The sequence below is a fragment of the Paenibacillus sp. VT-400 genome (assembly GCF_001029205.1).
Lineage (GTDB): Bacteria > Bacillota > Bacilli > Paenibacillales > Paenibacillaceae > Paenibacillus > Paenibacillus amylolyticus.
Window position 1 is genome coordinate 57,672 of sequence record NZ_LELF01000062.1, and the last position, 57,671, is coordinate 115,342.

Genomic DNA, 57,671 nt, shown 5'->3' on the forward strand with positions numbered 1-57,671 from the left:
ACTAAATATTGGCCGTCTTTCACAGATATCTATACTATAGTTTACTTCATTTTACTCCAAATTCGAAACAGAATACCTGCAATGACAAACAGTATGCCGTCCGCTAATTTAAGACTTCCACCGTAGATAAACGCAGAACAGGCCAAGCCTATAATAAACAAAATTAGAATGTATAAGTAACGCACTAGCATTCACTCCTCTACAATAAATGGAACTGTGCTTAACATATCTTAAGAGTGTGAACAATTAATTCAAATTTATCTAATAAGATATAATGTTCTTAATACTCAGAGTAAATTAATAGTAGAAATCTTTTAGTGTTCCTCTCGAATCATTATTGGCTGAGCCCGAAAAACTAACGCTCAAAGCTCCAAAAGATAATCCAACACTACCCGAACCTTTAATGTGATAATAATTGGATTGTATCTGGGAGAGACCACTTTGATTTCCTTGCTTTTTATGTTCTATTGTAAAGACAGCAGCGGCAACCTGTTCTGTTATAATAATGCCCCCTTTGAGATCAGCATTGAATCCAACACCACTCTCACCAGTATATGAAAAATTACGTCCACTTCCTAAAGTTGTAAAAGTAGAGTTCCCACTGTACTTTACTTTATCTTCATAATATGCAGAACCTGGGACGGCTCTCCAAATATTTTTATCGAAAGAAGCGCCATAGGCATCGGATAAACGCCATACAGGCATTGATTTCCATTTGCCCGTTAATGCAACCATAAATCTTTCACGATTATCAACGTTATCAGTTCGAACTACGGTTATATAATAGTCAAATTGATCATCCTTGATATTTCCGAGTGGTCCAACCTCTCCGTTGAATTCAGGTGCTGAGGCTTTTTCATGAGCCACTACTTCAATTGATCCATCTTCTTTCGAAAGACTTTTCTTAAACTCAGGGCTCCAGGATTCTATTACTTCATAAGGAATACCCTGCTTTAATAAAGTTATATCCAATTTCACAGTTTTATTCTCTGCAGAAGCGAAAGCACTGGTAGGAATAAGTAATAGGCATAGACAGCAAACCAACAGTAACTTCGATAAACGCAATAATTTCAATGTAAAACCTCACCCTCTGAGTAATTTGTTAAATTATAACAATCTAAATTTATCATATAACCCTAGGTTTGTACACCTAAATTATGTATATTTAATTATTATTTTAAAAAATTAGGATTAATATGTATTTATGTAAATAATAAATTAAACATAATTATATTTACGCTACTAACTCTTAACAAGATCACAGGAGCACATCCAATTTGTATCAATTAATTGTTTGATACATCTACTCTCGAGCCAGTCCCAAATTCTTCTCCAAATACGTTGCAAGCAATGCCAGAGGGCTATGGATTGGAATACCGCGATCTATTGTAACCTGTGCAGCAGCGGGAGCCATAGATAGTTGGGCTGCCACTACCGTTTTACCCGGATACTGCTCAGCAATCTGCTGTAAGCCTTCTCGTACCGCTTCGAGATACCCTTGCTGATCTCCACGCATAATCAACTCAAATGTCCCAGGGATGCACAACGCTTCCGTCTGATATGTCTTGGCAACGTGTAGTTGCCCATTCTCATCCTCTTGCTGTAATGCCTGATTCACCCGTGCCATCGTTCCTTCAATAGTTGCCGGGTTGGTGAATGCTATTATGTAATCTCCTGGTACTCGCCGCATCTCCTGCAATAACGGATCATCTATGCCGATCACAGGCACAGGGACCTGTGTGGCTTCCTGCTCCAGTACTGTCGCAAACAGGGTACACGTAACCAGAATAGCATCGGCATGACACTCAGCGATCCATTGGAGCGTCTGGGCTACTTTCTCGTGAATGATGACCTCGGAAAAGTCAGCGTCATGTTTAAGACGATCCAGACCTGGATCGACGTAATGGACCAATTCAACTTCATAAGGAGCAAGCGTCTCTTCAATTAAGGCGATGTTAGAATAATGAGCGTGAAAACAACCAATGGTGATCATGTGCTAAGTCCCCTTTTACAGTTCGTATATGTCATGGATCTTTTAGATATTTAAACCATTATAGAAACATGCCTGAGAACTGTACAGTCGTTTATTGCTCAACGCCAATAACCGCCCTGCCGCCAAGCAGCGGAAAGACGGTTGATAACCTGACTCGACTAGGGTCGGTCCGGTGTCCATTTTTATCTAAGGGAAGGAGAAGCATTTTTCTTCGCCATTTTTTGTTGCAGAATTTCATGAAAGGATAGACCTTGAGTGTTCTCATTCTCCTTTTTAGGAGCAGTGGTCGCCGTGTTGCGCGGATATTGGTGATGGTACGGGATCATTTGCTGAATAGGCATGCGGATCATCTTGGTTCCTCCTTTGATGCGTTTTTTATGAATTATGTATTTCGACTGGTTACCATGCCAGGTGCGCATATAGGTACATGTGACTTGTTAGACGAAATAAAAGAGTTTAAAGCGTAATTCCAATTGGATTGTAGTGATTTTACCCGGTTTTAAGGAGATGTAAACGTTTTTAGGGAAATTCAGGAGTAAAGGACCTAATATGAAAGGTTTGATATGGGAGGATCGAATCGGTTGTTATGTGAATAGTCCCAATTTTAAGGAAGTCAATGGTACCCGTATATGAGGCATATTATCTGGTTAAATGATGCAAAGCATGCTAACTAACTTGGTACCATGGTCGGGTTGTTTAGGGGGTAATGTAGTTCCGGATATAAAAAAACTGCCGAGCGAACCCGGCAGCTTACGTGATATGAAGAAGGATGCGATGAAACTTTGATTCTGTCTGAGGTGGTATCGTGTTGGCTTTATCTACTTTGGCGAACAGCGATGTATATATCCACTTGTACACTTTCGGGATTCAGGCTGCGTTCATCATACAATTCAAAATCCCCAGTGAACGTACGATCGCTTTGTTTATCCCATGCCCACACGGCTCCCCAAGCTTCGCCAACAACCTCTGCCATCGGTCCTTTTCTGGAAGTGAATATGGCGTAAGTTGCAGGAGGGAGTAAAATGTCGTCCAATCCCTCAGGCAACGATTCGTTCGGACTGACCTCATGCCCTACCAGTATGGTGTATTCTCCGGTTATGCCATCGGTGTAATCCGTGTAACAGCCATAGCGAACAACTTCAGGTGCAGGTAGGTGCTCTGAGGCAAAATAATTGTTCCAGAGTCCCTGAATACAACCTTTGCCACTGATTTCAATGGCGTTGGTTGTGCGGGCGGATACGCCGGCAAGACGTTTGCCGGGGAGCGTGACATAACGAACGGGCTGGGCAGAGAACGAATGATCCGTTGTTACCTGACCAGGATTAGCAGAAGCAGTAGAGGTTTCAGTGAGAGATTCTGCATGCTGATCCGTTGTATTCGTGCGCCAACGTTTCAAAAAAGGAAGCTGGTTACGTAGCATCGAACGAGCGGATTCCTCATCCATGCCTTCGTCCTTCAGAATGGCAGTGCACATCTCCGTCATGCCTTCAAGTGACATACCGGGCTGCTCAAACTTGCCCTCTTTGTAACAATAGATACAGTACTCACGGGTTGTGCTTCCATCTGCTTCCGTTCCGAATTGGGCAGGGGTTGTGAGCGGCATGCCGCAGCTTTGACATACAGTGACGTTCATGATTAGTTCCTCCTCATATATGTACAGATTGAATATATCTGAAGTATACGGGGAGGAACTGGACAGCTGTCTGTCAGGTTTGAGTCGGAGGTATATAATTTTGTACAATTTGCTCCGCGATACGGCAGATTTCATCCCGAATATGCTGAGGTTCCAATACTTCAACGTCCGCGCCGAAGCCCAGGATGAATCCATATAACCAGCCATCCTCTGGAAAAGCAACCTGGCTGATGTAATACCCAGTCCCATCAGGCATGACGTTCTCGATCCCAAACCATTCTTCCGCAATATGACGGACGCGAGCATGGAATTTCAAGGTTATCCTAGCTTGATTGTCCGGGCGGCTCCATTCCTGTTGCCAGGGTCTGTTCTGTGGGTTGATGACTTTACGCTCGAAGTGCTCATTAGCAAGTGTGACATCTTGCATGCGCACAAGCTTGAACATGCGAAATTGATTCCGCTCGTGACAAAAAGCATACAGATACCAGGAATGCTTCTTGAGTACGATGGTATGAGGGTCGGCAGTTCGGTGAGTATGGATACCTTCCGCACTGCAGTAGGTAAAGGTTACGGAGCGTAATTGATCCATACCCTGTTCGATAAGTTCAAGCTTGATTTTCAGCGCTTCGGGATGCGTCCAGGTTGAGTAATCCACGATGAATCGATTGGTATTGGCCTGAAAATCGTCATTTTTGGATTCAGGTACGATACTGCTGAGTTTTTCGACCAGAAGCTCTCGCGCCGCATTAGCATGGGAAGTGGATACACTGCGCAGTGCAGTGACGATGGAGGCGAGGTCCTTGTCTGTTAATACGTTTCGATCCAGACGGTAACCCTCTGCCAGACCAATCCCACCGCTTGCCCCCTGATATGTCACCACGGGGATGCCTGCTTGACCCAATGTATCGATGTCCCGATAGATGGTCCGGATCGATACTTCGAACATATCTGCCAAGTCTTTGGCTTGCACCCGTCCACGATTGATTAGCAACACCACGATGGCTAATAAACGCTCCAGTTTCATATGTATGGATTCCTTTCATTGGTTTATCTGTTGGATTCAAATATGTTATATTGTTGAGCATCACACATAGGAGTGGAATAAGCAATGAAGCGAATTACGATTCTGATCGCAGACGATGAAGTTGAGATCGCTGATCTGGTTGCTTTACATTTACAAAAAGAAGGATATCACACCATCAAGGCCTTTGACGGGAAGGCTGCGGTTCAAGCTGTTCAGACCCAAGCGATAGATTTGGCGATTCTGGACATTATGATGCCTGGCATGGACGGGTATGAGGTGACCCGTAAAATTCGGGAACAGCATCATTTACCGATCATTTTCCTAAGTGCCAAAACGTCTGATATGGACAAAATTACGGGACTCGTGATGGGCGCGGACGATTATATGACCAAACCGTTCAATCCGATGGAGCTTGTTGCCCGGGTTAACTCCCAGTTGCGTCGTTCTCTGCAATTCAGCCAGTCTGCACCTGTTCAGAGGTCCATTCTGGAGAAGGGTGGGCTCATTATCACGCCAGATCAACATCGCGTTACACTCTACGGCAAACCAGTGGAACTAACACCGAAGGAGTTTGACATTCTGTATCTGCTCGCGAGCCACCCCAAGCAGGTGTTCAGTGCAGAAAATATTTTTGAACAGGTGTGGGGAGAAGCCTATTACGAGAGTGGGAATACCGTGATGGTCCACATTCGGACCCTGCGCAAAAAGCTGGGGGAAGATGTGAACAAGAACAAGTTTATCAAAACCATCTGGGGTGTGGGGTACACGTTTAATGACTAAACGAAGAAGTTTTCGTACAACCATGATTATGTTGTTAGGGTTAAGCATGCTTGCCTCTGGTGCAATTACCTATGGGATTTACAAGCTTATGCAAGCCTATTATTCGGGTGTCCGTGCAGAAGATCAGCTCGCTGAATATCGTCATTTTATGAGAAGTATCGGGGATATCTATTTCTTCCTGATCTTATTTATCCCACTTGCCATTCTATTTTTCTTCTGGTTTACCAAGCCCTACGCGACGTATTTCAAGGACATTTCTACAGGGATCAGGCATTTGGCCAACGGTGACTTTCAGCATCGTGTGCAGATCTCCTCGAAGGACGAGTTAGGTACGATTGCGGAGGATGTGAATTTGGCAAGTGAGAAGCTAAGGGAAGCGGTAGAACGAGGGGATTTTGCTGAAAATAGTAAGGACCAGCTTGTTGTCAATCTGGCGCATGACCTGCGAACACCGCTGACGTCTGTGCTTGGATATTTGGATCTGCTCATGAAGGATGATCAGCTAACGGAGGAGCAGGTACGGCACTTTACGTCGATTGCATTCACCAAATCACAGCGTCTGGAGAAGCTGATTGATGATTTGTTCGAAATTACCCGTATGAATTATGGCATGCTGCCTATAAACAAGACACAGCTGGATCTTAGCGAACTGCTGAAGCAGATGAACGAAGAGCTCTATCCTGTATTTGAAAAGAACCAACTAGTCGCCCGACTAAAAATAGACACTGACCTTACGGTCTCCGGTGATGGCGAGCTACTGGCTCGTGTGTTCGAGAATCTGCTAATTAACGCTGCACGGCATGGCAAGGATGGCATGTACGTAGATATTAATGGATATCGGGATGCAGAACAGGTCATCATTCAGGTAATTAACTATGGTGGACATATTCGTCCAGAGGAATTGCCACATATCTTTGATATGTATTACACCGGAGATCGTGCCAGGACCCCTCAGGAGGGTGGGACAGGCCTTGGACTGTTTATCGCTCGTAATATTGTGGAGCAGCATGACGGTATGATCTCGGCTCAGAGCGACGTGGTACGGACGTTATTCGAGGTTCGTTTGCCCGTCTTCCAATAAGGTTGACGTCAAAATTTAAGAAAAACTTTAAAATTGCCCTGCTTTTTCTTTAACTTGTGTTGTCTATCCTTGATGTATGAGGTAAAAGGAGGAACAAGCATGAAGAAGTGGGGCTTTTTGATATGTATTATTTTGATCGGATATATAGTTACGCAATCACCGGGATGGATTCAGCAGAAGGATGAGTTGCCCATCGAGATTCAGAATACGCGTGAAAATCCCGCAGGTTATACCGTATCCGTCACCGGAAACATTCAGGATCAGGTACATAAGGGCAATTTGTTACTGGTTGATAAGCAATACCCCGTTCACCCGGAAGGAGTTAAATCCGATATTGTATATGTGGCACATGAGGATGATCTGCTTCGTGGATATGGGATACTGGATCAGAAAATCATGTTATCACGACAGGTGGCGCAGGAGTTTCAGAAGATGGTTGAAGCAGCAGGCGAAGAGGGAGTCAGATATTTTCTCGTCAGCAGTGGGTACAGGGACTTTGAAAAGCAGGACGAGTTATATCGGGAAAAGGGTTCAGATTATGCGCTTCCTGCGGGACACAGTGAGCACAATCTTGGGTTATCCCTGGATATCGGCTCGAGCTTGGCTGCCATGAATGAAGCACCAGAGGGTGCTTGGCTGGAGAAGAATGCATGGAAATACGGATTTATTTTACGTTACCCAAAGGATAAAGTGCGCATCACCGGTATTCAGTATGAACCATGGCACTTTCGATATGTAGGGCTACCGCACAGTGCTGTCATGTATAAGAATAATCTGGTGCTTGAAGAGTATCTCGATATGCTTAAAGAGAAAGAGAACATTACTGTGGAAGTAGAGGGTGAGCAGTATCATATCCGCTATTATCGGGCCACCCGAGACACAACCGTTTACATACCTGAGCAAGGACAAACTGAAATATCGGGTGATAACATGGATGGTGTCATTGTCACCGTAAAGAAATAACAGGGCAACACAAAGGAGGCGAAACAACATGAAGCACAACAACCAGAAGAAAAGCAAACATTACATCCTTTGGATTGCCGTTTTCATTATCTATTTATATCTGCTGACTAAGCTGATCCTGTTCAAAGGAAGCCCGGTCGATTTTGGCATCGTGAAGGATCGACTGATGGCGTTCTTGCAACAACCGGATCTGATCCATACGCGAACCGTGAACCTGACACCATTCCAGGAAATCTCACGAGACTGGAACAGCCTGTCATTGCATCGTCCGGGTACAGCAATCCATCTGGTAGGTAATATATTGGCCTTTATCCCACTGGGCATCTTCATTCCTGTGTTGACGGGCAACAAGTTATTCTCTGGAGTAAAGGTACTTCTGCTGTCTCTGCTGCTCAGTCTGGGCTATGAAGTGACACAGTTAGTGACTGGTATGGGCATATTTGATGTGGATGATTTGATGCTTAATACACTCGGCGGCTTCATTGGATATATTGTTTTCACTATGGCTATGGGTCTGAAAAAGGTGTTGGTGGGAGGAGAATCCCGCGTGACGACGAAAAAGTTAAATTCTAAGGAAAGTCACGTGTAAGGAGGGGAAGAACTTGATTATAATGGCTGTACTGTTCATTAGCGTAGGGCTAATATTTCTCGTGTATCCACACAAGGTAACGGATGCTTCGGAAAAACAGATTACGGAGCGAGTAATCATGTCTAGATGGGTTGGAGGCTCGTTAATTGCTCTGTCGTGTCTGTTTCTGATCATGGGCACGATTCAACTGTTAGATCAAGCCTCACATCACATTGGACATTAGAAGGTAGTTGGCCTTGAAGCAACGGAGGACACACACATACTGAAACCACAGCTCCCCGTAACGTGCAGAGTGCACTTTACGAGGAGTTTTTTAGTGTTTCATAAGGTCCCAAATTCAGGAGAGGATCAGTGAACTTTGCGAGTAACATCGTAAATGAGGTAGAGTAGAGATGATGCGTTAGTACCTATTTCTTACAAAAAAAGGAGGACATACATTGTATTCATTAGCTAAAGAACTAGCAGGAACCATGAAAGCCATTATGCAAATTGAAAGCGCAATTGCTGAAGCTAAGATTCATCACTACGATGAAGAAGTAGTGCGTGATTTAGAACAGAAAAGAACTGATCTGATAAGAGTTTGTACACGTGATGAGTTGCTGGTGATAAAAACAGTCATGAAAGTGGGACAATCGGAGAGAGGATATCGTCATTATTTCAATTCGAATGATGTTGAGATTATTTATCTCCCTGTTGAGTTAAACGAGCATGAGTTGATGAAGAAATATTCCTATTATCTTATACATAAGACTGAACGCGAACTTGCGGATAGCATTGAGTACTATACCGCTGTGTCGGAACAACTGAGAGAAGGTATGGAGATCTTAAAACTCTAAACTGTGATCTGTAAGTTCTAGGAGGCTTGTAAATGTTAATGAAAATTGTTGTATATCACTTTGATGTGTTCTACTATTACGTTCCCAATCAATATGCAGGAAAAATTGGCGAGTGGAGAGGAGAATTTATCGATTTTTTGCAGAGCCTAGAGTATAAGCACCCATTCACCCTGTATATCGAGTCTATTGATCATGAGGGAAATACGGAATATGCTCACTTTATCCGTAGTTACGGGGCGGATGATTTTGTGGACTGGATCAACGTGGAGAAATTAAACTGCAGAGGTGTATATCGTATTCCTGAACCACCTGATGATTCAGAAGTTGGATTAAATTTTGAATTTTAAGTGATAAGAACCTACTTATCATTAAATTGATGATGCATATCGACAGTTAAATAAAAAGCTCCCTGCTACGTGCTGATTGCACGTGGCAGGGAGCTTTTGTATAACTTCATCACATTAATGATTTATATCATTAAGCTTTTTTCATCATTTGACGCAATACAGTTTGCAGGATACCGCCGTTATGGTAGTAATCCACGTCAACCATGCTGTCCAGACGAGCGATGACAGGGAATTCGAACTGTGTACCGTCTTCACGAGTTACGGTAACTTTCAACTCTTGTCCTGGCTTCACATCATTGCTGAGGCCAGTAATGTCATACGTTTCACGTCCGTTCAGACCAAGGCTGGACCAGCCGTGACCTTCCTGGAATTGCAATGGCATTACGCCCATGCCGACCAAGTTACTACGGTGAATCCGCTCGAAGCTTTCTGCGATAACGGCTTTGACGCCGAGCAAGAATGTTCCTTTTGCCGCCCAGTCACGGGAGCTTCCTGTACCATACTCTTTACCAGCAATAACGATCAGGTTCTGTCCTTCATCCTGATACTTCATGGAAGCATCGTAGATGGACATTTCTTCGTCCGTTGGCAGGTACTTCGTGATACCGCCCTCGGTACCCGGAGCCACCTGGTTACGAATACGAATGTTGGCAAACGTACCACGCATCATGACTTCATGGTTACCACGGCGTGAACCGTAGGAGTTGAAGTCTTTGCGCTCTACGCCATGTTCTTTCAGGTACAGTCCAGCCGGGCTGGATGGTGCAATATTACCTGCTGGCGAGATGTGATCCGTTGTTACGGAATCCGCAAGCAATGCCATAACGCGTGCAGAACGGATATCTGCGATATCGTTCAACTTGTCGCCAAGCTCCTGGAAGAACGGAGGATTCTGAATGTACGTGGAGTTCGGATCCCACTCGTACAGTTCACCTTCCGGTACAGAAATTGAATTCCAACGCTCATTGGCTGTAAATACATTCTCGTACTTGTTGCGGAACATCTGAGCGTTCAGGGAACTAGCGATGGTATCCTTGATTTCCTCGGAGGTAGGCCAGAGGTCTTTCAGGAATACAGGCTCATTGTTCGTATCATAACCGATTGGATCGGTTTCAAAGTCAATATTTACGGTACCCGCAAGTGCATATGCCACAACGAGTGGTGGTGATGCCAGGTAGTTGGCTTTAACCTGTGCGTGTACACGGCCTTCGAAGTTACGGTTACCGGACAATACAGCCGCTACGGTCATATCGTTCTCAGCAATAGCTTCGCTCACTTCGTCCGGCAGTGGGCCGGAGTTACCGATACATGTTGCACAACCGTAGCCCGCAACGTTGAATCCGAGTTTGTCGAGATACGTGATCAGACCTGCTTTTTCCAGGTACTCGGTAACCACAAGGGAACCTGGTGTCAGACTGCTTTTCACATATCCTGGTTTGGTCAGGCCGCGTTCAACTGCTTTTTTCGCCAGTAGTCCCGCTCCAACCATAACACTTGGATTCGAAGTGTTCGTACAACTTGTGATCGCCGCGATCACAACAGCGCCTGCCTTCAGTTCACTGTTGGAACCGTCCGGATGCTTCACAGGTACGGATTGTTCGATTTTCTCATCGCTCAAACCGTAGCCGCCTTTATCTACAGGTGTGCGAATGATGCTGTTGAAGCTTTCTTTCATTTGTGTCAGCTCGATGCGATCCTGTGGACGTTTTGGTCCTGCAAGACTTGGTACAACAGAGCCGAGATCCAGTTCAATCACATCTGTGAATTCAGGATCAACGGTGCTTGAAGTACGGAACATGCCTTGAGCTTTGTAATAAGCTTCAACCAATTCTACCTGCTCGTCAGGACGGCCAGTGTTACGCAGATAGTTCAACGTTTCACTATCAACAGGGAAGAAACCGATCGTTGCGCCATATTCTGGTGCCATGTTGGCTACTGTTGCACGGTCAGCCAGACCGATGTTGGCAAGACCTGGTCCGTAGAATTCTACGAATTTACCAACAACGCCTTTTTTACGAAGCAATTGGGTAACGGTCAGTGCCAGATCCGTTGCTGTTGCGCCTTCACTCAGGCTGCCTGTCAGTTTGAAACCGATAACGTCCGGTGTTACAAAATAAAGCGGTTGGCCCAGCATACCTGCTTCAGCCTCAATACCACCAACACCCCAACCAACAACACCAAGTCCGTTGATCATGGTGGTGTGGGAGTCTGTACCTACGAGGGAATCCGGGAATACAACGGTTTCGCCGTCCACGGTTTTTGTTGCTGCCACGGAAGCCAGATACTCCAGGTTAACCTGGTGAACGATCCCTGTGGATGGTGGAACTGCACGGAAGTTGTTGAATGCCGTTTGCGCCCAACGCAAGAAGCGGTAACGCTCTTCATTACGCTCAAACTCAACTTTGATATTGTAATCAAGTGCATCGTTGGTACCAAAAGCATCAACCATAACGGAGTGGTCGATAACGAGATCGACGGGTACGAGCGGGTTGATCTGTTTTGGATCGCCACCTGCTTTTTTCACAGTATCACGCATTGCAGCGAGGTCAACGACAACCGGTACACCGGTGAAATCCTGCAGAACGATACGTGCAGGGATGAATGGAATTTCCTTGTTATTGTCACGGCCATCTGCCCAGCCGGTCAGTTGTTTTACGTGTTCTTCGGTGATAGCACGTCCGTCGAATTGACGAATTGCTGCTTCAAGCAACACTTTAATGGAGAAAGGAAGCCTGGAAAGATCGCCGTGGCCGTTTTCCTGAAGAGCATCGAGACTGTAGTAGCGGTAAGACTTGCCTCCAACCTCAAGACTGCGAGCGGCGGAGAAATGATTCTTTGCTGACATACATGTACCTCCTTGGGATGTGTCGGTGAGATGAAGAAAACGTTCATTTAGGTGAAGAACAGGCCTTCATCGTTCCGTGTTCTTGTTCGTTAGTTTCATCAGATGAAACGTAATTTCATAATCATAACTTTAGTTTTAAGTATACCGTTTTCACCTCCGTACGTAAAGGTCTTTTTGCCTGATCAAGCAAGCTTTTGGACCGATGAAGGCGTTTTCGTGAAGCGAGCAGGAATAAGATATCTTGTGTACCTGTATTTGCCGAATTTCGGATCTCCCTCCTGAGCCGTGTACATACAACCGAAGACCCTTTCATATGAATAGTAGGAGTTTATATATGCAATGAAATATTCCAGACAGAACTCATGCCAAAGGGGGACACAGGCTTGGAACGGGAATGGAAGAGTGCCTTATATACTTACGTGAACCAGTACAATCGCTGTGAGATCGACTACCGTCCACAGACCAGCGAACGGATCGTTACCGATCCTGACTTCGTGGTGGAACGGGGAGAGCGTATGGCAAGACTGGACGAATGGTATCGTAAGCGGCGCGCCGTGCCTCTTCGCAGCGAGACCAGCGCCAAGCTTGTGCGCACGCTTATGGATGGCCAGGAAGAAGCGGTGGTGGATGTACAATTGTACAGCAGACTGTTCTACGAGAAGAGCGGGATCACCCACCGGGAGGACCGGATTGAGCGGGAGCGGTTAACCTTTCTGCGGCAGAGTGGTGGATGGATCATTGGGCGGGTCGAGCGAGAAGTGCCGGAGCGTCGCCCTGCTGGGGAAGGGCGTCCGTTTCAACAAGCTGATTTTGTACAGGCGATGAATCGGCCGCTGCTGAATCGGGAAGTGTTGGGTCAAGGAAGAAGCTCACGGCAACAGTCATATCGCAGAGATCTGGCGGTTGCCTATGCAGATCGGTGGTGGAATGCGGGGAATCCGGCATTTGAGGAATTTGATGTGGATTGTACCAATTACGTGTCCCAATGTCTCTTTGCAGGGGGCGCACCCATCCACTATACTGGTAGAAGAGAAGCTGGCTGGTGGTATAAAGGGTATGTGAATGGCTCCGAAATGTGGAGTTACAGTTGGGCAGTTTCCAACAGTCTGGAGCGTTATTTGTCAGGCAGCAGCTGGGGGCTGACCGCGACAGAAGTGGAGCGTCCTGAGCAGCTGATGCTCGGCGATGTTATTCTCTACGATTGGGATGGAGATGGACGATTTCAACACAGCACCGTTGTGACCGCGTTTGATGCGGGCGGTATGCCGCTTGTTAACGCACATACGGTTAGCAGCCGTCACCGCTTTTGGGATTACCGGGATTCTTACGCTTGGACAGAGCGGACGGTATACCGGCTTTTCCATATTGCAGATGAGTTTTGATGACGAAAGATTTTCGGGATGCGGTGACGCAGACATCCAGTTCCGTGTAAAATAAGACCAGATAATGCAAGCAGAATAACAAGGGTGCTGAGCATGCAAGCATGACAGCATCAGGCACAGATAATCGGAGGGTACACATGAGTATGGATAAATTAAAAGTAGGCGTCGTGTACGGCGGAAAATCGGGCGAGCATGAGGTGTCGCTGCAAACGGCGTTTGCTGTAACAAACGCATTTGATTATGAAAAGTATGAACTGGTTCCTTTTTATATCTCCAAGCAGGGTACGTGGAAAAAAGGACCTGTCATGCATGCGCCGTTCGCGCAGATTGAAGACTTGAAGCTGGAGCAATCGGCGGGTGGAACGCAGGATGCGCTGAACGCCCTGTTTGGCCGTTTGTATGGCGGAGCAGAAGCGCTGGACGTGATGTTCCCTCTGCTGCATGGTACGTTTGGAGAGGATGGTACCATTCAGGGCATGTTTGAGATGGCGGATATGCCATATGTAGGTGCAGGTGTACTGGCTTCTGCTGGCGGCATGGACAAAGTGGTCATGAAAAAGCTGTTTGCACAGGCTGGCATTGACCAATGTGCCTTTACGTATTTTAACGCGACACAATGGAAGCAGACAGAGCACGAAATGATCGTACAGGTCGAAGATCAGCTGGGGTATCCTTGTTTTATCAAACCGGCAAATCTGGGCTCCAGTGTAGGCATCTCCAAAGCACGTAACCGCGATGAGTTGAAGACAGCTGTCGAGTTTGCACTTCGGTATGACACGAAGGTTGTCATTGAGGAGTTCGTTGAAGCACGCGAGGTTGAAGTCAGCGTCCTCGGCAATGACGAGCCCATGGCTTCCGTTCCAGGTGAGATCGTATCCTCCGGTGAGTATTATGACTATGCAGCCAAGTATATTGATGGTCAATCACAGATGCTGATTCCAGCTCCACTGGATCCAGAGGCCGCAGATCGCATTCGCGAGGCAGCTTTGCAGGCGTTCCGTGCGATTGAAGGTAACGGTATTTCACGTGCCGACTTCTTCATTCGGAAAAATGACGGCGCTTTGCTTATCAATGAAGTCAACACCATGCCTGGTTTCACACCATACAGCATGTATCCACTTCTTTGGCGTGAGACAGGTGTATCGTATGCCGAACTGCTGGATCGCATGATTGAACTGGCACTGGAGCGTTACAACCGCAAGCAGGCACTGAATTACGAGAACGGCGTACAGGCGTAGCCTGCGACCACAAGATCAGGAGGGATATGCATGGGATTTCAGACTGAATTCAATTCCGTATGCAAGTTCAAGAATGAGCAGGAGCTGTTCGAACTGCTTGAATACGGACGCGGCAAAATGGTCAAACAGGGCTTCCGGGTATTTCCTACCGGCCAGAAAGTGATTGCATACACACCGGATAACGTGGCTGTAGCCATCGTCAAGATCGTGGTTTCCATTGCGGAGATCAACTTCCAGGGGCAAGAGGTAACTGAGGTGGAGATGCAACTCATCCGCAAATTGACTGAGGAAGAATCACGCATTCAGACTGCCCTTGCAGATGAGATGTTCTTTGGGGAGCAAGCACAGGAGTAGTTGTTGACTGTAAGTGCGGGTCGGAAGGACGGATTTGCCAGAATACGATTATGGTCACTCTTTTAGGGTAAAACTTGGTTATATACAGTGACGGTACATCCTGACGGTTGAATATGCCGTGCGGGTTCTCCGCCCTAATAGAGAGGAAGAGATTCATGCTCGTACGCTTTGGTTACGTGGCAATGTCCGTGCTTATAGAGAACGCCTCGCCTTCCCGGACCATGACCATGTCGAGTTTTAACAAAATCGATGACAGGGAAGCGGCGATCCGCAAGCTCGAACGGATTGCAGCCGAGAACCTGCACAATACATTACGTTTGCTCAGGCACAACAAGGGTAGCCATATTCATGTATATCGCTTCTCTTCCAAATTGATTCCACTGGCAACACACGAAGACCTGAATGACTGGGACCCGTTCCCGGCACTGAAGCAGGACTTTGCGGCCATTGGTGATTTTGTGAAGGAAAATCATATGCGTGTGTCCTTTCATCCGGATCATTTTACCGTACTTAGTACCCCCCGCGAGCAAGTTCTGCGCAACTCGATTCGCGACCTTCGTCATCATGTTCGGATGCTGGATGCCATGGGTCTGAATGCCACTGCCAAGAACAATATACATATTGGTGGTGCATACGGGGACAAGCCTTCGGCGGCGCTTCGTTTTGAAGAAAACTTTTTGAAGCTGGATCGGGACATTCAGGAGCGGCTCACACTCGAAAATGATGACAAAACGTTCAATGCGCCTGAGACACTTGCCGTGTGCCAGCGCTTGGGATTGCCCATGGTACTGGATATCCATCACCATTGGGTGAACAACGAAGGAGAACAGGCATGGGATCTGTGGCCTGATATTCTAAAGACCTGGCAGTCACCGCTTGCCCAGGCAGATTCACCGGCTGATCAGCCATTGCCACCCAAAATCCATGTCTCCAGTCCAAAGAGTGAGAAGGATCTGCGAGGTCATGCCGATGGTGTGGAGGTAGAGCCTGTGCTCGATTTCTTGCGTCATATCGCAGCAGACACCCCAAGACTTGACGTGATGATTGAGGCCAAACGCAAGGATGAGGCTCTTGTGCAACTGATGCAGAAGCTGGCATTCTATCACGAAGAGGGTGTGGAGTGGGTGGACGAGTCTACCGTCATCATTCATCCGTAGTGCCAAAAGGGGCCTGGGCAACGAGAAACTTTACGACCTGTGGGGCGTATACTTTTAACAAGTATTTCAACTTTTCGTAGATTGATATAGAAAGTAGAGTGAACGCTTTGAATGAGAAGGAAAAGACACCTTATGTCGTGACAAGCAAAAGCTATACTGCCGTTGCCATTAATGCAGCTTCCAAAGCTGGCGAATGGATCAAAAGCCGTCTTGGGACGGTAGCTGAACTTGGCACCAAATATTCACCCCAAGACCTGGTGACCGAAGTGGATAAAGGAGCGGAGCAGATGATCCGCCGCCTGATTCTTACGCATTTTCCCCACCATGCCATTCTGGGTGAAGAAGGCGTCGAACCGGGACCGGAGGCTTCGGCAAAAGCACTGAAAGAGGCCGAGGAAGAAGAGTTCCTGTGGATTGTTGATCCTGTGGATGGAACGACGAACTTTGTACACGGATTTCCGTTTTATTCGGTGTCCATCGCATTGGCTCACAATGGTGAAGTCATTGTCGGCGTGATCTACGACCCTTCCCGTGATGAGATGTTTGTTGCGGAAAAAGGGAAAGGAGCATATGTTCACGGAAACCGGATGCTTGTATCTGGTGAACAGGAACTGGCTCAGAGCCTGATTGCGGTTGGATTCCCGGCAGACACAACCTTTGCGTTGCCACTGAATATGGCCGCTGTGCAGGCGCTTGCTCCGCAAGTTCGTAACTTGCGTGCAGGCGGATCTGCCGCCCTTCATCTGGCGTATGTTGCCGCAGGACGTCTCAGCGCCTACACCGAAGTTGGATTGAAACCGTGGGATATTGCCGCAGGTGCGCTGCTGGTTGAAGAATCAGGTGGCAAGGTGACCGATACCATCGGAACGCCTTACCAACTGTCTGTAAACCATGTTGTTGCCAGCAATGGCAAAATCCATGATGCACTGACGGATGTGTTGAAGGAAGCGAAGGCTACCGGCTTGGAATGAAATTCATTATAAGGAGCGAAAACAATGGATGAATCCAAAGAACTGGAACGACGGCTCAGTGATATGCTGACGGAAGGGGACATGGAAGAGTCCGGCGACACCAATCAGCGTGAACGCCAGCTGATTCCTCCCAAGTATGAAGTGCGAATCCAGACGGAACGTGATCCAATTGTCGAGGAAACGTTAAAGTACCGGAAGATGGCACGCGAAGTGGATGATCGTTATGATCGGTATCTGGAGCGAGCTACCGGGAACAAACCGGAGAGTGACAAGGGTCATTCGATTGCTGAAGACTCGAATAAGCCGCAATCTTAACTAATCACTGAACGTCATAGCTGAGCTTAACCAGTAACAGACTCCCCTTCAGGGAGTCTGTTATTTCATGTGTGCTCTCAGCAGAGAGGACAATGCCTACTTTAAAATGATAGAATAGAGTAACACCAACCTATGTCATTGGAATGACCAATGTACTATATATTAGTGAGGTTGTTCAAAAAGTCCGCTTTTGATTACGAAGGATGCCTAACGGCATCATCAGCATCGAATATGGAATTCAGCCGAAATGTCCGTTGCTCACGTAGTTTTCCTACGCTCCGCTACTCCATTTCTAGCTTCATCCCATCTTCTCGGTACTGAAAACCGACCTTTTTGAACACGTACATTTAGTGTAATTATAGATTTGCGAGAAGGAGTGCTACCTGAATGAAGCGTAAACGTATATGGGAAAATACAGCTGCCGGTTTAACGGTAAGCATGTTGGCAGGAATGCTGCTCTTCACATCTTCTGCACTGCCTGCACACGCGGCTGACACCAAAACCGGTGTATTGCCAGCGGGTACAAACGAGACTTCGCTGACTGCGAAGAAAGATGCAGTAGCCGTAACTAAGGAGTTCCGCATCGTCACATTGGGAGATTCCATAACGGTAGGTTATGAGCCCAACACAAAAGAATTGCCTTATGGTTATGTAGAACGTCTCCAGGAGCAAGGTTTGCTGCATGGACGTACACAGGTGGACAACTACGGGATTGCCGGATTGAAAACCAGTGGCCTGAAAAACTTCACTAATGCAATTAAGGATGGCAAAACGCTGACTTCTGAAGCCATTCAACCAAGTCTTCCTGATCCAAGAGCGGGACAGATCGGAGCCAATACTGCTGCAATCCGTGAGAGTGTAGCACAGGCCAATCTGGTTGCAATTACCATTGGGGGAAATGATGTATCTGAGCTTCTCGGTACAGCAGACAAACTGAGTGATCAGGATCTGCAAGCCAAGGTAAAAGAATTACTCGCAACATATACAGCCAATGTTAGTGCAACGATTAATGATATCCATGAAATTAATCCGACAGCTACAATTGTCATCGCTGACCAGTATCAACCGATGCCAGAAGTAGCAGGCAAGGCACTCTACGCCAAACTGATGGAGGCATCCCAAGGTTTCACACAGACCATTGATGGCATTGCAGCACAATTCACTGCTCAAGGTACCGATGTCAAAGTCGCACACGTGGCCAAGGAGTTTGTTGGTGGTGAAGGCACGATGACACATATGATCAAAGATCGTGATTTCCACCCGAACCAATTTGGATATGCGGCCATTGCCGAAGTATTTGCCAAAACGATCTGGGGAGATTACACCAAACTGACTGCACCTGCCACAGGTGAACCAATGAATATTATCGTGAGTGGCAAAACACTAAATACACCGTACAAACCGATTATCCGTAACGGCAAAAACTTTGTGGCGATTCAAGACATCGTAAACGCTGTCGGGGCTACTACGGTGTGGGATAACAAAACTTCAACCGCAACCATTACATATGGAGACCGGAAAGTTGCTGTGAAGATTGGTGCCAATGCTGTGAAGGTAAATGGAGCATCGGTTACTGTGGATACACCTGCATTCCTGAATAAGGTAGGCAAAGAGTCCAAAACATATGTACCACTTGCCATGGTGGCTGAGGGTCTTGGCTTTGATGTGCAGTATGTAGCGAAGCTGAAAACTGTTTTTGTGAATCCGTAAATTGTATTTCATGCTTTAACATGATGTTATTCAACGGCCAGAATACCTTGATCTGTTCAAGGTATTCTGGCTGTTTTGTGTTCTTTTTGAGTTGCTGACACAGATGTATACCTTCTCTAATGACCTAAAATGTTGCATAAATATATCTTGTCAGATGACCAATGGATGTGTAAATATGAAAATAACTTACAATAAAACCACTAATGCATAGTATGACAGGCACCCCTCGCAAGCCAAAGGAGCGCTTAGGATGAACAAAATTAAGAACGCTTTCACAACACTGCCGATTCATCACAAAACGATCCTTCTCATCGGACTTTTGATGTTGATCAGCTTTACGTTTTATGCGTCCGTACTCCGATATGTGTTCAGTATCTATGACCGCCAGATCTATGAGAAATCCTCGCAGGTCCTCAATATGTCTTCGGTAGGTATTGAGAATCAACTTCGTGAAATTTCCAATCTCTCCTTCAAGGTGATGTCGGACGAGCCGCTTCAGCAATATCTGCTCCAACTGAAAAAGGCCGAAACGGGTTACGAGAAAAATGGATTACGTAAAAAAATTACCAACAGGTTAGTCGCTTATGCCGGTTCCGAAAAATACGTCTATTCCATGTTATTTATCGATAATGATAATAACGTTATGGCCGCAGGCAATCGGGAGGGAATTTCGGAGTCGAAGCAAAAGGAACTGGTTGCACTGGGACAGCAATACTCGGGCTCCAATGCATGGCATACCAGTGGGGATAAACAGTCCCGACTCTTGTCGGTCCGACAGGTGAAATCCTTTATTGGCGGAGCATTTACATTGGAGGACCTCGGCACACTGATCATCCGCGTCCGGCTGGACCGAATTGTACAGGACCAGATGCAAGAACCGGCTGAGGACTCCCAATTACTCATTACGGATGGAAAAGAAGTGATCTATCCAACAGAATCAGCCGTCAGTGAAGCCGAGATTGAGTCTGAACTGAAGCGCACCCAGCCCTATGGGATTGCCATGTTGGAGCAGGGGAGACACTTTGTAGCTCGTGCTCATTCTTCCTATACGGATTGGACCTATTTGTACACAACCCCGTTTGACCAGATGTTTAAAAAGATCCAGTTTGTCAAACAGTTGGTCACGGTGATCTTCATCATGATCTTTCTGGCGGCGCTTATCATTGGAGCGAGATTCTCTCGCAGTATTACCCATCCGATTGCACAGTTGATCAAAAAGATGCGTAATATCGAAAAAGGTGATTTGGATAAGCTGGAGGAGGCTGCTCTCGGCAATGTTCCGATATCTCCACAGAATGAGGTTGGGCTGCTGCATCGGACATTCAAGATGATGCTTCAACGGATACGTGAATTGATTGATGAGAATTATGCGAAGCAACTGGTGATTCGTGAGACGGAGTTGAAAGCGCTTCAGGCGCAGATTAATCCACATTTTTTATACAACACGCTGGAATCGATTAACTGGCTGGCTAAAGTACAGAAGCAACGACAGATCTCGGAAATGGTTGAGGCTCTCGGATTTCTGCTGCGTAGCTCTGTGAACATGTCCGAGAAGTGGATCACGCTGGAAAGAGAGCTGGACATTGTCCGCAGTTACGTGACGATTCAGCGCACGCGTTTTGAGGAAAGACTGGACTTCGATATGGAGATTGCCCCAGAGGTAGGAACGGCGCGGATACCGAAGTTAACATTACAGCCGTTAGTGGAGAACGCCATACATTATGCACTCGAACCAAGCATTGACCCTTGCCGGATTCGGATCCGGGCGAGAGCAGAGGGAGATAAGGTGATTATTGAAGTCGAGGACGACGGTCCGGGGATGACACCGGAATTCCTGGAACAACTACACGAAGGACGTATTCAGACAAGAGGACAGGGCATTGGGTTATCTAACATCCAGGAACGAATCAGACTGACCTTCGGCGATGAAGGTGGAATGGTGATGAGCAGCAAGCCCGGATCAGGAACTGTAGTATCGATCAGCATACCTTGGATCAGAGAGGACGATGACGATGTACAAAGTGATGCTCGTAGATGATGAACGTGTCATTCTGGAGGGAATTTCTCAAGTGGTCGATTGGGCCGCAGCAGGTACGGAATTGGTGGGTACGGCGAGGAACGGGATTGAAGCATTGGACAAAATTGGGCAGTCGAGACCCGATATTATCATTACGGATATTTCCATGCCAGGTCTGGATGGTCTTGGACTCATAGAGAAGGCATCTGAAGCATACCCTGGAGTACGTTTCATTATGTTATCCGGCTACAAGGAGTTCGAATATGCTCGCAGAGCGATGCAATATGGTGTGAAGCATTATTTGCTCAAGCCCTGCAACGAGAATCAGATCCATGATGCGTTAACTGAACTGTTGCAGGAACATCAGGATGCCCAGGTGAAGGAGCATGTTGCTGGTGAGATGAAACAGCGATTGCAGCGTGTCCTTCCACATGTGAAGGAGCAATTTCTGCTGGAGTTCATGACCAACCGCACCTATGGGCCGGTTGATCTGGAGTATTATCAGGAGCTGTTTGATCTGGAGCTTGAAGAGAACGCAGTTCGGTTACTGCTGTTCCGAATTGTAGATGAACATGATTACAGTCACTTATTTGCGATCAAAAACATTGCCAGTGACCTGCTCCCACATGTCCTGTTAAGCACAACCATTGAAGGCAAACTCCTCATTCTGCTCGCGGATTCAGCTGATCCGGCCGGACTGAAAGAAAGTATTGAAGAGGTTAGGGCTGCATTCACCAGACTATATAAATTGGAAGTGACCGCTGCGCTGAGTGAAGCAGATCGAATGATTCAGTCCCGGCGGTTGTTTCGTGAGGCGTTGCAGTATCTGAACCATCGCTTCTTTATCGGTGAAGGCAAGCTGATTACGAAGAATGATCTGGTACTGGCCGGAGAATGCGACGGATTGCATGTAGAACAGGATGCCGAGCAACTGTGTCAGTTGATCAAATCGGGCAATACCGAGGAAACGGCGGTAGAGGTGGAGCGTCTGTTTGATCTATTATCACGTCAGCAGCTGGAAATCGAGGTGACTCGCTCTTATGTAGTGCAGCTCTACTCGGCGATGGTGCATGTCTGTCCACCTGAGGAGGCAACGGAATTCACCCAGCGTATGGCAGAACTGCCGCATATCGATACGTTATCTGGTTTGAAGTCTTTTGTTGCAAGCAGTACAGCCCGATTAACTTCCGGTTATTACAAAAACCATATCAGTCGCCAGTCTTCTGCCGTGGAGAAGATGATGGATATCGTGGATCGTCATTATGGAGAGGCGGATCTCTCTCTCAATGGAGTTGCCCATCAGATGCTGTATATGAATCCGGATTACCTGGGCAAGATTTTCAAAAAAGTCACAGGCGAGAATTTCTCCAATTACGTGAATCGTCTGCGCATTGAACGTGCATGTGACCATATTCGCAGAGGCGGAGATGTGAAAGTGTTTGAGCTTGCTGAATTGTTCGGATTCGGCGGGAATTCACAATATTTCAGTCAGGTGTTCAAAAAGTGGACCGGGATGACACCTACGGAATTCCGCAGGATCGGCATATAACAATGGACTACCAATCATGTGATTCATGTCTGGGGAGGACGAACAGCGCCGAGAGGGGGACTGTTGTCCTCCTCTGTTTTTTGAACCAACAAGACGGTTTTGTGTATTCAACTATGGTCGTACATTTGCGAAAATGACATTAACAAGTTTGTGAAAGCGTTATCAGAAACGAGAAGATAACTCTTTCATACAACCATATCAACATAAAAGGGGAGATTGGCATGGTGAAAAAGGCAATATTCCTGATGATGGCTGCTTTGCTCGTGTTTACAGCGGCATGTAGCTCAGGTGGAGGAACTGAAGGAGCATCTGGAGATGACTCAGTTACCCTGCGGATCGCTTGGTGGGGCTCGGATGCAAGGCATGAATATACACAGAAGGTCATCGACCTGTACAAATCGAAAAACCCGAATGTCAAAATCGACGTGGAATATGCTTCATTTGATGACTACTGGAAAAAGCTCGCACCACAAGCAGCGGCAAATCAGTTGCCTGACATCGTTCAGATGGATATTTCCTACATCAGCCAATATGCACAGAATGGTCAGCTTGAGGATCTAGCGCCTTATCTGGGCAACCAGATCAAAGTGGACGATGTGTCCGAGAATGTTATCAGCACAGGTGTAATTAACGGTAAACAATACGGTGTACCTGCCGGTGTTAACGTTCTGGGCTTCCAATATGATCCGGCATTGCTTAAAAAAGCAGGCGTGGATGCAATCCCTGACAATATGACTTGGGAATCGTACGAAGCACTGGGTAAACAAACCGCAGAGAAAGGTCTGTATTTGGATGGAGGGATAGCTCCGGATATTTTCTTCCACTACTTCCTGCGTACCAAAGGATTGTCGCTTTACAATGCGGAAGGAACAGGTCTTGGCTATGATGATGACCAATTGTTTGTGGAGTTCTTCGGACTCATGCGCCGCATGATCGAGCAGGGCGCAGCACCTACGCCGGATGTAGCCAACCAAACGAAAGGTATTATTGAGGAATCGGATCTCGTGAAGGAAAAAGGAATCGGCGTATGGCAATGGTCCAATCAGTTCGTAGCCTTGCAACAGGTAGCGAACCGTCCGCTCGAAATCGCTCCAATGCCAGGACCAGATATGGAAAAAGGACTATATATGCAGCCAAGTATGTACTGGGGTGTGACGTCCAACTCCAAAGTGAAGGAAGAAGCGGCTAAATTCATCGATTTCTGGGTGAATGATGTGGAAGCCAACAAACTGATCAAAGGTGAGCGCGGTGTGCCAATTTCAGGAGCAATCAAAGAAGCTATCGCACCTGAGCTGAGTGACGCAACAAAACAGGTCTTTGAATTCGTAGCAGCCATGGAGCCTAAGGCTTCACCAATGAGTTCTCCGCCACCGGTTGGTTCACCTGAAGTAATCTCTTCCCTGGCAGATGTGGTTGAAGAGTTGAACTTTGGCAAAATTACACCTGAACAAGCAGCAGAGACATTCCGCAAGAACGCCGAATCTGTACTTGCGAACAATAAATAACAGTTGAATGATGGCTTGCTCGTCCCACTTCAGGGATGGCCGGGAAGGGGCTACTCGCAAATGCGAGGGCCTTTCCCCGTCCAGATGACCGAAGCCAGGATGAGGGAGCAAGCTGATCCATGAAGGAGGTTCGTTCCATTGAGGCAGTATTCGTCGTTACGTAGAAACTTAACTGGATATGCGTTTATAAGCCCGTTTATTATTGGATTCCTGGGCTTCACACTCATCCCCATGTTTGTGTCCTTATATATGTCGTTCACGAGTTATAACTTGTTCACTTCTCCACGGTGGATTGGGCTTGATAACTACACCAAAATGTTTTTTGATGACCCGAAATATTGGAACTCGGTCAAAGTGACGTTTCTGTATGTATTCATTGGGGTACCGTTAAGGTTGATCTTTGCCCTCTTCGTAGCGATGGTCCTAAACACTGGCTCTCGTATGATTGGAACGTACCGGACGCTGTATTACCTGCCATCCATTATCGGTGGTAGTGTGGCCGTATCCATTATGTGGCGTAACCTCTTCAGTAATGAGGGTGTTATCAACAGTGCTCTAACGGCAATAGGGATCGGGCCAATCAGCTGGTTTGGTGACCCGAATGCGTCTCTCGTTATGCTTATCTCACTGTCTGTGTGGCAGTTTGGTTCGTCCATGCTGATCTTCCTGGCTGGTCTCAAAAATATCCCTACTGAGATGTACGAGGCAGCAGGTGTGGATGGCGCGAACCCTATACGGAAATTTTTCAGCATCACCTTGCCACTGCTTAGCCCGATCGTTCTGTTCAATATGATTATGCAGACGATTGGTGCATTTATGACGTTTGTACCTGCCTATATTATCTCCAAAGGCGAAGGCGGTCCAATGGACGGTACGATGTTGTACTCCCTGTATCTGTTCCGTCAGGCGTTTATGTTTAACAACATGGGTTATGCTTCGGCAATGGCCTGGATCATGCTCATCATGATCGGTATACTCACGGTAGCTGTGTTCCTGACATCCAAGTACTGGGTGTTCTACGAATCTGAAGGAGGGAAGTAACGATGGTTTGGAGAAATGTGAAATGGCCCATTTATCACCTGTTCGTTGCAGCTCTTGCCCTCCTGATGCTCTATCCCGTCCTATGGATGCTCTTCAGTTCATTCAAGGAAAGCCGTACGATATTCGTCACAGCGGATACCCTGTTTCCTGCGGAGTGGATCTGGAGCAACTATGTGGATGGCTGGAAAGGCACAGCGGGAAGACCGTTTATGGATTACATCACCAACTCACTTGTAATCGTGGTTATTTCCACGATCGGTGCCGTAATATCATCATCGCTGATCGCTTTTGGTTTTGCCAGACTTAACTTCAAGGGACGTACATTCTGGTTCTCCTTGATGATGTTAACGCTGATGCTGCCACATGACGTGGTATTGGTTCCTCAGTACATCATTTTCACGAAGCTCGGCTGGTTGAACACTATCTTGCCAATCGTTGTACCTACATTCTTCGGAATGCCATTCTTCATCTTCCTGATGGTACAGTTCATTCGAACGATTCCGAAGGAGCTGGATGAGGCTGCAACCATCGATGGATGTAACAAATTCAGACTGTATATCCAGATTATTATGCCGCTGATCAAGTCTTCTCTGGCGACTGCAGCCATCTTCTCCTTCTACTGGAGATGGGAGGATCTGCTTGGTCCGGTATTGTACCTGAACTCGCCTGATAAATACACCGTGTCGATGGCGCTGAAAATGTTCCTCGATAGCGAATCTGCTTCCAACTGGGGCGCAATGTTCGCCATGTCCATCGTCAGTCTGGTTCCGGTTGTAGCTGTGTTCTTCATCTTCCAAAAACAAATTGTTCAAGGGATGAGCACCAGCGGATTGAAAGGATAAGCCAGATTACTGTATCTTCGTATCTTCGCCCGAATGAACGTTTACGAAAGTTAACCAAGGAGGTTATCGCTTTTGAATAAAGCTCAGGGTAGTCAGGCCGTTGCCATGGAGGCAACGGCAGAGGGCCAGGCAGTGTCCGTGACCAGCTGGAAGTTTAACTTTGGACCAGACTCGGGAAGAGCAGATGAGACAGGGGATTATCTGAAAGTAACTGCAACAACCGCATATGAGGAACGCGGAGGGTACGGATTCGAGGCAGGATCTCTGGTGTATGAGAAACAACGCATTCGTGATGACGATGTGTCGAATCCCACGAAACAACATCATAACAATCCGGGGCAGACAACCATGTCTGCCCGATTGCGTTCAGGTTTCTGTATTCCGCTCAAAGCATCGTTCATCGTGGATGTTCCCGATGGAACCTACCAAGTATTACTTGTTGCAGGGGATGAATTGGCTGAGACAGTGACCCGCGTGAAAGCTGGTGAAGGCAGGCTTGTACTGCCAACCATTCGCACACTTCCCGGACAATACGCAGAGGTTAGGTTCTCGGTTGTTGTTCGCGGCGGCAGACTTCGTCTGTCATTCTCCGGTCCTGCACCGAGAATTAATGCTTTGGAGATTACTCTTGCGAATCAGACCATGACCGTATTTCTTGCCGGGGATTCAACCGTAACGGATCAGCCGGAAAGTGGATATCCATATTGTGGTTGGGGCCAGCTGTTGCCTGCACAGTTCAAACATGATGTGGCAGTGGATAATCACGCCCAGTCAGGGCGCAGTTCCCGCAGCTTTATTAATGAAGGCAGATTAAGCGCCATTCTGGAGCGAATCAAGCCTGAAGATTTTCTGTTTATTCAATTTGGACATAACGATGAGAAGCCGGACCCTGAACGTGGGACGGACCCATTCACAACATATAAGGAATATTTGAAAAAGTATATCGACGCTGCACGCGAAGCCAAGGCTCGTCCAGTGCTCATAACCCCGGTGCATCGGCGCTATTTTGCGGATGATGGCACATTGACCGATACGCACGGCGATTATATCATCGCCGTTCGTGAGCTGGCGGAAGAGGAAGATGTTCCGCTGATCGATCTGGCTGAGCGCAGCCGTCTTCTGTTCGAGCAAGCGGGTGTTGAAGGCACTAAGGAAGACTTTATGTGGGTACTGCCAGGCGAGTATGTGAACTTCCCATCAGGCGTGGAGGATAACACGCATTTTCAGGAACGAGGCGCCCGCCGCCTTGCCCAGCAGGTGGCAAAAGCCATCCGCGAGTTGCAATTGCAACCGCTACAGATGTATCTGCGGTAGGTTCATGCCCTTAATAATTAAGCGAGTTAATTAAATAGCGAGCTAGCAAAAGTTGCCCAGCGAATAGCGAAGGCAATAAACTTTTAAAAAACAGCGAGCGTAGCAGCGGAGGAGGGCGGAATCGGGTAGAGGGAGCGAAGCGTCCGCCTTTGGAGCGGGATTTCCCCTGCTGAGGGGGAATGAATAGAAATCCCGAGCCAACAGCGGCCTGTAGCCCGATCCGCCCTTCGAAGCGACTGCCCCGCGAGCCCGCAGATTTTTAACTTAATATTGCACTCGCAAAAAAAAAGGAGGAGGTATTTCAATGACACCTGACCAGATAGAATCAGGCACATCTGCCCGTAAGAATGTTTCAGCAGCTACAGGTCACACCTACTGGGTCATTCCGGATGGTTACATTCCCCCGGAGAGCCGGGGCACATTGGAGAGTCATGAGAGCATATGTGTACTGAACACCAGTGCCACGGATGCGGAGCTGCACATCACGATTTACTTTGAAGACAAAGAACCACTCGAAGGTATGGTCGCCGAAGTGCCAGCGAGAAGGACGAAGCATATTCGGACTGCATCGCTACGATCCGGGGAGCAGTCTATTCCGCCGGGCGTGCCTTATGCGATTACGGTTTCGAGCAATATCCCCGTTATCGTCCAGTACAGTCGTTTGGACACGACCCAGCCTGAATTGGCTTTGATGAGTGTCATGGCGTATCCATTAAGATAACTTCCCCAATCGACAGCATAGCTGGAGATGGTAAGAAGCCCCGTAACCTTGCATTCAATGCAGGTACGGGGCTTCTATTTCTTCATTTATTCACTGTATTTATACGTGCTCGCATTCAGGATATCCACGTGAACCACCACTTTTCCAAGCTTAAAACGTTGGAGTGGGTCCGCCCGGTTGTAGACTTCCTGTTTCCATAAGGGAAGGTTGTGGCGATATAAGTGTTCCACAAGACCGTATGAATCGATCTTGCGTTCCTTGGTTTTTTCAAACGTATCTCGGATTTGGGATTCGATCTGTTTCTCCGCTTCTTGTTCCATGGCATGAGGCGTACGCGGGGCTCCATGGTCCTCAATGATGGCACTTTTAACCGTAGTCGCCAGATCAAATGTTACGCCATCACCTTGCTTCCTCGCCGTGATTCTCGTCTTAGGATGATGAAGCATCAAAGTTAAGTCAGGAATTTTCCCACCATTCGCATATACATATAGTGGGTACTGATGTACACGCTCATAATTTACGTATCGTGTACCATCTGCGTCTGCTCCTGCAACTCTACCCTGACTTGTGCCTTTGGATATCACATAAAATCCATCCATTCTAACAAGGGGGGGCGTTTTATCGCCGTTGAACCAAGTCTCGTTCCTCGTTGACACCGAGGGTAAAAGAACGACAGAAGCGGGTTCCCGTAGTCCATCGAGTAGCTGATGGAGCCGGATAGGTTCGTAACCAGAATGCTGTTTGTATAGTCTCATGGGCTCAAATAATTCAATGGTCTGGGCGGATTGGTTCAACAATGCAGAGGGAGAGAGTACATCCGGAATGTTATGCTCTGTAGCGTAGATCCAGGGTGTATATCTCAATTGGCCTGAATGAAGAAGTGTATTAAAGATATCCTCCAGTCGACCATCCAAGACTCTTTTGGATAAAACAATAGCTTTAACATGAGTCCAGAGCGTTAGCTGCTGTGACGTTTCATACAAGTCGTTAATAGCCATGTTCAGTGTTGTACCCTCGCCCCGTCCAGTCCAGATATCCCTTGTCTCCCGGGAAGTTGGCGTTTCCTGTTTTGCAATACTGGAGAAGTCAATCAGTTGGGCATAAGCAATATACTGGTTGTCTACATAGTCAATTCCTATCGCCGTAATGAAGTTTATACTTTGCACCTCTTTGGAATCCCAGCACCCCGTTAGCAGGATCAAGCAGCTTATAAGAAGGCCGCTTATGGATGCCCATCGTTTCACGGACGTTTCCTCCGGCGAGTAGAATCCTGTGTATGAAGTGCTTCTGGGCGCTTGGTTCTTTTCATGGAAGGTGGCATGGATACGGCCTGAGTGAAGTCTCCGGGAATGTAGGGAGATACAGGTGACAGATAGGATACGCCATAACACTCCAAGGATACGAGATGCACCAACAGGGCCAATAGTCCGATCATAAAACCGAATAACCCAAGAATGGAAGAGATGAGTAACATCCCGATCCGAACATGGGCAGTAGCCCCGCTTAACACAGTATTCACGAGAATATAACTAGAGATGACCGAGATCGCAACCGTGACAATAATCGTAGGGGACGTAATCCCGGCTCTAATGGCAGCATCCCCAATAATAAGCCCGCCGACAACGCTGACCGTTTGCCCCAACGCACGTGGCAACCTACGCCCTGCTTCGTTGAATAGCTCGAACATAAAAATCATCAGGAACGCTTCCAACGTCACCGGCATGGGCAGGCCCATTCGAGTGCCAGCAATCGTTGCCAGAAGAGGCAGGGGAATCTGTTCCACATTGAAGCTGGTCAGGCCGATATAAAATCCTGGGAAGAAACAGGCAATCAGCAGTCCGGATATACGCAAAATTCGTTCGAAAGTAACGATGAAAAAGGGTGTACTTTCGTCCTCCGGAGACTTCAATTGATTGAAAAGTGTAGTTGGTGCGATGACCGCTACAGGAGAACCTTCAATGAGAACGGCAAAACGTCCGTTTAACAGGGAATCAACGACAAAATCAGGACGTTCGGTATTATCTGTGAGTGGAAAGATACTCCGAATCCCTCCCATGACAGCTCGCTCCATGATTGAGGTACCCAGAATGCCGTCGATCTCAATCTGATCCAGATTGTGCCGAGCTTCTTTCAGAATGTCTGGATTGATAATATCTTTTACATATAGAAGTCCAATGGCTGTCTGGGTACGACCGCCTTTGACATATTTCTCATAACACATCGAAGATGTTTTCATTCGTTTGCGTATAAGGGCTACGTTGGTAGTGAGTTCTTCGGTGAATCCGTCGCGCGGGCCTTTAACTGATGTTTCAATGGCTGATTCTTCTGGACTGCGTCCAGGGATATCAGCAATATCCACACTGCAGGACTGCACACCGTTACCGAAAATGATCAGTAGTTGTCCACTAAATATCAACATATTAAGCTTGTTAGTATCTGTGAGGTCATCCAGCGGATTCAAGGTTAATCCCAGTTCTTTAGGATGTGATTCCTCAATGATCAGAGAGTGCTTTTCTAGACGGGGAATAATAAATTGGTTAATTTGTTTACCGTCGACCAGACCGTCGCAATAAAGCAGAATTACGGGCTGATCAGATTCATCTTTGACAGGAAAGGTCTGAATAACGACATCTGCACATGGATTGAACTGCTCTTTCAAAGAGGCAAGCAGTGTCTCATGGGACGTGGTGTCAATCGCTTGATGCTCCATGATGTTTCCTCCTCTGATGGCGTGAATGGATAAAGGCAACCGTCGTTGCGATAATCGCAAGTCCGCTCAGATACACAAGATTGAACGGAAATATGTATTCGACCAGAAGCTTTTCGAAGGTCATATCATCCAGAGGATACAACATGGTTAGAATAAAGAAGACACCTAACGAGATACAACTGATAAGCCTTCTGGTAGAGCTCTTAATATTCCATATTTCTACTACAATATACATGGCGAGACTAATCCGGGTGAACGAGCCTGCGAGCCACTGGTAGATGGAAAAGAAGTCGGTCTGTGCGATGTATTTGCCCAAGGAGGCGATTCGCCATTCTTCAAAGGCGGGATATCGCATTTTGGCAGCCTCAAAAGGATCAAATTCCACAATAGCCCCGATGAGTGGGCCAACTGTTAGTCCCACAAGAATGAGTGCGAGCATCAGATACTGCCATACACGTATACGTTTGGTGAGGTGAGGCTGGATATACCAGATGAACAGCAGTTCAAACATGCCTGCAAGACTGTAAATCATGCCATTCAGCACCGGATGCCAGCCATGTTCTAACACAGGCAGTAGACGACTGTAATCCTTGTATTGAGTGTTCACAATGGCAACATAGAAGCCCAGCAGTACCACCAGTGGAAGGATCAATCCTGCCGTAAATGCCAGTGTGCGGATGCCTTTATATGCCCCGTAGGCACAGAGAGACATGAGGGCAATACTGGTTACCAGAATTGGCGTTTCTGTCAGGTAATTTGTTTTGGCCCAAGTCGTGGTATCGTGCAGGGTGAAATAGATTGCGCTCAGAAAAAAGAGACTGTTACCCACTCGAAAGAACAGGCCGATAGGCTTGCCGAGACGGGATGTTAACCATTCATGCAGGGTTTGATGCTGGAGGAAACGAGAGACATAGGCGAGCATTAGCGCAAAAATCAGAAATGGTCCGGCTGATAGCAGGACGGAAATCCAAGAATCCCTTTTGGCCGCAGCCAAAAGGGCAGGAATAATCAGAACATGGCTGATCAAGCCAACGGACAACATGATCAACATCATAGCTTGTAAAAAAGAAGGTTGTGTTCGTTTCATGCTGAGGGGTCCCCTTTTCCCAATAGACTGTCCTCAGCAGTGTTAACGTGATTGGAGCGCTTCATACCGTCAGTCGAAATAACGAATACCTATAGCTTCTCTTACCTCTAGCCTCGTTTCCCGAGCCGCTCTCCAGTCAAAATGGGGGGGTTGAGGAGGATGGGAGCGTATAACTCGTTGAACCGTCGAACCAACTTCCGCGCTGTCTCAATATGGGGAATCATGCTTTGATTCCACTGACCAGCTTATGTTTGCGACCGCTCATATTGGTGCCAAGCACACCGGCGATAATCAACAATGCACCAATATAGTGATAGCTACCCACTGGTTCATGCAATACCCATGCACCTCCTACGATGGAGATGAGCGTGGACAGATTGCTGAATACACTCATTTGCGAAGCCTCCAGATGGGTCAGGGCATAGCTCGCGAGCAGGGTTGAGATCATGGTGGAGAGAATTGCCAGATAAGCGAGTGCACCCAGATAGGATGTATCTCCAAGCGGTTTGATGTAGTCCATCATGGAACCGCTGGACGCATGCCGGATCAGGGAAGCGGCGTTAAATACAATACAGCCAACCATCAGTGTAACCCATGTTAATTCTATTGGTTTATATTTCTGGGTTAACGGTCTCGCAAGCACACCATACCCTGCAAAACAGACCGTGGAGAGTAGCAATAATGCAATACCCTTCAGGTTACTCATAGATACGCCGCTTCCTTGCATCATGAAAATAAAGACCACTCCAGCAACAGATAGAAGCAGGAATAGCTTCTGCATCGTGGATGTACGTTCCTTCAGGAAAACTGAAGCGAGAACGAGTGTGAATACAGGGGCCATGGCCTGAATAATTCCGGCTTCCGATGAGTTGGAAGAGACAAGTCCAAAGGCTTGAAAGGCAAAAAATAAGACGGGAGATAAAAGCCCCAGTGGAATGATTCGCCACAGATCACGAAGGCTCAGTCGGATTTTGATCCAGCCAAAAATGACAGGAATGCTGACAACGATCAACGACAGGGCGAATCGGTGGGCAAGCACATCGATTGGATGTGCAACCGTGACGGTCATTTTAACAAATAAAAAAGATAGACCGATAATAGCTGCGTACAATATAGCTGCGATATAAGCGTATCCCCGAGTGTGTGTTGTGTTCATGAATGCTCCTCCAATACAGTAGTCATAGCGCTTTATCTTTCATTATCCTGAATTATGTCAGGTTCGAGGCATGTGCTGGCCTTATTCAATATACTGCCAGGTGCATCGTGCTACAATAGATAAAAGGTTGAACTGTATCGGTACAGTTGTTGGAGAGGGATGTGTGCATTGAGAAAATACGAAGTGATTGCCGAAGCGTTAAAGCAATGGATTCAGGAACAGATGCAGCAGCAGGATCGTCGCCAGTGGGCAGATAAGGGCATTCGACTGCCAGCAGTTCGAGTTGTAGCAGAACAATATCAATGCAGTGTAAGCACGGCTATTCGTGCATATGAGTGGCTGGAACAGCGGCATTTGGTGTATGCCATACCTCAATCCGGTTATTATGCCGTACAGAACGGGACAGGTGCTCAGGACATGGACTGGCAGGGAGCGTTGGACTTCGCTTCGGCTGCTCCTGATCCACGGGTCTTCCCTTATGCAGACTTTCGTCATTGTGTGGATCAGGCGATGGAGAAGAAACAGGCAGAGTTATTTATGTATGGCACGGATCAGGGATTACCTTCGCTTATTCTGCTGTTGCAGAAGCAGTTTGCGGATTATCAAGTGTTTGCGAGAACAGAGCAGTTCTTTATCACGTCAGGTGTGCAACAGGCCCTGGCTGTACTTGCATTGATGCCTTTTCCCAATGGAAAGAGAAAAGTACTGCTTGAACTACCTACCTATCACAATATGCCCTCGCTACTGAGTGGATTAAATGTGCCGATTGCCGGTGTGAGACGTGCCCTGGATGGGCTGGACTGGGCATCGCTTGAACGTCAGTTCGCTGAGGGAGATATCAAGTTTTTCTATGTCATGCCACGCTTTCACAATCCGATTGGCACATCGTTGACTGTTGCTGACAAGAAGAGACTGATCCGGCTTGCACAGCGGTACGATGTCTATCTGGTGGAGGACGATTATCTGGCCGATCTGGAGGACAATACGAAACAGGACCCGCTATGGTCATATGATACCGAAGGCCGGGTCATCTATCTGAAGAGTTACTCCAAAATTTTGTTTCCAGGTCTGCGCATTGGTGTAGCTGTTCTGCCCTCACCCCTAATTCAATCTTTTGGGGCTTACAAAAAAATGCTCGATATCGACACTTCCGTTCTGTCTCAAGCTGCTCTGGAGATCTATGTCCACAGCGGAATGTTTGCTCATCACAGGAAAGTGATTCGTAACCGCTATGCTGCCCGGATGAATACGGTGCATGAGCAACTGGACACATATCCAGACTTTGCTCCATTTATGGAGGCTCCTCGAACAGGAGGGGAGCATACCGTATTACCTTTGGCGGGTGATATGCCGCTTCGTGTTCTGCTGTCCCGGCTTCAAAAGCGCGGAGTCATCGTTGATACGACTGAACGGTATTATCCGGAGGGAACATATCAGGTGCATCAGGATCAGATGCTGCGCTTAAACATCTCCAATGTGCCGAAGCAGCGAATCGAAGAAGGGATACAGAAGATCCGGGAGGAAATTTTGAAACTGCAGATCAGGCAGAAATAACTTGAAGAGTCGGAATGTTGTCCGTATATAACAAAAGGCGTCCACACAAGTTAATCACTTGTTGGACGCCTTTTCCATGAGTTGCTATCTATCAACGATGCAGCTTGTACGCTACATTGTGAATTGAAATAATCTAATTTATTCCTGAGCCATCGCTTTGAAGGAAGCTTCTGCGGCTTCTAATGTAGCCTGAACATCCTCGTCTGTATGAGCCGTGGTCAGGAACCAAGCCTCATATTTGGATGGAGCCAGGTTAATGCCGCGGTTCAGCATGTGACGGAAAAAGGAAGCGAACAGCTCTCCATCCGTGTCTTGAGCATGATCATAATTCGTAACCGGATGATTACAGAAATGGGTGGAGAACGCACCACGAATCCGGTTGATCGTCAGTGCAATGCCATGACGGTCAGCAGAAGCTTGCAGACCTGTCGTCAGGTCGATAGCAAGACGTTCCATCTCTTCATATACACCCGCGCCTTGCAAGACCTCCAGACATGCGATACCAGCTGAGATGGATGCAGGGTTACCGGCCATCGTTCCCGCCTGATAAGCAGGGCCGAGCGGAGCAACCTGCTCCATAACATGTTTGCGTCCGCCGTAAGCACCGATTGGCAGGCCACCACCAATAATTTTACCAAGAGCCGTCAGATCCGGTTCAATCTCTGCATGATTATCGAGTCCGACATACGTCTGAGTAGAACCGTAATGGAAACGGAAAGCCGTAATGACCTCGTCATAGATAACTAGGGAGCCGTTAGCACGTGTCATGGCACAGAGGCCTTCCAGGAAGCCAGGCTCCGGCATAACCATACCGAAGTTCCCAACGATCGGTTCAACCATGACCGCGGCGACATCATCACCCCAGCGCTCCAAAGCATCCTTCAGGGCTTCCAGATCATTGTAGGGCACAGTAATGACTTCTTGAGCAATACTGGCTGGAACTCCCGCACTGTCAGGAATTCCGAGCGTAGACGGGCCTGAACCGGCAGCGACAAGCACCAGATCGGAGTGACCATGGTAACATCCGGCGAATTTTACGATCTTGTTGCGTTTGGTGTAGGCACGAGCGACCCGAATCGTAGTCATGACCGCCTCCGTACCGGAGTTTACAAAACGCACTTTATCCATGGAAGGAATGGCTTCCTTCAGCATTTTGGCGAGCTTGATCTCAAGTTCAGTCGGGGTACCGTATAGCACGCCATTTGCCGCTGCTTCCGTAATGGCCTGTGTAATATGCGGGTGGGCATGTCCTGTAACAATTGGACCGTAAGCGGCCAGATAATCAATATAACGGTTGTCATCGACATCCCAGAAGTGTGCCCCTTGGGCTTTTTTCATAAATACAGGTGCACCACCACCAACGGCTTTGAATGAGCGTGAAGGGCTGTTAACACCTCCTACAATATGTTCAAGTGCTTCTGCGTATAGAAGTTCGGAACGGGAACGTGATGTATTCATAAGATAACTTCCTTTCGTAATGCAAAATATGATAAAGAAACAAGCCACAGAAAGATATGATGATTTTCTCATAATAGTATAGCCGGGCACAACGAGAGGGCAGCGTAATGGCTGCCCTCTGCATGTTTAGATTACTGAGCCGGTTGCTCTGACTTCTGATCGTCACCACTGGCTGTTTTATCTTCGGTGCTGGTTGTACTATCATCCGTTGTAGCAGGCGGGTGAATAATATCCTGAATATGCTGCTTCAATTTCTCTTCATTGGTAACCGTCAATACTTGCGCACCGCCTGCTGTACGTTCTTCTTTCAGCAGGTTCATTGGCGGAATCTGCTCACTGCCGTTCATGCTGCTCTGGTATCCGAGTCCACCCAGCTTCCACATGTCGGAGAGTGTTAGATTTGTATCTACGTAAGGATTAACCTGTTCCAGAATGGCAGGCAGTTTGGCAATGGTAGTTGTTGACTGCATTTTCGCTGTTACAGCTTTCAGCAATTCACGCTGACGTTCGGACCGAGCGAAATCCGACATCGCATCATGACGGAAACGAACGTACATGAGCGCTGTCTCGCCATCCAGATGCTGATATCCTTTTTTGAGATCAATATCGTATTCGTTATTGTCTGCTTTACTTGTATAGTGCATGTCTTTCTCCACATCAAAATCAACACCGCCAACGGCATCCACCAATTTGATGAATCCCTGGAAATCCGTATACACATAATACTGTACAGGAATGCCGAGCAGGTCGCCGGCAGCTTGCATCGCTGCATTAGGGCCATGGGTGATAGCGGTGTTGATCCGCTCTTTGCCATATCCGTCAATATTGACGTAAGTGTCGCGCAGAATGGAGAACAGATTGATTTTTTTGGTCAGTGGGTCGAGCGATACAACCATCATGCTGTCGGAGCGAGGAACTTCACCTTTTTTCAATCCACGTGCATCGACACCCATAACGAGAATATTTACCGTTTCTGTGCCTTCCCATTTGGGTGGATCAGGAGTATTTACTTTCTCCACATTTTCGATGCCTGCAAATGGTGAATCGTCGCCGTCCTTTGCCAAACCGTCCAACTGATTGAGAATAGAACCGAAATAATATGCCGCTGCTCCTCCAATAATTAACACGAAGGCGGCAAGAGAAATCCATATGGTTCTCTTCGTCTTTCTGGTCATGCTAGCTCTCCTTTGTATTTGAGATGAAATAAAAAAACGAGTTCGAGTATTCAAGTAAGATCTAGTCGGAGCTTTCCGTACACATCTTTTCCCAACATAAGGGCAGGACGCGGCTCCAGACTATTTTAAAGCTTGCTGAATTTTGACTGATACCATTATAATTTCTTTTTGGGCTACAAGCAATTTCAACAAAATCCAAGTGAGGTATAATCATGCTGGCGATTGATGTCAAAGATTTGCGCAAGTCGTTTAGCGTCCAGAAAAGCCGAGGTGGGCTGAAGGGCGCATTCCAGGACCTGTTTGCACGTCAATACCAAGAGGTATTGGCTGTAAATGATATTTCGTTTCAGATTCCGCAGGGTGAAATATGCGGATATATTGGGGAGAACGGTGCCGGTAAATCAACAACGATCAAGATGTTGACCGGCATTTTGGTGCCTACTTCAGGGCAAATATCAGTTGGTGGATATGTTCCGTATCAGGAACGGGAGAAGTTTGTACAGAATATAGGTGTTGTTTTTGGTCAGCGCAGTCAATTGTGGTGGGATATTGGTGTTATCGAATCCTTCCATTTATTGCGCAAAGTATATCGTGTCGGAGAGGTCGATTTCCGTAAACGGCTGGATGAACTGGTTGAGCGGTTGCAGCTTCAGGATCTGTTAAGCCGTCCCGTACGGAAGCTCAGTCTTGGTCAGCGTATGCGCTGCGAGTTAGTGGCAGCCTTGTTGCATAATCCGAGTATTGTTTTCCTGGACGAGCCAACTATTGGTTTGGATATTGTGGTGAAGTCGGAAATTCGGGATTTCTTGAAAGACATGAACAAGGAGCATGGAACGACCATTCTGCTCACAACCCATGATTTGCAGGACATTGAGGCACTGTGTTCCCGGGTGATCATGCTTGATGCAGGCAACATCATTTATGATGGAGGTCTGGATCATCTCAAGTCCCAGTGGGGTAAGGAGCGGGAGATCCGCTTCAAGTTTGGTTCAGCTCACAACATCAGTCAGATGCAGGAATGGACTGCTGCGTTGCCTGTACGTTGGACGGTTGAGAATGAATTGTCCGCATCCGTATGGATTCCGCTGGAACTGAATGTTTCGGATGTACTCGGACGTGTCGTTGGACAAGCCGATATTACCGATATTCAGATTATTGAGATCAACACGGATGAGATTGTGCGCAGTATTTACCAATCCGGTTCCGCCGAGCGTCCCGAGATTGTGGGAGCAGGGAAAGAAGCGGTGGGTGTATCCTGAGATGAATAGTGCATTTATTGATTTTATGCGCATCCGTTTTCTAACGATGCTGGCATACCGGGTGAATTATTACTCCGGCATTTTGATATATACGCTGAATATCGGCGTGTATTACTTTACCTGGCAAGCCATTTACGGTAGCAGTGGTGAACTCGGCGGCTTCACGGCAGCGCAGATGACCACTTACATCGCTGTATCCTGGATGGCACGTGCTTTTTACTTTAACAACCTGGACCGGGAGATTGCCGCAGACATACGGGATGGATCCATTGCGATTCAATTCATCAGACCGATCAATTACGTTATGGTCAAAATGATGCAGGGTCTTGGCGAAGGTATTTTCCGCTTCCTGCTGCTCATGATTCCGGGGATGCTCATTGCCATTCTGCTGTTCCCGGTTGAATTGCCTACGGCGCCATCGGCGTGGATTGGCTTTCTCGTCATGCTGTTCTTCAGTTTCCTCATTAATTCCCAGATTAATGTGATAACGGGACTGGCGGCATTCTTTGTGGAAAACAATGAAGGCATGATGCGTATGAAACGCGTCGTGGTTGATTTGTTCTCCGGTCTAATCATCCCGATCAGCCTGTATCCAGGCTGGATGTCTGCGGTGATGAAAGTATTGCCTTTTCAGGCCATTACGTATCTGCCCGGTTCCGTGTTCACTGGAAGAGTGGAAGGTACCGCCATCTGGAGTGTACTCGGTATTCAGGTGTTCTGGTTTGCCGTACTGCTGCTTCCGATGGTATTGATCTGGCGTAAGGCGCGCAAGCGTCTGTTCGTGCAAGGGGGATAACAGATATGTACTATATGGGTCTGATCTGGGAATATTTGAAGAATTACATGAAAACACGACTCACGTACCGTGCTGATTTCTGGGTGGAGATCCTATCGGATCTGCTGTTCCAGGCAACCAACCTGATCTTTATCTTTGTGGTCTTTCGCCATACGGATAACCTTGGCGGCTGGAGTGAGAGTGAAGTGCTCTTTGTTTATGGATATTTTATGGTGCCCTATGGCATCTTCAGTTGTTTTATCAATCTGTGGGGATTCAGTGAGCGGTACATCGTCAAAGGTGAGATGGATCGGATCCTGACACGTCCAGCACATAACCTGTTCCAGATATTGCTTGAAAATGTAGATCCGCCTGCACTCGTGGGCTCGTTTATCGGCTTGATCATCATGATCTTCAGTGGCGCAGAGATGGGTCTGATGCTGGAGTGGTGGCATATCCCTGCCTTAATTATATTGGCACTCAGCTCGGTCATGATCTATGCGGGCATCTATACCACATTGACTTCACTATCCTTTTATTCGGACGCGCCGACAGGTATCCTGCCGTTGATGTATAACATTCAAGGATATGGACGCTACCCGGTAACGATCTATAACCGTGCCATTCAGGTGCTGTTAACCTGGATCATTCCGTTTGCCTTCGTGGGGATCTATCCCGCAGCGTTGTTCCTGGAGAGGTCCGAGATGCATCGCATGGCGTTGCTTACACCTGTGATGGGATTGGTGTTTGGCTCGATGGGCTTGCTGTTGTGGAATTTTGGCGTGAAGCGGTATCGCGGAGCAGGTTCATAATAACGCCCTATAACAATTCATGGGGGAGATTAGGGAGGAACTGACATGACGTTAAATGTAGGCGAATTGGCACCGGATTTTGAGCTTCCGTCCAGTACGGGAGAATCGGTTAAGCTTTCGGATTACCGCGGACAGCGGGTGCTGCTTTATTTTTACCCCAAGGATATGACCTCGTCCTGTACGCAACAAGCTTGTGATTTTCGGGATCGACATGCTGAATTTGAAGGGCTGAACACGGTCATTTTCGGAATCAGTACCGATCCGATGAAACAACATGACAAGTTTATCGCCAAATACGGACTGCCGTTCACCTTGTTATCGGATGAAGAGCACGTTGTAGCCGAGCAATACGGTGTATGGCAGCTGAAGAAAATGTATGGCAAGGAGTACATGGGTATGGTTCGCTCCACTTTTCTAATTGATGAAGAGGGGAAATTGATCAAGGACTGGTCCAAAGTTCGGGTCAAAGGACATATCGAGGCTGCGCTTGAGGCTTTGAAGACATTGTAATAAATGATTTAGACAGGTGTGAATAAATACATCTTATCCGTTTCATCATTAAAGGCTGTGCTTCGCGGAATTTACCGTGAACACAGCCTTTTTAGGTGGGCAATCGTTTTTGATTGGTTGAATTGTTCTTGCTCTTGCCAGAACGAAGCCGATGCACGAGCAGAAGGAATAGCGGAATAATAAAGCTTACCGTGATATCCCAATCCACCCAAGCGGGCATGATCGTATTGGTGTAGAAAATGACATTGGGAGAAATCAGTACAGCTAAAGCGAATAATAACATCGCTGATGGCAGGATGAGAGGTTTATATGTCTTTAACCGAAATAGCTGAGCTGTTCCAACGACAAAGGAGAACATATACAGCAGACTCTTGAAATAGGTAGCAATTAACCAAGCAGTCGCCATGAACGCCTCAATTCGCTCGAAAAAGTTGCCGATATTAATTTTCTGGGACAGGGTGTAGGAGATGTAGATGTCGTGTTGGGTCAGAAAGGGGCCAAATATCATCAGTGAAATGACCAACAATGTGGTTAGTAACAGCCCTCCACATAAAGTAGCGAGTAACATGTCACGTTTGATGTGAGGCCCGGCCATCACATAAGGAAGAACCATGGTGATCACGATTAGTTCACCAAAGGAAGTGAATGCCCCTCTAATGACAGACTGCATCAGATGAAGCCAAGGGGTGTCCAAGTAAGGCTGTAGATTTGAACTGTTTACTTTGGGCATCAGCCCCAGAAATAATAGAATCATAAATGCAACAACGATTGGAGTCAGCATTTCACTGCTTCCTCCTATTGTATGCAAACCATGCATAAGCCCCCAGACCAGAGCGCACATAAGGATAATTAGAATGACCCGGATGGGGGTCTGAAGGTAGATCTGTGTGGTCATGAAGTCACCGACTTCACGGATACATATGACAGCGCCTATGGCGAAATAAAATAGATATGCAGCTGCCAAAACAGATCCTGCCCACCGGCCAAGTATTTTTTGGCAGATTTCAATAAGGGAAAGATCAGGGTGTGTCTGATGAAGTTTGTATAGCACCCACATGATAAGTATGCCGATCGGTTGACCGATAAGAGAACAGATCCATGCATCCTGTTTACCGGAAGCAGTAACCACGGAGGGATAGAGTAGAATCATGTCCCCAATCATGACGAGAAAGGTAAGGACTGCAAATTGCCTAATGGTGATTTTCTCCTTAATTAACATAGACACCGTTCTCCTTCTCTATATTCAGCATGGATGATATTCATGGATGAAATCCATCTTTCCATCCACACCAGGCTCCTTCCCTCAAAAAAAGCACTCATTCCTGTGAGGAATTGTTTGGAGTAACCGATGATTTTCTGTAAGACTTGAGCAATTGTATCAGCAGAAGACAGCCCGGCAGAATGATCCCCAGTGTGGTATCCCAGTCTACCCAATATGGAACAATGGTGATCACGATAAAAGTAATGCTTGGTGAGATCAGATTGGCTAATCCGAACACAAGTAAGGACGCAGGGAGTACCAGCATCTGATACTGCTTAAGCTTGAACAGTTCCGCACAACCAACAATAAAGGCGTATAAGTATATCATCGCTTTGAAGTACGTAGAGATCAGCCAGGAAGAAGCCATAATGGCTTCAATACGTTCAAAAAAGCTCCCAATACTAATTTTCTGGGACAAAACAAAAGAAGCATATATGTTATGTTGCGTAAGAAAGGCACCCAAGACCAGCAGAGATATGGTAACGAGCGTTGCCAATACCAAGCTGCCTAAACCAGCTGCAATAATTACGTCCCGTGTTCGATGAGCCTGCTTGGCAACATAGGGTAGTATCATCATGATGGGAACGACTTCACCGATCGGATATATAATGCTTACCAGAATGCCTTGCGAGATAGAGACAACACCCGTATCACTTACTGGCTTCAAATTTCTAGTATCAATCTGAGGAAGCAGGCAGACTGCAAGGACGACAATAAACACAATAACGACGGGCATCAGTAGTTCACTGCTTCGCCCCATCGTCTCTAATCCGTGAGACACTCCCCAGGCGATCACGATGACAAACATCAGAATGATGATGCGAATGGGAGTGTACGGGAAGATTTGAGTGGTCATGAAATCGCCGACTTCTCTCGTATGCGTGGAAGCACCAATAATGAAAAAGAACAGGTAAAAGCAGGAAAAGAAAGTACCTGGCCAGAACCCTAGAATGCTTCGTGCCATCTGCACCAGATTTTTTTCTGGGTGCATGCTACATAGCTTCAGGAACATGGCCATCAGTGCCATCCCCAGAGGAACGCCTATAAAAGCACAAATCCAGGAGTCTTGTTTGGCATAGGACGTGATGACCGAGGGGTAGATCAGCATCATATCCCCGACCACCATCATAAAGATGAGAGTGGTCAATTGTCTTGTTCCAAGGCGCCCCTGTTCCAGCATAATGGTCCTCTCCTTTTTCTAGGTTCCCGTCAGATGTGCCAGGAATTGATTAACAGGTTCATAGATCCACATGATGATATAGAGCGGACTGGGGAAATCCCACAGGTTGGCTGCAATCACACTGAACCCTGTGGCTATGACGAGCATTCCGCTGTACACAACTGTTTCCCTCCATTCCTTGCGACGGATGAGACCTGGAAGATCAACCATGCCTACGAGGCCCCCTATGACAATGACAGTAATTGTAATTAACATCCGGTCTCACTCCTTCAAATCCTCCTTGAATGAATCATCCAGTGTACCTACACGTTTGATCTGTACATTGGCTTCATACTTAACATCCAGATTTTCAAAATATTGATCCCAATCCTTCTCAATCTTTTTAAAAAATTTAGGATCGGCATGATACACTTCCTGACCAAATCCAAAAATGTCAATATGGAACTTTCGCCGCACTGAATTCACGGAGTTTTCCATCAGGTCTATCAGTCGCTCCTCACTGTCCTTTTCCAACTCTTTGAGCGTCTTCATTGAACCAATTCTGATTCCGCACTCTACTGCACCAATGGAAGACACATTTTTGAGTTTGATGTGGATCACAGGCTGGTCGTCAATGACCTTTGCTTTTCGTTGGGTCTTGGTACGGAGAGCTTTGAACGTCACATTTCCTCCCTTTCGGCAAGGCATGTGACTGATGGTAGACACCACATTGTCGCGAATGTAGTTGTATCCTTTCGATTCATCTTCCGTTAACCAGCCGATCAGTTTGTCCTTTTTGAAGATGCTTAATCCCGTAGAATACAGTCGGGCGGGAGATTTGATTGTCGCAATATTATCTTTGCTTCCGCTTCTTGCTAAATTGCCAACAACCTCTACACCAGTGATTACAGGCTGTATTCCAGGCGTCAGCATATATTCAATTAATTGGTCTCCGGTTACGGTTGTTGTGGGAGACCAGGTCTTGGCAGACACGTCCAAAGAATTAAATAACTTCTCCGCAGGAATGTTTTCCAATGGAGTAAGTACGTCCAGTACTTTGGAAGCTGTAGTATTTCGTGCAACCATGACGTAATAATCGGGTCTAGCAGTAGGTTCCCTCATTAACGCTTCCATGACATCGTAGATGCCCTCTTTGCGTGCATATTCTTCTCCGAACACCAGTACACGGATATGTGCCATGAATATGCGGCGTGGGCTTGTCTCGGTCAGCTTTTGAATTGCTTCAAACAGCGTGGGCGCGGACGCTTCGTACAGCGTGACAGGAGTACCATTGCCTCCCCCTGATTTGGAGGATACTTCATTCGGCACGACGACCTGAGCACTCACTTTAATCAAATCGCCATCCTTGTCTACACCAAGACCCAGCATAATGCCAAGTTCATTCAGTTCCTGGCGATCCCAGCATCCGGTAAGGAGAGGGAGCAGGAATACAATGCATACAATTAATCGGAAGCACTTGTTCATACGTTCTTCTCCTTACCGAATTAACGCTTCATTTTTTTGCTAGCTTGTCGGATTTTGTTCGGGGTACCCGTAGAGAATGGACGTGTTTTCATATGGGACCAGGGTACACGAAACAGCGTATCTTTCAGATCTTTCTGAATTAGAGGTGCAAAGGGGGACATATACGGTACGCCAAAAGAACGCAAGCTACACAGGTGTGTAACCGTAATGAGCAGAACAATTAGAATACCGTAGAAACCAAAAGCTGCCGCGAGTATCATCAATACAAATCGCAAAATTCGGACAGAGATAGAAAGTCCATTCTCTGGAATGACATAACTGGATATGGCCGTTATGGAAACGATAATAACCATTGCAGCGGAGACAACTCCTGCATCTACGGCTGCTTGGCCAATCACCAGTGTTCCGACAATGGAAACGGCCTGACCGACCGTTTTTGGAATACGTATACCTGCTTCTCGCAAAATTTCATAGGTCAGTTCCATCAGTATGGCTTCAATGAATGCGGGAAAAGGAACGCCCTCACGTTGAGCCGCCAGACTAATGAGCATATTGGTGGGCAACATTTCCTGGTGAAAGGTGGTAATGGCAATATAGAAGGATGGAGCTAGTAAAGCGATAAAAAAGGATAGATAACGAATCAAGCGAATCAATGTGCTGATATCGGCCCGTTGATAGTAATCCTCCGGCGATTGGAAGAAATGCACGAACAAGGCGGGAACCAGCAGCACAAAAGGCGTACCATCCACGATGATGGCTACTCTGCCCTCAAGTAAGGCAGCACAAACCGTATCTGGACGTTCACTATTGTAAACCGTGGGGAATAACGTTCTGGTTTCGTCTTGTACAAGTTCCTCGATGTACCCGCTCTCCAGAATCCCGTCAATATCGATCTCATCGAGCCTGCGCCTTAGTTCCTCTACCACTTCTGGATCAACGGTATGCTTCAGATATAAGACCGCAACCCTTGTTTTGGTGACACGACCAATCTCCTTTTCTTCGATCCAGAGATGAGGGTCACGAATGCGTTTGCGAATCAAGGATGTATTTGTACGCAAATTTTCATTAAATCCCTCCATAGGACCCCGAACAACGGTCTGTGAGATGGGTTCACCAACAGCGCGGTCTTCCCACCCAGCTGCGGCAATTTTCAATCCTCGTGCACAGCCTTCGAGTAGCAGGATGGCCGAACCGGACAGGAGAGCATTAAGCACATCTTCCATGTCATCCACAAATGTTACATTGCTCGCAGCCAGAATGTCATTCTGGAGGTAGCTCAGATGCTCATCATCTGCAGAGAATTCCGGAAGTTCATGTGTCTTTAACAGGGATTCCAGGATGGAATGATTCAGAATCTGCACATCCACTAATCCATCAATGTACAACATGACTGCAGGCCATTTATGTAAACACTGGAGAGGACGCATCATCAAGTCGTTGCTGTTCCCCATCACTTGCTTGCAGTATTCCATATTTTCGCTTAGATCCGGAGAGATTTGCCTCTGATCTTGGCGTTCCAGCGACGATTCACTCATGCCTTCACCTCCCTATACACCCTATATTTTCAAGTTAGTATGACCTGGATGAATTCGGATTATCACAAAAAAAGGAGCCGCGATTATTCGCAACTCCTTGCCTGCTTTTATAGATGGACTTTTGTCCGAATTTACTTTTGTCTTTGTCGAACAGGGGCTGGCTTGGATACGGTGGATCTTGCTGTCCATGCTTTGCGATAACGATAGAGCACGGCTACGATGAGCAATAGGCCGATTCCTCCCACGATATATGCTGCATATTGATGAGCCAGATGGAATACGGCGTTCCACTGAGGGCCAAATATTTTGCCAATGCCCAGAAACAGTACAACCCAGAACAGTGCGCCTGAGTAGGCGTAGAGAGCGAATTTGCGAAAGGGAACAGCGGCTATGCCCGCAAAATATCCGGTGAAATGCCTTACACCTGGAATGAAATAACCGATGAAGATTAAGGCATTACCATACTTGGCGAACCACTTTTGCGTTTTATCGAGCTTGTCCTGCTTCAGCAGAAACCATTTTCCGTATCGTGATATAAAGGGCAGTCCTGCTTTGGCTCCAATAAAATAAGTGATTGTCATGCCAATCGTTGTTCCCAGAAAAGCCAGTATGGTGAGGATTCCGAAGTCGAGATGCCCCTTGTAGGAGAGAAACCCTGCGTAAGCCATCGTTGTTTCACCAGGAAAGGGAAGTGCGATGAATTCAAGCAACAAGCCAAAAAACAATACGCTGTATCCGTAGGACCCAAACAGATGTTGGATCTTCTCAAGCAATTCCAATAGATTTCACTCTCCTGAATACGGGGTGGGAGCATGAATACTCTCCAAGGTGTTTTAATGTGTTCTGCCTGTTCATTATGCTACCTAATCTGAAGCGAAGAATCAATCAGGCTACATAGCAAATTGTGAAAAAATATTAAACAAAATCACGTCTTTTTTCAATGTAGCCTCCATATAATTCTAACAAATCTGCTGAAGTCTATCAGCAAATTACTAGAGACGGTGGAGGTCGATTCGTAAATGGTACAGAGACCGGAATTGAGAATCAAGGAAAATGGGGGAAACTCTGCAACAACCATACATATGTTTTTAGCTGGACAGTGGTCTGTCATTCTCATGCGTATTGCGATATTGTTATGTGCATTTGCTGTATATGCAGGCACGGCTTATGCATCTTCTGCTTCCGGCTCAGGTGATCCAATCCCGGAAGATAAGAATACTCAAGACAAGGTAGTTTATCTGAGTTTTGACGATGGACCGGGTAATCATACCCGTGAAGTATTGGATATTTTGCGCAAGGAGAAGGTTTTGGCTACATTTTTTGTGCTGGGTGAGCAGGCAGAGCGGTATCCGGAGTTAATCCGTGGGCTTGTGGAGGATGGACATGCTTTGGGCAATCATACGTTTAATCATCAATACGAACAGCTGTACAGTGATTTTAAAGTGTTCTGGAAACAGATCAAGCAGACAGAGGAAGTACTGGAGCGTATAACCGGTTTCCGTCCGAATCTGGTGCGAGCACCAGGCGGTACCTATGGACATTTTGACCAGAGTTATTTTGATTTGCTCGAACTGGGTGGATACACCGTCATGGACTGGAACGTCGATAGTGGGGATTCCAAACGTAAAGGTGTTCCGGCCAAAGAGATCCTCAGCAATTCGACCAAAGTACCTGCGGGAGCACGTTCGGTCATTGTCCTGATGCATGACGGTGGTGCACATGCTGAAACGGTAAAAGCACTTCCGGGTATTATCAAATATTATCGTGATCATGGATATCGTTTTGACACCATAAAGAGTACGGATCAACCAGTTCAATTCCGTGTACATCCAGATGGTAAGTATAAGGCCCGCAAGGCGCCGGGAAAGGCCTGGATCGCAGAACATGTAGAAGCGAACGCGACGTTATGGCTTGCAAGCAAGAAATTGAAGGTTGAGGTGGGATTGGCTGCAGCTACCTTGCAACCGGGCGAGTTCCGCATGGAGGGGCAGCGAATCATGGTGCCATTGCGTACTTTCATGAAAAAATTCGGGGGCAGCACTCGCTGGGACTCTGAAACAAGGACGGCCATAGCAGTATGGAAGGAAAGAACGATTCATGCAGACAGTGTGAGCGGAACACTGACAACAACAGGGGCAATTGAAACGGACGCAGTACAGAGTCAGGGTGGAACCATCTGGGTTCCATTACGTGAGTTACTGGAGCAGATGGGGTTGAGGGTGAATTCCTTAACCAGTAATGAAGCAGAGTGGACGGTGAAGGCGGGCACTTCCAGATCCATTTCGGCAATGAATAACATATTTAAGTATAAAATGATCTGAAGAAAGTCATTCTTGCAGGACTATTCTCTCTACTTCCGGGCAACACTGAATCATAGATTACTATGGTTCAGGAATGCTGATGAACGGAAGGAGATCAGAGAAATGTCTTATATCCGAATGGAACATGAACATGCTGTTGAATTGTTAAACAGGGTCATGAAGCGTGTTGAGAGTGTGATTATTGGCAAAAAAACAGAGATTCGTTATGTCCTTACCGCAATGCTCAGTGGAGGTCATGTACTTCTGGAAGATGTGCCGGGTACCGGGAAAACGATGCTGGTTCGTGCCGTTGCTTCTGCACTGGACTGCTCCATGGGCCGGATTCAATTCACGTCCGATGTCATGCCGGCAGATGTTACGGGCACTTCAATCTATCATCCACATACAGCTGAATTCAAGTTTCGGCCCGGACCCGTCATGTCCAACGTTGTCCTGGCTGATGAAATAAATCGCGCTTCACCACGCACTCAGTCTGCCCTGCTGGAGGCAATGGAGGAACGACGTATTACGGTTGATGGCACAACCTATGCCTTGCCACGCCCGTTCTTTCTGCTGGCGACACAGAACCCGTTACAGTTCGAAGGTACGTACCGTCTGCCTGAAGCGCAGCTGGATCGATTTATCATGAGAATTGGACTGGGGTATCCCGATCCGGCACAGGAATTGGAATTGTTAACCCGCATGCAAGGTAGAGAAGCGCTTGATGAACTTCGCCCTGTTCTCCTTGCTGAAGAGGTCGTAGCCATGCAGCGTGAAGTCAAACAGGTACATGTTGATCCGGTCGTTAAACAGTATCTGGTGGCTGTTGCTGTAGCCTCTCGCAGCCTTCCGGCGGTCAGACTGGGCATCAGTCCGCGTGGAACACTGGCCTGGATGGCTGCGGCGCAGTCATTTGCCTATCTTCAAGGGCGCAGTTATGTCATTCCGGATGATGTGAAAGAGGTAGCTGTGCCTGTCCTTTCCCACCGTATTCAATTGAAGGCCCAGAACAGAGCGGAGGTTTGGGGGCAAGTACAGGTCATTGAAGAAGCATTGTCAACGGTCCCGGTACCTGTACAGATGGCATCACAGGGAAGGGGACGGAGGCAATGACTGCGCTGGGACAACGGATTGTGAGTGCTGTCTTGGTGGTGGCTTTTGCTTCCTTGTATCAGTGGCATGGGGGCAAAGCGGCGTTGTTTCTATCCGTTATAGCTTTCTTGATGTTCACAGGAGGTCTGCTTCTCCATTGGTTCGGACCACGGCATATTCACATCCGTCGGAAAATACACACGAACCGGATTGAGGCAGGCGAGCAGGTACGGGTTCTGGTCGAACTGGAATTCAATTGCCGTATTCCATTGTTATGGATCGTTCTGTGTGAGAACACACCTGCAGGTGTTCATCGCAAATTGATTTTCCCGGGAACACGGCGACAATTTTCCTATCAATATGAATGTTCCGGGTTACGCAGAGGAGTCTACAGATGGGATACGGGCAGATTGTACTGGGGTGATATGTTTGGCTGGAATACCCTCTCCGCAGAGACCTCGGGAGGTACCCCTTTGATTGTTGTTCCTCAAGCAACAGCTTGGGGGAAGGGTGATTCGGTAGAATTCGCAGCGATGATCGAAGGGACTCTGTCGGAGCGACGAAATAGCCAGGGAAACCGTAGTCCTGAGTTCCGTGAATATCAGCAGGGTGACCCACTGGGACGAGTTCATTGGAAAAGTACAGCCAAAACGGGAAAACTTCAGACCTTTCTGCCTGATACCACGGATCTGGCTTCGCTCGGCATCCTTGTGTATGAAGGCGCGTCGGGTTATGACGTAAAACAACGGGAGAACATGGATGCACCTGCCTTTGAACGAGTGGTTCGTGCAGCTGCCCGCTGGATTCATACCGCTGAACGGGATGACATTCCTTATCATCTGTGGATGGAAGGCGGCGATAAGAACTATGATGCACAAGATCAATGGCAACATGGGCCGTTCCATGCAGATGATGAGAATCATGGACTGGACAAGTTAGCGGGGGCACAAATATCCAAAGCACAATCAGGCTCTGTTTCGCTTCGAACGGAGATGCTGGATGGACTGGCGAGCGGGTCGCGAATTGTGGTTCTCACAGGCAAGATGGATCAGGTTCTGGCCGAATGGATCATAACTGCAATCGGGTCGGGTTATCGTGTAGAGGTGCAATTGACTGAAGCAAACCAGAACCAAAACCAATTAGGATCAACGGATAGATTGATGAATGGATTGGGATATGACAGCTTAAGCTTGGAGCGGCTTCGTCACAGCGGGGTGCCGATCCATGCGGTTACAGACGTTGCGTTATCTTCATTGGGAAAGGTGGAGGTAACGGATGTGGGAGCGTAATGGTAACCAGCAACCCGATTCCACTATGGCCGACTTAGAGTCAACGGCCCGTACGAGAATGGAATTGGCCTATTCTGTACATCAAACTGTGAACCAGAATTCTGTGACGGACATAAAGGATGAGGGAGATGTTAGCGTACCTGTCCTGTACAAAATTGTTATTTCGGTCATTTTACTTATACTGTCTCTGGAGTGGATATATCCTGTTACATCATCAGATCAGCAGGGCAGTGAACGGTTCTTGTCCGTAATGGCGGGATTAACGGGAGCGTTATTGCTCGCGGGGTTAATTCGTACAGGATGGATCACCGGAGTACTGATCCGATTATTCATAGCACTTGCTGCTTTATGTCTGATGTACGGAGGAAGTGATCCTGTTCGTTGGGCGGCCGCTTATCCGGGAATATTTTCAGCGGATATGGACACTTTTATAAATAACTGGCGATTTCACTCGATTAGTACAGAAACGAGAGGGTTGTTCATGATGTGCGGCTGGAGCATGCTCATGGCTTCTGTGCAATCCCTCGTATTGTTACGTCGAAGCGTTATGCTGTTTGGCAGTGCAACGCTGCTTTATTTGCTTTTGCTTGAATCCTTTGCGGGGCTGGATGTGTATGCTTCTTTAATACGGTCTGTCCTATGGATTTTTCTTATTCAGGCTCTGCTCCAGCTATTACGTCTCAATGGAGGAGTCACGACTCCGAGTTATCGCGGCAGCCCCTACGGCCGTTGGAGTGCAGTAACTATCGCTGTTTCCGCAGGTATGGTGTTTCTCTCGGCGTTACCTGGCCAGTTTGCTTCCATTCCTCAACCGGAACGCATATCTCTGGAGCAGATGGGTGAACGCATAGCTCGCTGGGCAGGTTATACACAGCACAGTAGTATCCCTGCTGCAACGGCAGTCACGGGATATAGCACAGCGGACGCGCCTATGGGGGCACCGTTGGTGCAGGGGAACTCCATCTTTTTTATAGCAAAGAGTCCAAAAGTGACGTATTGGCGAGGGGAGACCCGTTCATATTATAACGGTAGTACTTGGAGTGATCCGGGTCAAAGCTTCGAAACGGCCAGTCCATCCGGAATGCTGCGTGCTGATGGTTGGGAGAATCCAACCTATTGGAGTCGCATTCGCCAAACCGTCACGATGCAGCGAGAGTGGAAAGGACCAAATCCTCTCTTTACCGGGGGGATACCGGTTAGCGTATCGTTCCAGGATAAAAACAAGGATAATCAGGAAAACATGTTTTCTTTGCTGTCTAATCGCGATTCGGCAACATTGTGGCTCGCGAGCTCAGGGGACGATAAGATAGTTGAAAATTATTCGGCAGATGTCATGGTTCCTGTCGCAACACCTGAACAGTTACGTCTACTTGAGGAAACGAATAAAGGGAAAGATCCGGCAGCCATCCGGAGGGATTATCTGCAATTGCCTACATCACTACCTGGTCGAGTGCAGACGCTTGCCAAGGAAATCATTCAAGGCAGTGAGACCCGGTATGACGCTGTGCAGGCCGTCAAGACTTATCTGGCTGCTCATGCCGAGTATACGTTGGATACCCGTATGCCACCGCGAGGAACAGATTTTGTGGATGATTTTCTATTCGTCACCCGGCAGGGGTATTGCAATCATTTCTCCACAGCCATGATTGTGTTGCTGCGTGCAGAGGGCATCCCAGCACGCTGGGTTAAAGGTTTTGGCCCCGGAGTTGCTGACCCGGATGTGCCCAGTCAGTATGTGATTTCACAGGGAGATGCACATTCCTGGGTAGAGGTATATTTTCCGGGTGCAGGCTGGATGCCGTTTGAGGCCACGCCAGGCTTCACCATGGCGCAAGGCGCGGGCGAAAGTGTCGCAGCGCTCGCCGGGCCGCAGCCTGTTGCGGAGAATCCGCCGTATATGAGCGGCGGATTGGGTTACGCGGGCGCGTGGCTGCTCGCCCGCGCACGGGCCATTGCCGCGGAGCCATGGCTCGCGGCAGCCCTTGTGGCAGCGGCCCTGATGGGCGCCGCTGCTCTGGTCCGCATGCGGCGGCTACGCCCCGCGCTGCGGTTAGGGCTGCTGCTGGCGTGGCCACGCAGCAGCTTTCCAGACCGCGAGCGGCTGCTGCGCGCCGCCGCTCCGGTCTGGGCCGCGCTCGCGCGCCGGTACGGCCCGCGGCCGCCGGGTATGACGCTGCGTGAATATGCAGCGTCACCGGCTTTGGCCGCAGGCGCGGACGGCGCGGACATCGCGCGGTTTGCAGCCGACTGGGAACGGCTGCTGTACGGGCCAGACCGTCCGCTGCGCGCGGACAGTCTGAACTTCCTGCGCCGGGCACTTCGTTTGGCCCGGCGGTTGCAGGCGTTGTAACACAAGGATGTTACAACGTTACACCAAAGAATCGAAGCATCTGCCATACAATCGCTATCGCTTTCCAATAAAGCTTGGCCACTTGTGGGCAGATGAAGATCACCATTGGCTGGCGCACTGTTTTTAAACGCAGCATTTGGTTTACGCTGCATGCCATACATAAGACGCCTTTCGCGCTGCGCTGCGAACGAGGCGTCTTTCCACGATCATACACTTGAACCAGCATCTTGCTGCCAAGCTTTTCTATTCGAAATTTCATATTTAGAGGCATTTGGTAATCCTGTTTTGATATGTCGAAAAAAGGAGTTTCGCCTTTCCTTGACGGTATGTTTTGTCGTTGCGTATAATTAGTTTCATTGAATTGAGGGAGGCACGGTTATGAATAAGCAGAATGAGATTGTGGTTGTCCTTGACTTTGGGGGCCAATACAACCAGTTAATCGCCAGAAGAATCCGGGATCTTGGCGTATACAGCGAGCTTTTGCCGTATAACACACCGGCGGAAAAGATCGCAGAAATGGCACCAAAAGGAATCGTATTTTCAGGTGGGCCGTCCAGCGTATATGCTGAGAATGCTCCACACGTTGACCCAGGTGTCTATGACCTTGGCTTGCCAATCTTCGGTATCTGCTACGGAATGCAACTTATGGCCCAACAGCTCGAAGGTAAAGTAGAACGTTCCGAGAAGCGAGAGTACGGTAAAGCAGACCTTGAGTTTGCTGCTGGATCTACACTGGCAAAAGGTATTGAGGGCGAACATACCGTATGGATGAGTCACGGTGACCACGTGGTTACACTTCCTCCAGGTTTCAAATTGGATGCAGGTACGGAAAGTGCGCCAATCGCTGCCATGAGTGACGATGAGCGTAAATTGTATGCTGTTCAGTTCCACCCTGAGGTACGTCACTCTGTTCGTGGTAACGACATGATTCGTAACTTCCTGTTCGAAATCTGTGGTTGCGAAGGCAACTGGACGATGGAGACATTCATCGATGACACCATCAGAGACATTCGTGAAAAAGTGGGCGACAGTAAAGTACTGTGTGCACTGAGCGGCGGTGTAGATTCTTCCGTTGTAGCTGCATTGCTTCACAAAGCCATTGGTGATCAACTGACATGTATGTTTATCGACCACGGTCTGTTGCGTAAAGGTGAAGCAGAAAGTGTAATGGAGACGTTTGTCGGCAAATTCGACATGAAAGTTGTCAAAATTGATGCACAAGAGCGCTTCATGTCCAAACTGGCTGGCGTGGATGATCCAGAACAAAAACGTAAAATCATCGGTAACGAGTTTATTTACGTATTTGACGAAGAGTCCAAGCAGTTTGATGACTTTGCATTCCTGGCACAAGGTACACTGTACACGGACATCGTAGAAAGTGGTACAGCGACTGCACAGACCATCAAATCCCACCACAACGTGGGCGGTCTGCCTGAAGACATGAACTTCAAACTGATCGAGCCACTGAGCACGTTGTTCAAGGATGAAGTACGTAAAGTCGGTACCGAGTGTGGCCTGCCGGACGAAATTGTACACCGTCAGCCGTTCCCTGGTCCGGGTCTTGCGATCCGTGTTCTAGGTGAGGTTACTGAAGAGAAACTTAAAATTGTTCGTGATTCCGACTACATCCTGCGTGAGGAAATTGCCAAAGCCGGTCTCGACCGCGAAATCTGGCAGTACTTCACAGCCCTGCCGAACATGAAGAGTGTTGGTGTTATGGGTGATGCGCGTACGTATTCCTACACTGTAGGTATTCGTGCTGTAACATCCATCGACGGTATGACTGCGGACTGGGCACGTATCCCTTGGGATGTGCTGGAGAAAATCTCCGTACGGATCGTTAACGAAGTTGATAACGTAAACCGTATCGTCTATGACGTAACTTCCAAACCACCTGCAACAATTGAGTGGGAATAGGGTATAGACTCTTAACGATAGATTATAAAAAATGCTCTTTTATCTGCGGTATTTCGCAAATAAAAGGGCGTTTTTTTATTAAGAAGAATATTGTGATCAAATTTTTGTAGGGCTACTTTTTTTACAAGTAATAAACTTTCAAAATTAATCCCATTTTAAAGTTGACTTCATGATCCTTTCAGGTCGGGCCTGTACAATAAGTACATACTAAGAGCTATATGGCTACTGAAAGGAGAATTGAATGTATGCGTAAAACCGACTATATGAGCAAATGGAAGATGGGCATTGGAAGTGCGTTTCTGATGGTGATGCTGGCAGGATGCGGTTCAGGTATGCAAGATCTGGCTTCCGGTTCGGGGGACTTTCCATTTGTGAATTTAGAGGCAGCGGATGCTTCTTCCGATCAGTCCAGTAACCAGGAGTTATCCTCTGACTCAACAACAAACACAAATCAGGAACAACAAGAGATACAGGATGCTCCGCAGACAGAGATATAATTAACATAGGACTGATCCGGTAAAAAAGAGCTCCGGAACATGTCGTAAATTGCTCCATATACCTAATGAGTATAAGTCTTTGGAATATGAGATATCGTTATTCCTAGATCATCATTCACCTGATTGCTAAAACGCATCAGAAACATAAGCTAGCCTAATTAGAGCGCTTCTCGCCCTCTAATCAGGCTAGCTTTTTATGTTATCCTGCGGAACTTTCAGTCTGAAAGAATGGACATATCCCATTGAGATTACACCGAAAAAAGCGTATTCAATTGGGTTGTAAATCGCTGAACTGGTTCAATCTGTTAAATAATACGAACGATATTCTAAAAGCGTGATATTAATATTCGTTTTTCTCATTGACAAAAACATACTGCCCTCCTAAAATAGTGATGGGAAACAAACAAATAGCGCATACTTATTCGTATAATCCTGGGGATTGGCCCGGGAGTCTCTACGAGATCACCCTAATGATCTGGCTACGAAGAGGAGAAGGCTAAGCACATGAATTCTACATGATTGCGGGGACATCACGCACATTAGAATTTTTTTTGTTCTTAGTAAAGGCATCATGCCACTCCTTGTCAGCTGAACCCTGGGTGAAGAATCTTCATCAGGGTCATTTGTCGTTTTTCAATATGGCTTCAACATCTCTAAGGGGGAGTTAGTAATTATGGATCGTTTCTTTAAATTAAAAGAAAACGGAACAAACGTTAGAACGGAGATTGTTGCGGGTCTCACTACGTTTATGACAATGGCTTACATTCTTTTTGTAAATACGTTGTTCTTGGGACAAGCCGGTGCGGGGATGTCGGATAATGCAGTATTCTTTGCGACAGCCGTCGGCGCCGGATTAATGACTATTATTATGGGATTGTTCGTGAATATTCCGATCGCACTTGCACCAGGTATGGGGCTGAATGCGTACTTCATGACTGTCGTTCTAAGTTCGAATGGAGCGATTACTTGGCAAGCAGCTCTCGGAGCGGTATTCCTTTCCGGTATCGTGTTCATTATTTTGACTGTGACGAAGATTCGTCAAATGCTGCTTGTTGCAGTTCCGCAGTCAATCAAAATGGCCATTACGGTTGGTATCGGTCTCTTTATTACCATTATTGGTTTCAAACTTGCTAATCTCGTGGCTGTAACAGTTAATGTTGCACCAGACGCAGATCTGAGTCAGCCGATTCCGGGTAGCAGTTTTAACTTGTCATTGGGCAACTTTGTAACACATCACGATGCGTTGCTGGCCCTGATTGGTTTGCTCCTTATTGCTATTCTGATGGTTATGCGCGTCAAAGGCGCTCTGCTGATCGGGATCGTAGCAACAACGCTGATTGGTATTCCGATGGGAGTTACGAATCTGAGTGGTCTTTCAGGCGCAAGCTGGTTGCCTAATTTCAGTGATCTGGCGGTTGGACAGCTGGATTTGAAAGGTGCAATCAGTCTCGGATTGTTCGAGATCATCTTCATCTTTACCTTCGTTGAATTGTTCGACACGTTTGGTACGATGGTAGGTACTGCAACACGTATGGGGATTATGAAGGATAAGAAAAAAGGCGAGAAAACGATCGGTAAAGCGATGCTCGTCGATGCAGTTGGTGTCAGCGCAGGTGCTGCACTAGGTACAAGTACCATTACGGCATACGTTGAAAGTGCTTCAGGTGTTGAGGCAGGTGGACGTACAGGACTGACTTCGGTAACGACAGGTTTATTGTTCATTTTGGCCCTGTTTATCGCACCGCTTGCGCTGGTTGTTCCATCCGCTGCGACGGCTCCGGCATTGATCATCGTGGGTGTGCTTATGATGAGTCAAGTGCGCAGCATTGAGTGGGATGATTTCCTGCAAGCTTTCCCTGCATTCCTTACCATTGTATTGATGCCTTTCACAGGTGGAATCGCAAACGGGATCTCCGCAGGTATCGTATCTTATGTGATTCTGGCGGTGTTCAGTAACTTGGTTACAGAGCGTAAAGTGAAAATTCATTGGCTTATGTGGATCTTGGCGCTCATTGTAGTTTGCCGATACGTATTTATTGGCGGGGAGTAAGCGTACATTAGGTTTAATGAAGAATACGGAGAT

At 47.3% G+C, this 57,671-nt stretch carries 52 protein-coding genes and 1 riboswitch; of the genes, 33 read left to right on the forward strand and 19 right to left on the reverse strand.

What is annotated here, in order from left to right:
• Window positions 1–297: 297 nt before the first annotated feature.
• The 5 genes from EL84_RS32505 to EL84_RS08755 all read right to left on the reverse strand — a co-directional run bounded on the left by EL84_RS32505 (window position 298) and on the right by EL84_RS08755 (window position 4,650).
• Window positions 298–1,074: a hypothetical protein gene (locus tag EL84_RS32505; RefSeq protein ID WP_235431505.1), complete on the reverse strand. Its 777-nt coding sequence runs from the start codon at window positions 1,072–1,074 to the stop codon at window positions 298–300.
• 229 nt (window positions 1,075–1,303) lie between these two features.
• The gene (locus tag EL84_RS08745; protein ID WP_047841408.1) at window positions 1,304–1,993 is read right to left on the reverse strand and encodes a hypothetical protein; all 690 of its coding nucleotides are present in this window, start codon (window positions 1,991–1,993) and stop codon (window positions 1,304–1,306) included.
• A gap of 182 nt (window positions 1,994–2,175) precedes the next feature.
• Window positions 2,176–2,343: a hypothetical protein gene (locus EL84_RS31975; RefSeq protein WP_017690769.1), complete on the reverse strand. Its 168-nt coding sequence runs from the start codon at window positions 2,341–2,343 to the stop codon at window positions 2,176–2,178.
• A gap of 464 nt (window positions 2,344–2,807) precedes the next feature.
• Complete coding sequence (locus tag EL84_RS08750; protein ID WP_047841409.1) at window positions 2,808–3,626, reverse strand: zinc ribbon domain-containing protein; 819 nt, start codon at window positions 3,624–3,626, stop codon at window positions 2,808–2,810.
• A 73-nt stretch (window positions 3,627–3,699) separates the two neighbouring features.
• Window positions 3,700–4,650, reverse strand: coding sequence for a helix-turn-helix transcriptional regulator (locus tag EL84_RS08755; protein WP_047841410.1), 951 nt, complete (start codon window positions 4,648–4,650; stop codon window positions 3,700–3,702).
• An 84-nt stretch (window positions 4,651–4,734) separates the two neighbouring features.
• On the opposite strand from EL84_RS08755, the gene EL84_RS08760 reads away from it, so the two are divergent.
• The 7 genes from EL84_RS08760 to EL84_RS08790 all read left to right on the forward strand — a co-directional run bounded on the left by EL84_RS08760 (window position 4,735) and on the right by EL84_RS08790 (window position 9,246).
• Entirely contained in the window at window positions 4,735–5,430 is a 696-nt protein-coding gene (locus tag EL84_RS08760) for a response regulator transcription factor (RefSeq protein ID WP_036614121.1), read from the forward strand.
• Window positions 5,423–6,511 (forward strand): sensor histidine kinase, encoded by a 1,089-nt coding sequence (locus EL84_RS08765; RefSeq protein ID WP_047841411.1) that lies wholly within the window; start codon window positions 5,423–5,425, stop codon window positions 6,509–6,511. The genes EL84_RS08760 and EL84_RS08765 overlap by 8 nt, the downstream gene beginning before the upstream one ends.
• 99 nt (window positions 6,512–6,610) lie before the next feature.
• Window positions 6,611–7,474 (forward strand): D-alanyl-D-alanine carboxypeptidase family protein, encoded by an 864-nt coding sequence (locus EL84_RS08770; RefSeq protein WP_047841412.1) that lies wholly within the window; start codon window positions 6,611–6,613, stop codon window positions 7,472–7,474.
• 28 nt (window positions 7,475–7,502) lie between these two features.
• Window positions 7,503–8,063 (forward strand): VanZ family protein, encoded by a 561-nt coding sequence (locus EL84_RS08775; protein WP_047841413.1) that lies wholly within the window; start codon window positions 7,503–7,505, stop codon window positions 8,061–8,063.
• A gap of 13 nt (window positions 8,064–8,076) precedes the next feature.
• Window positions 8,077–8,286 carry a hypothetical protein gene (locus EL84_RS08780; RefSeq protein WP_047841414.1) on the forward strand — a complete coding sequence of 70 codons (210 nt, stop codon included), beginning with the start codon at window positions 8,077–8,079 and terminating at the stop codon, window positions 8,284–8,286.
• Window positions 8,287–8,500: 214 nt separating this feature from the next.
• Window positions 8,501–8,899, forward strand: coding sequence for a hypothetical protein (locus EL84_RS08785; RefSeq protein ID WP_047841415.1), 399 nt, complete (start codon window positions 8,501–8,503; stop codon window positions 8,897–8,899).
• A 32-nt stretch (window positions 8,900–8,931) separates the two neighbouring features.
• The gene (locus tag EL84_RS08790; RefSeq protein ID WP_047841416.1) at window positions 8,932–9,246 is read left to right on the forward strand and encodes a hypothetical protein; all 315 of its coding nucleotides are present in this window, start codon (window positions 8,932–8,934) and stop codon (window positions 9,244–9,246) included.
• Between the two features lie 130 nt (window positions 9,247–9,376).
• On the opposite strand, the gene acnA is transcribed toward EL84_RS08790, so the two are convergent.
• Window positions 9,377–12,091 carry an aconitate hydratase AcnA gene (gene acnA / locus EL84_RS08795; RefSeq protein WP_036614112.1) on the reverse strand — a complete coding sequence of 905 codons (2,715 nt, stop codon included), beginning with the start codon at window positions 12,089–12,091 and terminating at the stop codon, window positions 9,377–9,379.
• Window positions 12,092–12,453: 362 nt separating this feature from the next.
• Here acnA and EL84_RS08800 point away from each other — a divergent pair, with 362 nt between their 5' ends.
• The 14 genes from EL84_RS08800 to EL84_RS08865 all read left to right on the forward strand — a co-directional run bounded on the left by EL84_RS08800 (window position 12,454) and on the right by EL84_RS08865 (window position 28,207).
• Window positions 12,454–13,473, forward strand: a complete 1,020-nt coding sequence (locus EL84_RS08800) for an amidase domain-containing protein (RefSeq protein ID WP_047841417.1) — start codon at window positions 12,454–12,456, stop codon at window positions 13,471–13,473.
• Window positions 13,474–13,610: 137 nt separating this feature from the next.
• Complete coding sequence (locus tag EL84_RS08805) at window positions 13,611–14,711, forward strand: D-alanine--D-alanine ligase (protein ID WP_036614110.1); 1,101 nt, start codon at window positions 13,611–13,613, stop codon at window positions 14,709–14,711.
• A gap of 30 nt (window positions 14,712–14,741) precedes the next feature.
• Window positions 14,742–15,065, forward strand: a complete 324-nt coding sequence (locus EL84_RS08810) for a hypothetical protein (protein WP_036614107.1) — start codon at window positions 14,742–14,744, stop codon at window positions 15,063–15,065.
• 155 nt (window positions 15,066–15,220) lie between these two features.
• On the forward strand, window positions 15,221–16,222 hold the full coding sequence (uvsE, locus tag EL84_RS08815) for a UV DNA damage repair endonuclease UvsE (RefSeq protein WP_036614105.1): 1,002 nt from the start codon (window positions 15,221–15,223) through the stop codon (window positions 16,220–16,222).
• Between the two features lie 107 nt (window positions 16,223–16,329).
• A complete protein-coding gene (locus tag EL84_RS08820; RefSeq protein WP_197997992.1) occupies window positions 16,330–17,193 on the forward strand; it encodes an inositol monophosphatase family protein in 864 nt (287 codons plus the stop codon).
• Between the two features lie 24 nt (window positions 17,194–17,217).
• Window positions 17,218–17,508 carry a hypothetical protein gene (locus tag EL84_RS08825; RefSeq protein WP_047841418.1) on the forward strand — a complete coding sequence of 97 codons (291 nt, stop codon included), beginning with the start codon at window positions 17,218–17,220 and terminating at the stop codon, window positions 17,506–17,508.
• 387 nt (window positions 17,509–17,895) lie between these two features.
• Window positions 17,896–19,218 carry a stalk domain-containing protein gene (locus EL84_RS08830; protein ID WP_047841419.1) on the forward strand — a complete coding sequence of 441 codons (1,323 nt, stop codon included), beginning with the start codon at window positions 17,896–17,898 and terminating at the stop codon, window positions 19,216–19,218.
• 250 nt (window positions 19,219–19,468) lie between these two features.
• Window positions 19,469–21,256 carry a histidine kinase gene (locus EL84_RS08835; protein ID WP_047841420.1) on the forward strand — a complete coding sequence of 596 codons (1,788 nt, stop codon included), beginning with the start codon at window positions 19,469–19,471 and terminating at the stop codon, window positions 21,254–21,256.
• A complete protein-coding gene (locus EL84_RS08840) occupies window positions 21,231–22,784 on the forward strand; it encodes a response regulator transcription factor (RefSeq protein ID WP_047841421.1) in 1,554 nt (517 codons plus the stop codon). Before EL84_RS08835 ends, EL84_RS08840 begins: the two co-directional genes overlap by 26 nt.
• Window positions 22,785–23,005: 221 nt before the next feature.
• On the forward strand, window positions 23,006–24,289 hold the full coding sequence (locus EL84_RS08845) for an ABC transporter substrate-binding protein (protein ID WP_047841422.1): 1,284 nt from the start codon (window positions 23,006–23,008) through the stop codon (window positions 24,287–24,289).
• 138 nt (window positions 24,290–24,427) lie between these two features.
• Entirely contained in the window at window positions 24,428–25,330 is a 903-nt protein-coding gene (locus EL84_RS08850; protein ID WP_047841423.1) for a carbohydrate ABC transporter permease, read from the forward strand.
• Between the two features lie 2 nt (window positions 25,331–25,332).
• The gene (locus tag EL84_RS08855) at window positions 25,333–26,172 is read left to right on the forward strand and encodes a carbohydrate ABC transporter permease (protein ID WP_017690747.1); all 840 of its coding nucleotides are present in this window, start codon (window positions 25,333–25,335) and stop codon (window positions 26,170–26,172) included.
• Between the two features lie 105 nt (window positions 26,173–26,277).
• Entirely contained in the window at window positions 26,278–27,486 is a 1,209-nt protein-coding gene (locus tag EL84_RS08860; RefSeq protein ID WP_047841534.1) for a rhamnogalacturonan acetylesterase, read from the forward strand.
• Window positions 27,487–27,790: 304 nt separating this feature from the next.
• Complete coding sequence (locus EL84_RS08865; RefSeq protein WP_235431507.1) at window positions 27,791–28,207, forward strand: sensory rhodopsin transducer; 417 nt, start codon at window positions 27,791–27,793, stop codon at window positions 28,205–28,207.
• 86 nt (window positions 28,208–28,293) lie between these two features.
• Here the strand turns inward: EL84_RS08865 and EL84_RS30770 are convergent, their stop codons facing one another.
• The 4 genes from EL84_RS30770 to EL84_RS08885 all read right to left on the reverse strand — a co-directional run bounded on the left by EL84_RS30770 (window position 28,294) and on the right by EL84_RS08885 (window position 33,160).
• On the reverse strand, window positions 28,294–29,451 hold the full coding sequence (locus EL84_RS30770) for a Ger(x)C family spore germination protein (RefSeq protein WP_053061433.1): 1,158 nt from the start codon (window positions 29,449–29,451) through the stop codon (window positions 28,294–28,296).
• On the reverse strand, window positions 29,448–30,917 hold the full coding sequence (locus EL84_RS08875) for a spore germination protein (RefSeq protein ID WP_047841424.1): 1,470 nt from the start codon (window positions 30,915–30,917) through the stop codon (window positions 29,448–29,450). The genes EL84_RS30770 and EL84_RS08875 overlap by 4 nt, the downstream gene beginning before the upstream one ends.
• Complete coding sequence (locus EL84_RS08880) at window positions 30,898–32,004, reverse strand: GerAB/ArcD/ProY family transporter (RefSeq protein ID WP_047841425.1); 1,107 nt, start codon at window positions 32,002–32,004, stop codon at window positions 30,898–30,900. The genes EL84_RS08875 and EL84_RS08880 overlap by 20 nt, the downstream gene beginning before the upstream one ends.
• Before the next feature lie 220 nt (window positions 32,005–32,224).
• The gene (locus EL84_RS08885; RefSeq protein WP_047841426.1) at window positions 32,225–33,160 is read right to left on the reverse strand and encodes a DMT family transporter; all 936 of its coding nucleotides are present in this window, start codon (window positions 33,158–33,160) and stop codon (window positions 32,225–32,227) included.
• Between the two features lie 159 nt (window positions 33,161–33,319).
• Here EL84_RS08885 and EL84_RS08890 point away from each other — a divergent pair, with 159 nt between their 5' ends.
• A complete protein-coding gene (locus EL84_RS08890; RefSeq protein WP_053061434.1) occupies window positions 33,320–34,714 on the forward strand; it encodes a PLP-dependent aminotransferase family protein in 1,395 nt (464 codons plus the stop codon).
• Window positions 34,715–34,852: 138 nt separating this feature from the next.
• On the opposite strand, the gene EL84_RS08895 is transcribed toward EL84_RS08890, so the two are convergent.
• Window positions 34,853–36,172: a glutamate-1-semialdehyde 2,1-aminomutase gene (locus EL84_RS08895; RefSeq protein WP_047841427.1), complete on the reverse strand. Its 1,320-nt coding sequence runs from the start codon at window positions 36,170–36,172 to the stop codon at window positions 34,853–34,855.
• Window positions 36,173–36,303: 131 nt separating this feature from the next.
• Window positions 36,304–37,347 (reverse strand): LCP family protein, encoded by a 1,044-nt coding sequence (locus tag EL84_RS08900; RefSeq protein ID WP_047841428.1) that lies wholly within the window; start codon window positions 37,345–37,347, stop codon window positions 36,304–36,306.
• A 212-nt stretch (window positions 37,348–37,559) separates the two neighbouring features.
• Here EL84_RS08900 and EL84_RS08905 point away from each other — a divergent pair, with 212 nt between their 5' ends.
• The 4 genes from EL84_RS08905 to bcp are packed head-to-tail and all read left to right on the forward strand — an operon-like array spanning window position 37,560 to window position 40,703.
• Window positions 37,560–38,606, forward strand: a complete 1,047-nt coding sequence (locus EL84_RS08905) for an ATP-binding cassette domain-containing protein (protein WP_036614079.1) — start codon at window positions 37,560–37,562, stop codon at window positions 38,604–38,606.
• Window position 38,607: 1 nt separating this feature from the next.
• On the forward strand, window positions 38,608–39,402 hold the full coding sequence (locus tag EL84_RS08910) for an ABC transporter permease (RefSeq protein WP_036614077.1): 795 nt from the start codon (window positions 38,608–38,610) through the stop codon (window positions 39,400–39,402).
• A gap of 5 nt (window positions 39,403–39,407) precedes the next feature.
• Window positions 39,408–40,193 carry an ABC transporter permease gene (locus EL84_RS08915; protein ID WP_036614076.1) on the forward strand — a complete coding sequence of 262 codons (786 nt, stop codon included), beginning with the start codon at window positions 39,408–39,410 and terminating at the stop codon, window positions 40,191–40,193.
• 45 nt (window positions 40,194–40,238) lie between these two features.
• A complete protein-coding gene (gene bcp, locus EL84_RS08920; RefSeq protein WP_047841429.1) occupies window positions 40,239–40,703 on the forward strand; it encodes a thioredoxin-dependent thiol peroxidase in 465 nt (154 codons plus the stop codon).
• A 91-nt stretch (window positions 40,704–40,794) separates the two neighbouring features.
• Here bcp and EL84_RS08925 read toward each other — a convergent pair whose 3' ends face one another.
• The 6 genes from EL84_RS08925 to EL84_RS08950 form a co-directional block, all read right to left on the reverse strand.
• Entirely contained in the window at window positions 40,795–41,922 is a 1,128-nt protein-coding gene (locus tag EL84_RS08925) for a GerAB/ArcD/ProY family transporter (RefSeq protein WP_047841430.1), read from the reverse strand.
• A 97-nt stretch (window positions 41,923–42,019) separates the two neighbouring features.
• Window positions 42,020–43,144, reverse strand: coding sequence for a GerAB/ArcD/ProY family transporter (locus EL84_RS08930; protein ID WP_047841431.1), 1,125 nt, complete (start codon window positions 43,142–43,144; stop codon window positions 42,020–42,022).
• A gap of 18 nt (window positions 43,145–43,162) precedes the next feature.
• Entirely contained in the window at window positions 43,163–43,399 is a 237-nt protein-coding gene (locus EL84_RS08935; protein ID WP_047841432.1) for a hypothetical protein, read from the reverse strand.
• A gap of 6 nt (window positions 43,400–43,405) precedes the next feature.
• Window positions 43,406–44,608: a Ger(x)C family spore germination protein gene (locus EL84_RS08940; RefSeq protein ID WP_047841433.1), complete on the reverse strand. Its 1,203-nt coding sequence runs from the start codon at window positions 44,606–44,608 to the stop codon at window positions 43,406–43,408.
• A 20-nt stretch (window positions 44,609–44,628) separates the two neighbouring features.
• A complete protein-coding gene (locus tag EL84_RS08945; RefSeq protein WP_047841434.1) occupies window positions 44,629–46,143 on the reverse strand; it encodes a spore germination protein in 1,515 nt (504 codons plus the stop codon).
• Between the two features lie 131 nt (window positions 46,144–46,274).
• Window positions 46,275–46,922, reverse strand: a complete 648-nt coding sequence (locus EL84_RS08950; protein WP_047841435.1) for a DedA family protein — start codon at window positions 46,920–46,922, stop codon at window positions 46,275–46,277.
• A 240-nt stretch (window positions 46,923–47,162) separates the two neighbouring features.
• On the opposite strand from EL84_RS08950, the gene EL84_RS08955 reads away from it, so the two are divergent.
• The 4 genes from EL84_RS08955 to EL84_RS08970 all read left to right on the forward strand — a co-directional run bounded on the left by EL84_RS08955 (window position 47,163) and on the right by EL84_RS08970 (window position 53,174).
• Window positions 47,163–48,464 carry a polysaccharide deacetylase gene (locus tag EL84_RS08955; RefSeq protein ID WP_047841436.1) on the forward strand — a complete coding sequence of 434 codons (1,302 nt, stop codon included), beginning with the start codon at window positions 47,163–47,165 and terminating at the stop codon, window positions 48,462–48,464.
• A gap of 102 nt (window positions 48,465–48,566) precedes the next feature.
• Complete coding sequence (locus tag EL84_RS08960) at window positions 48,567–49,556, forward strand: AAA family ATPase (protein ID WP_047841437.1); 990 nt, start codon at window positions 48,567–48,569, stop codon at window positions 49,554–49,556.
• Entirely contained in the window at window positions 49,553–50,824 is a 1,272-nt protein-coding gene (locus EL84_RS08965; protein ID WP_047841438.1) for a DUF58 domain-containing protein, read from the forward strand. The genes EL84_RS08960 and EL84_RS08965 overlap by 4 nt, the downstream gene beginning before the upstream one ends.
• Entirely contained in the window at window positions 50,811–53,174 is a 2,364-nt protein-coding gene (locus tag EL84_RS08970; RefSeq protein ID WP_047841439.1) for a transglutaminase-like domain-containing protein, read from the forward strand. The genes EL84_RS08965 and EL84_RS08970 overlap by 14 nt, the downstream gene beginning before the upstream one ends.
• 10 nt (window positions 53,175–53,184) lie before the next feature.
• On the opposite strand, the gene EL84_RS31980 is transcribed toward EL84_RS08970, so the two are convergent.
• On the reverse strand, window positions 53,185–53,331 hold the full coding sequence (locus tag EL84_RS31980; RefSeq protein WP_161799413.1) for a hypothetical protein: 147 nt from the start codon (window positions 53,329–53,331) through the stop codon (window positions 53,185–53,187).
• A gap of 221 nt (window positions 53,332–53,552) precedes the next feature.
• Here EL84_RS31980 and guaA point away from each other — a divergent pair, with 221 nt between their 5' ends.
• The 3 genes from guaA (at window position 53,553) to EL84_RS08990 (ending at window position 57,638) form a co-directional block, all read left to right on the forward strand.
• Window positions 53,553–55,091 carry a glutamine-hydrolyzing GMP synthase gene (gene guaA, locus EL84_RS08980; RefSeq protein WP_047841441.1) on the forward strand — a complete coding sequence of 513 codons (1,539 nt, stop codon included), beginning with the start codon at window positions 53,553–53,555 and terminating at the stop codon, window positions 55,089–55,091.
• Between the two features lie 245 nt (window positions 55,092–55,336).
• Window positions 55,337–55,588, forward strand: a complete 252-nt coding sequence (locus tag EL84_RS08985) for a hypothetical protein (RefSeq protein WP_047841442.1) — start codon at window positions 55,337–55,339, stop codon at window positions 55,586–55,588.
• Between the two features lie 402 nt (window positions 55,589–55,990).
• A riboswitch (purine riboswitch) is annotated at window positions 55,991–56,090 on the forward strand.
• Between the two features lie 171 nt (window positions 56,091–56,261).
• Entirely contained in the window at window positions 56,262–57,638 is a 1,377-nt protein-coding gene (locus EL84_RS08990) for an NCS2 family permease (protein WP_047841443.1), read from the forward strand.
• Window positions 57,639–57,671: the final 33 nt, after the last annotated feature.

Excerpts from the sequence above, each read along its gene's own strand:
- EL84_RS08745 (WP_047841408.1), bottom strand. The coding sequence starts at position 1,993 with ATGATCACCATTGGTTGTTTTCACGCTCATTATTCTAACATCGCCTTA.
- EL84_RS31975 (WP_017690769.1), bottom strand. The coding sequence starts at position 2,343 with ATGATCCGCATGCCTATTCAGCAAATGATCCCGTACCATCACCAATAT.
- EL84_RS08750 (WP_047841409.1), bottom strand. The coding sequence starts at position 3,626 with ATGAACGTCACTGTATGTCAAAGCTGCGGCATGCCGCTCACAACCCCT.
- EL84_RS08755 (WP_047841410.1), bottom strand. The coding sequence starts at position 4,650 with ATGAAACTGGAGCGTTTATTAGCCATCGTGGTGTTGCTAATCAATCGT.
- EL84_RS08760 (WP_036614121.1), top strand. The coding sequence starts at position 4,735 with ATGAAGCGAATTACGATTCTGATCGCAGACGATGAAGTTGAGATCGCT.
- EL84_RS08765 (WP_047841411.1), top strand. The coding sequence starts at position 5,423 with ATGACTAAACGAAGAAGTTTTCGTACAACCATGATTATGTTGTTAGGG.
- EL84_RS08770 (WP_047841412.1), top strand. The coding sequence starts at position 6,611 with ATGAAGAAGTGGGGCTTTTTGATATGTATTATTTTGATCGGATATATA.
- EL84_RS08775 (WP_047841413.1), top strand. The coding sequence starts at position 7,503 with ATGAAGCACAACAACCAGAAGAAAAGCAAACATTACATCCTTTGGATT.
- EL84_RS08790 (WP_047841416.1), top strand. The coding sequence starts at position 8,932 with ATGTTAATGAAAATTGTTGTATATCACTTTGATGTGTTCTACTATTAC.
- acnA (WP_036614112.1), bottom strand. The coding sequence starts at position 12,091 with ATGTCAGCAAAGAATCATTTCTCCGCCGCTCGCAGTCTTGAGGTTGGA.
- EL84_RS08800 (WP_047841417.1), top strand. The coding sequence starts at position 12,454 with ATGCCAAAGGGGGACACAGGCTTGGAACGGGAATGGAAGAGTGCCTTA.
- EL84_RS08805 (WP_036614110.1), top strand. The coding sequence starts at position 13,611 with ATGAGTATGGATAAATTAAAAGTAGGCGTCGTGTACGGCGGAAAATCG.
- EL84_RS08810 (WP_036614107.1), top strand. The coding sequence starts at position 14,742 with ATGGGATTTCAGACTGAATTCAATTCCGTATGCAAGTTCAAGAATGAG.
- uvsE (WP_036614105.1), top strand. The coding sequence starts at position 15,221 with ATGCTCGTACGCTTTGGTTACGTGGCAATGTCCGTGCTTATAGAGAAC.
- EL84_RS08825 (WP_047841418.1), top strand. The coding sequence starts at position 17,218 with ATGGATGAATCCAAAGAACTGGAACGACGGCTCAGTGATATGCTGACG.
- EL84_RS08830 (WP_047841419.1), top strand. The coding sequence starts at position 17,896 with ATGAAGCGTAAACGTATATGGGAAAATACAGCTGCCGGTTTAACGGTA.
- EL84_RS08835 (WP_047841420.1), top strand. The coding sequence starts at position 19,469 with ATGAACAAAATTAAGAACGCTTTCACAACACTGCCGATTCATCACAAA.
- EL84_RS08840 (WP_047841421.1), top strand. The coding sequence starts at position 21,231 with ATGTACAAAGTGATGCTCGTAGATGATGAACGTGTCATTCTGGAGGGA.
- EL84_RS08845 (WP_047841422.1), top strand. The coding sequence starts at position 23,006 with ATGGTGAAAAAGGCAATATTCCTGATGATGGCTGCTTTGCTCGTGTTT.
- EL84_RS08855 (WP_017690747.1), top strand. The coding sequence starts at position 25,333 with ATGGTTTGGAGAAATGTGAAATGGCCCATTTATCACCTGTTCGTTGCA.
- EL84_RS08860 (WP_047841534.1), top strand. The coding sequence starts at position 26,278 with ATGGAGGCAACGGCAGAGGGCCAGGCAGTGTCCGTGACCAGCTGGAAG.
- EL84_RS08865 (WP_235431507.1), top strand. The coding sequence starts at position 27,791 with ATGACACCTGACCAGATAGAATCAGGCACATCTGCCCGTAAGAATGTT.
- EL84_RS08875 (WP_047841424.1), bottom strand. The coding sequence starts at position 30,917 with ATGGAGCATCAAGCGATTGACACCACGTCCCATGAGACACTGCTTGCC.
- EL84_RS08880 (WP_047841425.1), bottom strand. The coding sequence starts at position 32,004 with ATGAAACGAACACAACCTTCTTTTTTACAAGCTATGATGTTGATCATG.
- EL84_RS08885 (WP_047841426.1), bottom strand. The coding sequence starts at position 33,160 with ATGAACACAACACACACTCGGGGATACGCTTATATCGCAGCTATATTG.
- EL84_RS08890 (WP_053061434.1), top strand. The coding sequence starts at position 33,320 with ATGTGTGCATTGAGAAAATACGAAGTGATTGCCGAAGCGTTAAAGCAA.
- EL84_RS08895 (WP_047841427.1), bottom strand. The coding sequence starts at position 36,172 with ATGAATACATCACGTTCCCGTTCCGAACTTCTATACGCAGAAGCACTT.
- EL84_RS08900 (WP_047841428.1), bottom strand. The coding sequence starts at position 37,347 with ATGACCAGAAAGACGAAGAGAACCATATGGATTTCTCTTGCCGCCTTC.
- EL84_RS08905 (WP_036614079.1), top strand. The coding sequence starts at position 37,560 with ATGCTGGCGATTGATGTCAAAGATTTGCGCAAGTCGTTTAGCGTCCAG.
- EL84_RS08910 (WP_036614077.1), top strand. The coding sequence starts at position 38,608 with ATGAATAGTGCATTTATTGATTTTATGCGCATCCGTTTTCTAACGATG.
- EL84_RS08915 (WP_036614076.1), top strand. The coding sequence starts at position 39,408 with ATGTACTATATGGGTCTGATCTGGGAATATTTGAAGAATTACATGAAA.
- bcp (WP_047841429.1), top strand. The coding sequence starts at position 40,239 with ATGACGTTAAATGTAGGCGAATTGGCACCGGATTTTGAGCTTCCGTCC.
- EL84_RS08925 (WP_047841430.1), bottom strand. The coding sequence starts at position 41,922 with ATGTTAATTAAGGAGAAAATCACCATTAGGCAATTTGCAGTCCTTACC.
- EL84_RS08930 (WP_047841431.1), bottom strand. The coding sequence starts at position 43,144 with ATGCTGGAACAGGGGCGCCTTGGAACAAGACAATTGACCACTCTCATC.
- EL84_RS08935 (WP_047841432.1), bottom strand. The coding sequence starts at position 43,399 with ATGTTAATTACAATTACTGTCATTGTCATAGGGGGCCTCGTAGGCATG.
- EL84_RS08940 (WP_047841433.1), bottom strand. The coding sequence starts at position 44,608 with ATGAACAAGTGCTTCCGATTAATTGTATGCATTGTATTCCTGCTCCCT.
- EL84_RS08945 (WP_047841434.1), bottom strand. The coding sequence starts at position 46,143 with ATGAGTGAATCGTCGCTGGAACGCCAAGATCAGAGGCAAATCTCTCCG.
- EL84_RS08955 (WP_047841436.1), top strand. The coding sequence starts at position 47,163 with ATGGTACAGAGACCGGAATTGAGAATCAAGGAAAATGGGGGAAACTCT.
- EL84_RS08960 (WP_047841437.1), top strand. The coding sequence starts at position 48,567 with ATGTCTTATATCCGAATGGAACATGAACATGCTGTTGAATTGTTAAAC.
- EL84_RS08965 (WP_047841438.1), top strand. The coding sequence starts at position 49,553 with ATGACTGCGCTGGGACAACGGATTGTGAGTGCTGTCTTGGTGGTGGCT.
- EL84_RS08970 (WP_047841439.1), top strand. The coding sequence starts at position 50,811 with ATGTGGGAGCGTAATGGTAACCAGCAACCCGATTCCACTATGGCCGAC.
- EL84_RS31980 (WP_161799413.1), bottom strand. The coding sequence starts at position 53,331 with ATGGCATGCAGCGTAAACCAAATGCTGCGTTTAAAAACAGTGCGCCAG.
- guaA (WP_047841441.1), top strand. The coding sequence starts at position 53,553 with ATGAATAAGCAGAATGAGATTGTGGTTGTCCTTGACTTTGGGGGCCAA.
- EL84_RS08985 (WP_047841442.1), top strand. The coding sequence starts at position 55,337 with ATGCGTAAAACCGACTATATGAGCAAATGGAAGATGGGCATTGGAAGT.
- EL84_RS08990 (WP_047841443.1), top strand. The coding sequence starts at position 56,262 with ATGGATCGTTTCTTTAAATTAAAAGAAAACGGAACAAACGTTAGAACG.